Below are 56017 nucleotides of genomic sequence, written 5' to 3'. Positions count from 1 at the left end.
CTTCGATCCCCGAAACCTCGTCCACGCCGGCAGCCGGAACGTCCGGCCCTGCCCCGGAACCCGCTGCAGGCGGGGAATCCGCGGTTCATCCCTGGACCCGTTATGTGGCCATCGGGGACTCCTTTACCGAGGGAATCGGCGATCCCAATCCCCGGAGCCCCGGCGGGCACCGCGGCTGGGCGGACCGTGTGGCCGAGGAACTGGCACGCACCCGCGACGGCTTCGCCTACGCCAACCTGGCCATTCGGGGGCGGCTGCTGAACAAGATTATTGAGGAACAGCTGGAGCCGGCGATCGAACTGCATCCGGATTTGATCACCATCTGCGCCGGCGGAAATGACGTCATCCGCCCCGGCGGCGACCCCGACAAGCTGGCCGAGAAGATGGATGCTGCAGTGGACCGGCTCGTCTCCAGCGGCGCCACGGTGGTGCTCTTCACCGGGCCGGATCTTGGTGCCACGCCGGTGATCGGCAGTGTTCGCGGCCGCGTGGCCGTCTACAACGAGAACCTCCGGACCGTTGCCGCCAGGCATGACGCCGTGATCGCGGACATGTGGGCACTGCGCCAGCTGAGCAACCGGGAGATGTGGGCGCCGGACCGGCTGCATTTCTCACCGCTGGGCCACCACACGATCGCGGCAATGGTGCTGGAAACTCTCGCCGTTCCGCACACGCTGGAGCCCCTGGAGCCCAGGCCCATGCCGGTGAAGAACTGGAGGACGGCCCGCACCGAGGACCTGACCTGGGCCCGTGAGTACTTCATGCCGTGGGTGGTCCGGCGGGTGCGCCACCAGTCCTCCGGCGACGGCATTTCCGCCAAGCGTCCCGACGCCGGACCCATGTTTGGCGGTCCCGGCATGCCTCCGGGTTCGGCCGACTAAGCGGACGCCCGACCGGCCAGGCACTTTGGGCGGGCCGGCTCATTCAGCCTGCCAAGCCCCTTTCGGCCAGCGAAATCAGGTTCGCCAAATGGTCGGCCCATTCTTCGGTGTGGGTGCGGGCCACGTCGGCGCCCCCTGCCAGACCGCCCAGTCCGCTTTCGGTGACAACGACGTCGGTGTAGTCCGTTTCCGGGTCCGGTCCCGGTGAGGCGGCCAGCTGAATGCTCACCACCGTGTGCGCATTCCAGTCGGGCATTCTCCAGCGGAAGGACAGCAGCCGGTCCCGCGCCACCGCCAGCACTGTGCCCGAAGCTCGCTGCTCGCCGTCGTCGTCGGCCGCCCGTTCCGCCAGCGGCGACCCGGGGCTGGCCGTGAACTCCATTTCCGGCCACCACGCCGCACGGTTGTCCACCAGCGTGTGCCAGAGCTGCGCCGGGGAACACTGTGCCTGCGCCGCCACGCGAATCGAATCACCCATGGGGTTGTTTCTTCCACGTTCAGGCGGCCTTCGCAAGGGTAGGCACCCCGCCGCCGCTAGGGCGCTCCGAAGAACCGGTCCCGCAGCGGAACGCCGATCTGCTCAACGTCGGTGAGGAACCCGTCGTGGCCGATCGGCGCACTGATCATGTGCACGCCGGTCTTCCGGGGCAGAGCCGCTGCCAGTTCGTAGGAGTGCTGCGGAAGGTAGAGCCGGTCCGAATCCACGGCGGCTATGAAGAATTCGGCACCAGCGCTGGCCAGCGCGTGGCGCACCGATCCGCGGCCGCGGGCCACATCGTGGCTCATCAGGGCCTCGGTCAGCAGCAGGTAGCTGTTGGCGTCGAACCGGTCTGCGAGCTTCCGCGCCTGATGGTCCAGGTAGCTCTCCACCGCATAACGCCCGCGTGCCGCCGGCAGCGCGGACCCCAGCGGGTCCTCCTCCAGCTGGGCTCCATTGCCAAAGCGGTATTCCAACTCAGCTTCGGAGCGGTAGGTAATGTGGGCGATCCGGCGGGCGAGGCCGAGACCGGCAACGGGAGCCCTGCCGTTGTAATAGTCGCCGCCGTTGAAGTCCGGATCCAGCCGGATGGCTTCCAGCTGCGCCTGGCCAAAGGCAATTTGCTCCGCGGAACTGGCAGCGGTGCAGGCAATGACGGCGCAGCGCTGCACCCGGGCGGGTTCGGTGGCGGCCCATTCCAGGGCACGGGCGCCGCCCAGGGAACCGCCGAGCACGGTGTGCCAGACGCGGATTCCCAGCTGGTCGGCCAGGCGTGCCTCAGCGCGGACCGAGTCCCGGACCGTGACAAAGGGAAACCGCGACCCCCAGGGGAGCCCCTGCGGATCAGGTGACGAGGGTCCGGTGGATCCGTAGCAGCCGCCGAGCATGTTGATGCAGACGACAAAGTACCGGTCGGTGTCCACCGTCTTGCCCGGACCCACCAGTGCGTCCCACCAGCCGTCCTCGTCGCTGATGCCCCGGGCCACGTGGGTGCTGCCGGTGAGGGCGTGGGCCACCAGCACGGCATTGTCCGCATCCGCGTTCAGGGTCCCCCACGTCTCGTAGGCAAGGGAAACGTCCGGCAGGTAGCCTCCGGTTTCCAGGTGCAGGCTGCCGATGCGCGCATGCCGCAGCACGCCGTCCCCGGCGGAGTGCTGCGGCGCGGTGCGGCCGGCGGTTCCGGCAGCGTTTGAGGTAGAAGGAAGTGTCACGCTGCCCGCTACGCTCCCTTGGCTGCCCGGAACCCGGCGTCGAGGTCCGCAATAATGTCGTCAATGTGCTCAATGCCCACTGAAAGCCGGACCAGCCCGGGGCTGACTCCCGCTGCCAGCTGCGCCTCGGCCCCCAGCTGGCTGTGGGTGGTCGACGCCGGATGAATGACCAGGGAGCGCACGTCACCCACGTTCGCCACATGGGAGTGCAGGTCCAGGGCATCCACGAACCGCTTGCCGGCGTCGACACCGCCGTTGATCTCGAAGGAGACAATGGCGCCCGTTCCGCGCGGCCCGTAATGGCGTCCGCGCTCGAACCACGGGCTGGACTCCAGGCCCGCATAGGCGACGGAGACGACGTCGTCGTGCCCTTCCAGCCAGTTGGCCACCGCGACGGCGTTGCTCACGTGCCGCTCCATGCGCAGGCTCAGGGTTTCCAGGCCCTGGGCATTGAGGAACGCGTTGAACGGGGACACGGAGGAGCCAAGATCGCGCAGCAGCTGGACCCGCGCCTTGAGGATGTAGGCGAGGTTGGCACCCAGAATGCCGCCGGCGCCCAGGTCACGGGCATAGACGAGACCGTTGTAGCTCTCATCCGGGGTGTTGAAGCCGGGGAATTTCTCCGGATCGGCACCGAAGTCAAAGTTGCCCGAATCCACGATGACGCCGGCAATGGCGGTACCGTGCCCGCCGAGGTACTTGGTGGCCGAGTGCACCACAATGTCCGCGCCCCACTCGATGGGCCGGATCAGGTACGGGGTGGAGAGCGTGTTGTCCACAATCAGGGGAATACCGGCCTCATGCGCCACTGCGCTGATGCCCTCGATGTCCAGTACGTCCTGGCGGGGGTTGGAGACCACCTCACCGAAGAAGGCCTTGGTGTTGGGCTGCACCGCCGCCCGCCACTGCTCCAGATTGTCCGGATCGGCCACGAACGTTGTGGTGATGCCGAACTTCTTCAGAGTGTGCTTGAACAGGTTGTACGTTCCGCCGTAAAGGCTGGGGCTGGCAACGATGTGGTCTCCGGCTTCGGCCACGTTGAGGATGGCGAAGGTTTCCGCGGCCTGCCCGGAGGCGAGCAGCAGTGCCCCGATCCCGCCTTCAAGGGAAGCGATCCGGTTTTCCACCGCTTCCTGGGTGGGGTTGCCGATGCGGGTGTAGATGGGGGCAAGCTCAGCCAGGGCGAACCGGTTGGCCGCTGCTTCCGCACTGGGAAAGACAAAGGACGATGTTTGGTAAATAGGCAGGGCGCGGGCGCCGGTAACGGCGTCGGGCTCCTGGCCGGCATGGATGGAACGGGTTTCGAAGGACCAGTTTTCTGACACTGCTTAGCTCCCATAACCTAAGGGCCGCACAGAGACTTCCGGCCGGAACAAGGTAACCGGCAGCCACGTGGGACCCGCGCTTGCCCTGCATCCGTTGAGGCAGGGCCAGGTCTTCACCCGGGGCACCCCACCGCGGTTGGAGGGTTGCCGGCCAGCAAGCCGGGGCTATCTGCTGGCACTCATGACCTATCCCCTATGAAAACGGATAAGTCCGGCGCCTGCAAGGAGTGTGACGGATCATTTCCCGGGCGTCGGCGGCACGGATGGGCGCGTACCTTTTCCCGGCGGCTGCAGGGAAAGCGTCTTTGGCCCGCCTTAGGACGCCCTAAGTCGAGACGCTGGTCACAACGTGCCATTATGGGCCGCATGCGCTTGGACCATGTATCTTATGCCAGTGAATCCGACGGTCTTTTGGCCACGACAGAGAGGATCGCAGACGCTCTGGGAGCGGACTTCGTCAAGGGCGGCGTCCATCCGCGTTTTGGTACGCGGAACATGATCCTTCCCCTGGCCAACCATCAGTACGTCGAGGTGGTGGAGGCCCTGAACCACCCGGCCTCGGACAAGGCTCCCTTCGGCCAGGCAGTGCGCCAGCGCTCGGAGTGCGGCGGCGGCTGGATGGGCTGGTGCGTGGCCGTGGATGACCTCGCCCCCTTTGAAGAACGGCTTGGACGGCTCTCCGTTCCGGGCAACCGGAAGTTCCCCGACGGCCAGGAACTGACCTGGCAGCAGATCGGCATCAACGGCCTGATCGCCGACCCCCAGGTGCCGTACATGCTGCGCTGGGATGACGGAACCGACGAACTGCACCCCTCGGCTGCCCTGCCGGGCATGCCCGGTGCCGTGAAGCTGGACTCGCTGACCATCGCCGGCTCCGCCGACCGTGTGGCGCAGTGGCTGGGCACCCCGGCCGAGGAACCGCTGGAGAACGTGGGCGTCACGTGGATTTCCCCCAAGGGCACGCCCGGCATCATGTCCGTCACGTTCAACACGGCCAAGGGCCTCGTCGAGATCTAGTTCTGCTGCCGTTCTGGGCATCCGCGCACCCTTCGGGCGGACCGGACCCCTGATCTGCTGCCGCTTTGGGCATCCGCGCACCTTTCGGGAATTCACTGCCGGTCCGCACCGGCAGCAGATTCCCAATCCGGATGCGCCTGCCCAAAGTGGTCGCCTTTCCCGCTGGCGGCAGAACCAGTTGGGTAAATGCTGCCGCTTTGGGCATCCGCGCACCTTTTGGGAATTCACTGCCGGTCCGCACCGGCAGCAGAATCCCAATCCGGATGCGCCTGCCCAAAGTGGTCGCCTTTCCCGCTGGCGGCGGAACCAGTTGGGTACATGCTGCCGCTTTGGGCATCCGCGCACCTTCTGGGCGGGCACTCTGATCCGCTGCCGCTTTGGGCATCCGCGTACGTTTTTGGGCAGTCCGGACCTCTGATCCGCTGCCGTTCTGGGCATCCGCGTACGTTTTTGGGCGGGCCGGACCCCTGATCCGCTGCCGTTCTGGGCATCCGCGCACCTTTCGGGAATTTGCTGCCGGTCCGCACCGGCAGCAGAATCCCAATCCGGATGCGCCTGCCCAAAGTGGTCGCCTTTCCCGCTGGCGGCAGAACCAATTAGGTACCCGCTGCCGCTTGGGGCATCCGCGCACCTTTTGCGCGGACCGGACCCCTGATCCGCTGCCGCTCCGGGCATCCGCGCACCTTTCGGGAATTCGCTGCCGGTCCGCACCGGCAGCAGAATCCCAATCCGGATGCGCCTGCCCAAAGTGGCCGCCTTTCCCCCGGGCGGGGTTTTTATCCACAGATCGCTCCCGGTTCATCTAGTGAAGCAAGCCCCGGATTCACGCTTGTCTCATGGATCCGGAGTTTCTTTATGCAGCCGACGCCGATCGCGACGGCTCCGGCAGACGTACCCTGGCCCGGAGATGTCAGGCGGGCGAGCTGGTCCGGGTGCGGGCCGGGGTCTACGTCGAAGCCGCCCAGTGGCAGAAGATGCCGCAGTGGGACCGGGACCGTGCCTCGATTACTGCTGCCGTGGATCAGGCACAGGCACCACGGATCCTGATCCAGCAGTCGGCCGCCGTCATCTGGGGTTTACCTGTCATCGGCAGAACCTCTGAAATCCTGCTGCTGGCACCGGGCACTTCGCATGGAAGACGCCGCGGCAGTCTCCGCTGGACACCTCGGAGATTACTCGAACCGGCCACGGCACGGGACGGCCTTGCCCTCACCTCACGTGCTCAAACAGTCCTCGACATGGCCGCTCGGCTTCGCTTCGAGCGTGCGGTTCCCGCCATGGACCACGTCCTGCGCCCGGATGCGGCACGCAGCCTTCCCGCTTTGGAGAAGGAGGCCCTGCTGATCCTTTGCGAAAACCTTCCGGACGAGGCCAAACGCACCAGGGCGAGAAGGGTGATCTCCTTCGCGGACAGCCGTTCCGAATCCCCCGGCGAGTCCTATTCCCGTGCCGTTTTGCATCTGTACGGATTTCCGCCTCCGGACCTCCAATATGAGTTCCGGTCTGCCGGAGGACAATTCATTGGAAGAACCGACTTTTTCTGGAAGGACTACGCGCTGGTCGGTGAATTCGACGGCGCGGTGAAGTATGGAACCGCGGGATCCAGCCGAAGCCCCGGCGCCAGCCAACAGGTCGGCACGGCTTCCCGGGAAGCCCTCATCCTCGAGAAGAGGCGGGAAGATGCGATTCGGGCGACCGGCGTTGGCTTTGTCCGCTGGTCCTGGGCCGACCTCATCAAACCCCGGAATGATCCGGACGGGCTGGTGAGCATGTTGCTTCGAGCTGGGCTGCCCAGGCAACGCCGCCGCTGAAACGGTCAGGAACCCACGGCCGCGCGGACCAGCGCGGCATTGGTCTCCCGCACTGTGTCGGCATCGATCTTCACCACGCGCCGGTCATAGGTGAGCAGCCCGTTCACTTCGTCCTCCACATCGGTCAGCTGCGTGTACACGGTCGCAGCCAGCCCCTGAGCCACCGCCCGTTCGATCTGCTGACGGTGCAGCTTGATCCACGCCCGCCGCAGGGCCTCCGGCGTCTTGAATTTCCGGTAGCCGAACTCCTTCTCGTTGAAGGTGTGGCCCGGAACGCGCAGGCTGTAGCCGCCGTATTCGGACAGGACGACGGCGCGCCCGTCCCGCAGCCAGCCCTTCCGGAGCACAAACGGCACAAAGTACACGTGCACGCTCTTGAGGTCTCCCCCGCCCTGGTCATGCCAGCCGCTGGCATGGTCGATGCTGCGGGTCGGATCCAGCGAGCCCAGCAGGTCGGTGACGGCGTTCGCGTCAAACTGGCCCCAGCCCTCGTTGAACGGAACCCACACTGCCAGCGAGGTGCTGTTACGCAGCAGGTTCACGGTGCCGCGCAGCTCCGTCAGGAACTCCTCCCGGCCCGCTTCATCAGCACGCCCGAACGCAGCGTGGTCACTGTCATCACGGTGGGGCAGCCCCACAGCCGGAGCCGTCACCACTGAGTGCCGATAGGAACGGCCGCCGCTGACCAGGTCCTGCCACACCAGCATGCCGAGGCGGTCGCAGTGGTAGTACCACCGCAGCGGTTCCACCTTGATGTGCTTGCGCAGCATGGTGAACCCCAGATCCTTGGCGGTTTGGATGTCATACACCAGAGCGGCATCCGACGGCGCCGTGTACAGGCCGTCCGGCCAGTACCCCTGGTCCAGCAGCCCGGCATGGAAGTACGGTGTGCCGTTGAGCAGGAGCCGGGTATGACCGGATGCATCCGGCCCCGTTCCAAAGGTCCGCAGCCCGGTATAGCTGCGCACACTGTCGATCTCCCGGCCGCCGGACAGCAGCCGCACGTCCAGGTCGTACAGGAACGGATCCTCGGGTGTCCACAGATGCGGATCCGGCACCGGGATGTTCATGGCTTCCCCGGGAACGACGACGGCGTCCGCCACGGTGCGTCCGCCGGCGGACACAGTGATCGCCGCAGACAGGTCGCGCCCGTCGTCGCCGGTTTCGTCCAGCAGCACGGTCACCGAGACGGAGTCCAGATCCGGCACCAGGACCAGCTGCGAGATGCTCGTCCTCGGCACGGACTCCAGCCACACCGTCTGCCAGATGCCGGACTGAGCGGTGTACCAAATGCCGCCGCGGTCCAGGGTCTGCTTGCCGCGGCTGTGGTAGCCCGTGTCGCTGATGTCCCGGACCCGCACCACGATTTCCTGCTCGCCACCGGGCACCAGCGCGTCCGTGACATCCAGGGAAAACGGCAGGTAGCCGCCGTCGTGCCCGCCCACTTCCGTTCCATTCACCGTAACCGTGCAGCTTTGGTCCACCGCGCCGAAATGCAGCAGCACGCGCTCGCCGGCAAAACCGACCGGCAGCCGGACCGTCCGCCGGTACCAAAGGAACTGCTGGGGCTGCAGTTGCCGGTTCACCCCGGACAGCGGCGCCTCGGGCGAGAACGGTACGAGGATCTGCCCGTCCCAGTCGCCCTCGGCCGGTGGCCGCTCCCTGCGGACCGAGGTGATGGCGTACTCCCAATACCCGTTGAGGTTCAGGCAACTGTCGCGGACAAGCTGCGGACGGGGATATTCCTGCAGAACGGATTCCGGATCCAGGTCAACTCCCCACGGGGTCGTCAGTGTCACAGGCGGGTGTGCTCCTTGGTCGGCGTTCCGGGCGGGCATCACCGGCGGCGTTGTCCAACTCCTGCGGCACCCTTCAGCGCGCGCGGCCTGAACGCTGCCTCGCCGCGATGATGTCCCGTGCAGTCGCGCGCAGTTCATCGGAGCCGATACCGTGATCCGTGCCCCAATGCCGCTGGATGCCCAGGTCCAGTTGCCCCGCGACAAGTTCGACACCGATCAGCGTAGCTTCTTCAGCTACGTCCTGCACGGCCAGCTTCAGTGCCTCAACGATAGTGCTGCAGTGTCTCTCCACGGGTACGGGGTGAGCGGGCATCACGCCGGAAGTGCCCCCAGCACACTGTTGGGACCCGGAGCCTTATCAGTCTCCAGAATGTACTGGATGGGGATTTGGCCTGTGACCATGATGCCTTTGACCACTTTTTCCCTGCGCTGAAGCCCGACCTCGATTCCTTCATCCCGCAGTACCTTCGAGAAGAGCTGGATGGACAGCGGATCTGTGCTGTTTTGTTCACACCAGATGATGAACATGCCGTAGAGGTCGGCAACGGGCAGGACTGCACTGTCATCGAGGTCCCGTACGGTGCATACAGCAAGGAACTGACGGACCCGGTCCTCGGCTGTCTTGGCGTTCCCGGTACGGTCAGCGGGGGTGGTGCCTGTCATTGCAGTCATGCGCTTTCTCCTGATCGATCGGTGCGAGTGGCCACTACCGGCCATGCAAACTCTGATCTCTCCGAAAACCATGTCGGCTGCTCTACACTGTAGACTGTAGCCGTAGACCTACGCAGAAGCAACCATTATCATTAGGGCAGAGCGAGCGATGTTCGCTCCCCAAGACGATCAGGACGGACCCACCCCATGACGGAAGCCCCGGAAACACCAGCCACATCAGGTTCCCGAAAAGCTCGCCTGAGCAGGGAACTCGTGCTGGGGACGGCCCTTGAACTGGTGGATGCCAACGGGCTGGAAGCTCTCAGCATGCGTCGACTGGCACAGGAACTCCACTGCGATCCGATGAGCCTCTACCGTTACGCGGAAAACCGTGCAGCCCTGCTGGCCGGAGTCGAAGAACTGGTCTTCAATAAACTGACGATTCGTCTGGATGAGTTGGACTGGCAGGCTCAGCTGCGACGCATCGCCCATGACGTCCGGGTGCTGGCCCTGCAGCACCCCAACACGGTCCCGCTGCTGGTCACCAGGCCCTTGTCCACTCCCCTGGGCCTGCGCCCCCGGGGAACACTGCGGCCGCTTGAGCGGATTTTGGCGCTCCTCATGAAAGCCGGATTTTCCCCCGAGGATGCCCTGCACATCTATCGTGCCTTTTACTCGTTCCTCTACGGACACATCCTGAACGAGCTGCAGGAGCTCATCGCCGATCCCGAAGAAGATGAAGCCATTCTGCGTCTTGGCCTGCACCGGCTGCCCCCGAAGGAATTCCCCCGGCTCAGGTCCCTTGCACCGATTCTTGCGGACTATGACGGCGAAGTTGAGTTGGATCAGGGATTGAGCATCCTGCTCTCCGGACTCGCTGAACAACTGGGCGGCGGGTCTGTGCTGCACAGCTGAGCGCCGGTGACCGGCAGCATGAAACGCAGGAGGGCAGGCGCGCCGGCGTCAGTTGCCGATCCCGATGGCGGGACCAAACAGGGCAAAACCCACAAACCCCGTGATGTCCACCAGGGCATGGGCGATCACCAGCGGCATCACGCGCCGGGTCTTGACATACGCGTAGCCGAAGATCAGCCCCATCAAAAAGTTTCCAATGCCCGGCCCAATCCCCTGGTACAGGTGATAGCTGGCACGGATCAGGGCGGAGGTCAGGATGATCGCCGGCGTCCCCCAGCCCAGCTGCCGCAGCCGCAGGAACAGGTATCCCACCACAATGACTTCCTCGAGCACCGCATGCCGCACGGCCGAGAGAATCAGCACCGGCAGCGTCCACCAGTACGTGTCCAGCGCTGCGGGCACCAGCGCGGTGGTGATGCCCAGCGCCCGGCCGGCCGCGTATACGCCCAGGGTTCCCACACAGATCACCGCCGCCAGGCCCGCGCCCAGCCCGAAATCGCGCAGCGGCTTCTCGAAGGTGAACCCGATGCGCCGGAACGCCGATTTACCGGGTTCAGTGAGCAAAAACAGCACCAGGGCCACGGGCAGCAGCGAGAAGAAAATCCCCAGCAGCTGATAGGTCAGGTCAAACCAGGGGTTCTCGTCCAGGACCGGGTTCAGCGTGGTGGTCTGCCCGGCCAGCGGTCCCTCGGTTGCCTTTTCCAGGAGTTCGACGACGGCGTAAACCCCCGAGCGGCCCAGGGACAGTCCCAGCACAATCAGGATTTCGAAGACGAGCATCTTCCGTGCCCGCGGATCAAGCGACTCGGCGGGGACGGAGGGGAAGGCAGCACGCATGCCTTCCATTGTGCAGGATGTGCAAGGAACCACACGGTTCCCGACCGCGGATCGGCTACCGGGCAGGCAACCCCAGCTGTTGTCCGGCCCGCCATACGGCACCGGTCAGCGGCATGCCGGGCCGGTAGGCCAGATGCGCAGCCGAGGGAGCGTTGAGCAGCTGCAGGTCCGCACGGTGCCCGACGGCGAGCGACCCCACCGCCCGCTGCCCGTCCCTGTCCTCCCCGGTGTGCACGCGCAGGGCCAGCGCGCCGCCGAACGTCGCAGCCCGCAGTGCTTCCTGAACCGTGAGGCCCATCTGCAGCACCGCCGTCGCCACACAGAAGTTCATGGAACTGGTGTAGGACGTGCCGGGGTTGCAGTTGGACGCCAGCGCCACCTGGACTCCGGCATCGAGCAGTTTCCGCGCCGGAGCCAGCGGCGCCCGGGTGGACAGGTCGCAGGCGGGCAGGCAGGTGGCCACGGTTCCTGCCACCCGGGCGGCTGCATCCGTTCCGTCCGCGTTCCATTCCTTCCAGGTGCCGGCGAGGGCGTCGATGTCGTCGTCGGCCAGGTGGTTCACGTGGTCCACGCTGGCCGCGCCAAACTCCACGGCCAGGCGCACGCCGGCACCGCGGCCCAGCTGGTTGCCGTGCACCCGCAGGCCCAGGCCGGCGTCGCGGCAGGCTTTCAGCACCCGCCGTGACTGGTCCTCGGTGAAGGCGCCCTCTTCGCAGAAGACGTCGGCCCACTGCACATACGGCAGCACCGCTTCAAGCATCTCAGTGCACACCAGGTCCGTGTAGTCGTCCGCGTCGGAGCCGGCCGGCACCAGATGTGCGCCGAGGTAAGTCACCTGGTTCGCCACGGTGGAGGCAATGCGCGCGTGCCGCCGCTCTTCCTCCACGTTCAGCCCGTACCCGGTTTTGGTCTCAAGATAGGTGGTGCCGCCGGCCGCCGCCTCGGCAACGCGTGCCAGCAGCAGCCGGGTCAGGTCATAATCCGAGGCAGCCCGGGTGGCGTCGGTGGTGACAGCTATGCCGCCGGCAGCGTAGGACTCCCCCGACATCCGGGCTTCGAACTCCGCGCCGCGGTCCCCGGCAAAGACCAGATGCGTATGCGAATCCACCCAGCCCGGCAGTCCCGCCCGCCCGCCGGCGTTGACCATCTCATCAGCGGCAGGCGCGTCGGACGCCGCACCGATCCAGCTGATCCGTTCGCCCTCAAACACCACAGCCGCATCCTGCAGCACTGATCCGGTGCCGCGGGTTTCATCTTGGGTGGAAAGCTCGCCAATGTTGGTGATCAGGGTGGATGCCGGGGTGCTGCGTGCGGTGGATGTGCTCATGGGTCTTCCGTTGTGGTGGCTGGGATGGTGGAGGCGGACATGGTGGTGGCTGGCAGCGGCGGGTTTTTCCCGTCCACGGCGGCGACGGCGGCCGACAGCAGCGCCGCCGGATCGCCCAGTACGGCATGCCGGCCGTGGCGGGCCAGGATGCGTCCGCCGACGACCACGGTGTGGACATCCGACGCTGTGGCGGAAAGAGCCAGCTGCCCGGGGCGCGAGCCGGCCGTCCGGAGAGTTTCGGGATCCACTGACATTAGATCGCAGCTGTTCCCCGGGGCCAACCCGGGAGCCGGCCGCCCCTGCGCGGCCGTTCCGGCAGCCGATGCCGCCGCATGCAGGTCCGCCGGGCTGAACCGGCCGCGTTCCCCGGAGCGGAGGCGTTCGCCGTGTTCCAGCGCCCGCATCTCCAGCCAGGGATCGACGACGGCGTGCTGGTCAGTGCCCAGAGCTATCCGGGCGCCGGCGGCCCGCAGTTGTGCCGCCGGACCGATGCCGTCAGCCAGATCCGCCTCCGTGGTGGGGCACATCACCACAGTTGCGCCGGCGGCTCCCAGAACGCCGATGTCTTCTTCACTCAGATGGGTGGCGTGAACCGCTGAGAGCCGCCGGGTCACCAGGCCGTGCTTGGCCAGCAGCAGGGCCGGCGTGAGTCCGGTGGCTTCCCGGCAGGCCGCATTCTCGGCGGGCTGTTCGGAGAGATGGATGTGCAGCGGCAGGTCTGCGGGGAGTTTCCGGGCGATCAGCTCCAGCTCCTCCTCCGGCACCCCGCGCACAGAGTGCAGGGCCGCTCCCACGCTGACCTGCGCCGGATCGAACTCCTCGGCAAACGCAGCGCGCAGGGAGGCCAGCCGCTGCAGCCAGGCGGCGCCGTCGCGGTCCCCAAAGCGCAGCTGTCCCTGCGTGAGCGGCGCACCAAATCCGCCGGCCAGGTAGCAGGTGTCCAGCAGCGTCAGGCGGATGCCGGCGGCGACGGCGGCCCGCGCCAGCGCCCGTTCCATGGCGTGCTCCTGCGGATAGGCGCTGCCGTCCGGCTGATGGTGGACGTAGTGGAACTCGGCCACGGAGGTCCATCCGGTGACCACCATTTCCGCGAACACCGCTGTGGCAAGCTGCTCATACAGTTCCGGAGTCAGGGCGGCGGCTACTTCGTACATCTGCTCGCGCCAGGTCCAGAAGCTGCCGGTGCCGGCGGCGTGGGTGCGTCCGCGCAGGATCCGGTGGAAGGCATGGGAGTGCGCGTTGGACGCCGCCGGGAACGTCACGCCGGGCAGCCGGCAGTCCCCTTCCCGGACCGGCACGCCGGTTTCGGTTCCCCTCACCGTGCCCGTGGGATCAATCTCCACCCGGATACCGGCGGCAACCGCGCCGTTCACCCAGGCTTGCTCGCACCAAAAGGACTCCTGCCGCTCCGGGATGCTCACAGCAGGTCCTGCAGGGCATCGGCGAGCGCCGCAACGCCGAGCTCGGCGTCGGCATCCTCCACATACTCCTCCGGCGAGTGGCTGATCCCCGAGGGATTGCGGACAAACAGCATGCCCGTGGGCACCAGGGCCGCCAGCACTCCGGCGTCGTGCCCGGCGCCGGTCGCCAGGACGGGGGCGCCGGGCACGGTTCGAGCCACTGATTGTTCGAGTGAGCGCTGAAGGGCGGCGTCAAAATGGACGGTGCCGGAATAGGATTCCTCGGTCAGGCGGACTGTGCAGCCCTCCATCGCGGCGATCCTCTGGGCCTGGCCGTGGATCTTCTCCACCAGGGCAGCGGTAACGGCGTCCTCGGGGTGGCGGACATCCAGCCAGAGGTCCACCCGGGAGGCGATGACGTTGGTGCCGCCGGGAACCGGTTCCAGCCGGCCGACCGTGGCGCGGGCCCCCTGCCGGGCTGCTGCGGTCTGCCGCACGGCCACGATCAGCTGGGCTGCCGCGACCATGGGATCGGCGCGGTCCGCCATCAGGGTGGTTCCGGCGTGGTTTCCCTGCCCGGCGATGGTGAACCGCCACCGGCCGTGGCCCAGCACGGATCCTCCCACGGCCACGGCCGGACCGCGCCCGGCCGCATCCATGAACTCCTCAGTGTTCAGGCCGCGCCCCTGCTCCACATGCAGTTCCACAAAGTCGCCGATGCGGCTCAGCACCGCCTCATCGCGTCCCATCAGCTCCGGGTCCAGTCCGTTGGCGCGGGCGACGTCGGCAAAGGTGTTGCCGTCCGCATCCCGCAGGGACAGGGCTTTAGCCGGGTCGATCGCTCCGGCCAGCAGCCGGGAGCCGAGGCAGGCGACGCCGAAGCGGGATCCTTCTTCCTCCGGGAACACCGCGACGGCGAGGGCCCGGTTACGGACCAGGCCCCCCTCCCTTTCCCGGGCCTGCAGCAGATCCACTGCCGCCAGGGCACCGGCCACGCCGAGCGGTCCGTCGAAGGCGCCGCCCCCTGGCACGGAGTCCAGGTGGGAGCCGGTAACCAGCGCGCCGCGGCGTTCCGGTACGCCGGACGTTCCGTCGATCCCCGCTGCAGAATCCCCCGGCAGGTCCCACCAGGCCCACAGAATGCCGTTGGCATCCGTTTCCACGGCCAGCCCGCGCCGAAGCGCTTCGGCCGTGAACCATTCGCGCAGGTCTCTTTCGGCGGCGGAGTACACCGGGCGGGAGTATCCGCCGCGGCGCTCATCGCGTCCGGTGTCCTCGATGGCGGCCATCAGAGCTTTAAGGGGCGAAGCAACGGGCGAAGCAGGTGACAGGTCCATGGATCTACTCTGCCATCGGAATACGGACACCGCGCTCGGCGGCGACGTCGGAGGCGCGCTCATATCCGGCGTCGACGTGGCGCATGACGCCGGTGCCCGGATCATTGGTCAGGAGCCGCTCCAGCTTTCGGGCGGCCAGCTCGGTTCCGTCCGCGACCGACACCTGGCCGGCATGAATGGAGCGGCCGATGCCCACGCCGCCGCCGTGGTGGATGGAAACCCACGTGGCACCTGAGGCGGTGTTCAGCATCGCGTTGAGCAGGGGCCAGTCCGCGACGGCGTCGGACCCGTCGGCCATGGCTTCGGTCTCCCGGTACGGTGAGGCCACCGAGCCGGAATCCAGATGGTCGCGGCCAATGACAATCGGTGCGCTGACCCTGCCCTCCGCGACGAGCGAGTTGAACAGCAGCCCGGCCTTGGCCCGGTCGCCGTAGCCCAGCCAGCAGATGCGGGCCGGCAGGCCTTCAAACTCAACATGCTCCGCCGCGGCGTCGAGCCAGCGGTGCAGGCGCGTGTTCTCCGGAAAGAGGTCCTTCATGGCGGCATCCGTGACCGCAATGTCCTTCGGATCGCCGGAAAGCGCCACCCAGCGGAAGGGGCCCATGCCTTCACAGAAGAGCGGCCGGATGTAGGCGGGAACAAACCCCGGGAACTCGAACGCCCGCTCGTAGCCGCCCTGGCGTGCTTCGTCACGGATGGAGTTGCCGTAGTCAAAGACCTCGGCCCCGGCGTCCTGGAAGCCCACCATGGCCGCCACCTGGCGGGCCATGGATTCGCGGGCCTTCTTCGTGAACCCTTCGGGGTCGGCGGTGGCTTCGGCGTCCCAGTGCTCCACGGGAATGCCGGCCGGCAGGTAACTCAGCGGGTCGTGGGCTGAGGTCTGGTCCGTGACAATGTCCACGCTGATGTCCCCGGCGAGCTGGCGGCGCAGCAGTTCCTCGAAGACCTCGGCGGCGTTGCCCACCAGTCCCACCGACAGCGCCCGTTTCTCGGCCTTGGCGGCCATGACCTTGGCGGCGGCGGTGTCCAGGTCCGTTTCGACCTCCTGCAGGTAACGCTTCCCGGCACGGCGGCGCAGGCGGGATTCGTCGACGTCGACAATCAGCACCGCGCCCCCGTTCAGCGTCACGGCCAGCGGCTGCGCACCGCCCATGCCGCCGCAGCCGCCGGTGAGGGTCAGCGTGCCGGCGAGGGTGGCGTTTTCATCGCGAAAGAGCTTCCGGGCAACGGCGCCGAAGGTCTCGTAGGTGCCCTGGAGGATGCCCTGCGTGCCGATGTAGATCCAGGATCCGGCCGTCATCTGGCCGTACATCATCAGTCCTTCGGCCTCCAGCCGGCGGAACTCGGGCCAGGTGGCCCAGTCCCCCACCAGATTTGAGTTGGCCAGCAGCACCCGCGGTGCCCACTCGTGGGTCCGGAAGACGCCCACGGGTTTGCCGGACTGGACCAGCAGGGTCTCGTCGTCGGCCAGCGTGGACAGGGTGCGGACGATCGCGTCGTACGCCTCCCAGCTGCGCGCAGCCCGGCCGGTTCCGCCATAGACGACCAGATCCTCCGGCCGCTCGGCAACTTCCGGGTCCAGGTTGTTCATGAGCATCCGAAGGGGCGCTTCCGTCTGCCAGCTCTTAGCTGTCAGGGAAGTGCCGCGGGGGGACCGGATGCTGCGGGAAGGATCGGAAATGGTAGCCATGACCAGACGGTAGCTGAGGGTTCCGGCCCGCCCGCAGAAGATTTTCGGGGCGTCTGGGATCCCAGACAGCAGGTGATCAGAAAGGCTGCAGCGGCGCCGGAGGGTGGGACGTCTGGGCGCCCAGCCGGCGGGAGATTTCGGCGGCACACCGGGAGACGCCGGTCAGCTGATCGGCCGCAAAGGCAGGGATCCCCTGCAGGGCGGCGGGACCCGCTGAATCGGCTGACAACCGGTTTGGTGCTGTGAGCGTGACGCTGGCAACCGCTCGGCCGGAGCGGTCCAGGACGGGCACGGCGATTGAGGAAAAGCCTTCCGTTACTTCGTTTTCCTCCCAGGCATAACCGCGTTTACGCACCTGCGCCAGGAGGCCGGTCAGGGCGGCACCTCCGATGCGGCCGGAGCGCAGAGTCTCTGAATCCGGGTAGAGTGCCCGCAGTTGCGCGTCCGTCATTCGGGCCAGCATGGCCCGCCCGCTGGCGGTGCGGTGGGCCGGAAGCCTGATGCCGGCGTCGGTCACCAGGGGCAGCTGCTTCGGTGCCCGTTCCTCAATCACGTAAATCACGTCGGTGCCCTGCAGGACTGCCAGGTGCGCGGTCAGGCATGCCTGGGTTACCAGCTTCCGCAGCGGAAACCGGCCAATGCGCTGCAGCGGTGCCTGCCGCGCGTAGCCGGTGCCGAGCTCATGGGCTGTCGCACCGAGGGCGTATTTGCGCTCCTCCGGCAAATGGACGGCAAACCCGTCGGCAACCAGGGCGGCAAGCAGGTGGTAGGTGGTGGACCGCGGCAGGGAGAGGTCCCGGGAAACGGCGGTGGCGCTGACGGGGCCGGCCTGCGTTCCCAAATAGCGCAGGATCGACAGGACTTGTGCAGCAGCGGGAACCTGAACCCGGAAATAGCTCTCTGGCATGTGCAGAGTCTAGTGCAGTGTCTGGAATCCCAGACAGGGAATCGGTGTCCCGCTAGGACCCCTGCCGTTCCCATGCTCAGATAAGGAGATGGAAACCCTGCAGAACCCCCGTACAACCGTCGAGCTGGGAACCGGCGCCCTGGCGGCGGAGGACATCGTTGCCGTAGCCCGGCACGGCGCAGCCGTCACGCTGGCGGCCGAGGCATTCACCGCTATGACAGCCTCACGCACGGTCATCGAGGAACTCGCTGCCGACGATAAGCCCCACTACGGGGTTTCGACCGGCTTCGGGGCCCTCGCGGTGAAGCAGATCGTCCCCGAACAGCGCCGGCAGCTGCAGCGTTCACTGATCCGCAGCCATGCGGCGTCGTCGGGTGCGGAAGTGGACACGGAGGTGGTGCGGGCGCTGATGCTGAACCGGCTGTCCACCCTCGCCACCGGCCGCACCGGCGTCCGCCCCAAAGTGGCCCTCGCGTATGCCGGGCTGCTCAATGCCGGCATTACTCCGGTGGTGGGCGAGTACGGTTCACTGGGCTGCTCAGGGGACCTGGCTCCCCTCTCCCACTGTGCGCTGGCCCTGATGGGCGAAGGCGAGGTCCGGACCGCCGACGGCGAGCGGGTGCCGGCCGCAGCGGCCCTGTCGGCAGCCGGGCTGGAACCGCTGGAGCTGCAGGAGAAGGAGGGCCTGGCCCTGATCAACGGCACCGACGGCATGCTGGGTATGCTCACGCTGGCCATCGCTGACCTGCACCTGCTGCTGTCCACCGCGGACCTGGCAGCAGCTATGAGCGTTGAAGGGCTGCTGGGCAGCGACGCGGTGTTTGCCGCGGATCTGCAGGCACTGCGGCCGCAGCCCGGACAGGCGGAATCCGCCGCGAACATCCGCGCCTTTCTGGCCGGATCGGCTCTGATCGAGGAACAAAAAACCGGCGGCTTCACCCGCGTGCAGGACGCCTACTCACTGCGCTGCGTTCCCTCCGTCCACGGCGCTGCCCGGTCCACCCTGCAGCATGCCGAGAATGTTGCAGACTGTGAGCGGGCCTCGGCCATCGACAATCCGGTGGTGACCCTGGACGGGCGGCTGGAATCCAACGGCAATTTCCACGGCGCACCTGTGGGCTACGTGCTGGACTTCCTGGCGGTCGCCGTCGCCGACATTGCCTCCATGAGCGAACGGCGCACCGACCGTTTCCTGGACCGATCCCGCAGCCACGGCCTCAACGCGTTCCTGGCCTTTGACCCGGGAGTCGATTCCGGGCACATGATTGCCCAGTACACGCAGGCCGGGATCGTTTCCGAGCTGAAGCGGCTGGCCGTTCCGGCGTCGGTGGATTCCATTCCCTCATCGGCAATGCAGGAAGACCATGTCTCCATGGGCTGGGCGGCGGGACTGAAACTGCGCCGCGCAATTGACGGACTGACGCGGGTCCTGGCCATCGAGGTGCTGACCGCAGCCCGGGCACTGGACATGCGCGACGGCGGTGTTTCCACCTCCCGCAGTGCGCCGGCGGTTACCGCGGTTCGGGCGGCCCTGCGTGAAGTGGTGCCGGGGCCGGGTCCGGACCGGTACCTGGCGCCGGAGATCGAGGCCTGCAGGGTGGCCGTGGCGGACGGTTCCCTGCTCGCTGCTGCTGACTCCGTGCTGGACACGCCGTTACTCTAAGCCCATGACACCTACGGATACTCCCGTCCCTGCCCGCCGGCTCACGGCCCGGATCACCGGAGAGGTCCAAGCGGTGGGGTTCCGCTACCGGACCCTGCAGCAGGCAATCCGCCTCGGACTCACCGGCCTTGCCGCCAACCGCAGCGACGGATCAGTCCTGGTGGTCGCAGAGGGAGCCGGCCCGGCCTTGGAGGAGCTGTTGCAGTGGCTGAATTCTCCGGCTGCTCCCGGAACAGTGAGCGCTGTGCAGGACTCCTGGTCCGAAGCGACGGGCGAATTCAGGACCTTCGGAACTGAGTGACCGCCATGGCGGGGTGGACAGCAGTTTGGACAAAGAAAAGCGCCGGCAGACCTTGGGTTGGTTGGGGGGAACAACCCTGGTCTGCCGGCGCCGGATAGGTCACTACTCTATCCATTCATCACTCGCACCCTTATGAGGTACTAACTACGTTAACCCCTCTGACTGGGCACGAACTGGAGGAAAGCTGGCAACTCCCTGAACGTCGGAAGATCCGCAATTGCGCAGGTCAGGAGGCTTTCTGCCGTGTCAGTGCCTCATGCACTTTTCGTACTGCCTGGGGAACGGGATTGCTGGACGCCAGCACCAGTGCAGGCCGCTGGCCCATGGCCGGTGAGGCACAGGCAGGGGATGCTGCGTTGGCGGAGACTCCCGGAGCGGTCTTCTTCTTCGGCTGCACGGCACCGGACCGCGGCTGCTGCTTCTTGGCTGCCCCGTTGCCGGAACCCTTGACGGCGCCCTTGGCCGGAGTCTTAGCAGAAGTCCTGGCCCCTGCCGGTGTCTTGCCGGGCACCTTGCCGGCAGTGTTCTTTACTGCGCTTGGCTTGGCCGCGGTTTTAGCGGAAGGCTTCTTGGCTGCGGCAGGCTTCGCCGCAGGTGTCTTGACCGCTGACTTCGCGGCGGAAGGCTTCTTGGCTGCGGCAGGCTTTGCCACAGGCGCGGCGGCAGCAGTCTTCGCGGCAGGTGCCTGATCCTTCTTGGCCGGACGATCCGTCCGGTTTGCTTCAGCCGGAGTGGAAGTCAAAGCAACCGCTGCTGCGTTCGCAGCCGCACGCGCCGCGGCCACGGCTTCGATCATCGACACAGCCGGCCCAACGGTGCGGGCGGCGGGATCATAGGCCCGGCCGGTCGGAGGCGCCGGACGCAGTGCGGCGAGGAGCTCGTCCGCTGCGGAGCGGGTGGTGTCAATGAAGGCCAGTGCGGCGGTATCCTCGGGCGCGGTCTCGCTGCGCCGAATGGCTGAGTTTTTAACGGCCCGGTAGATGGCAGCGATCACTATAATCAGGGCTGCACCCGTTGCGTACATGAGGATCAGCGAAAAGGCCAGAGATGTTGTTCCGCCGGAAAAGAATCCAAACCCCGTTACGGCCAAAATCAGCCAGGCTCCGGAGATAACGGTCACTATTGTTCGGATTTTGACATAGAGCGAACTCTGCTGCGCGCCAACCAGCTGTGGCGGCAAAATATCTGACACTGGGACAGACCTTTCAAGCAAAAAGGTGGATCTAAAAAGAAGAGAAAGCCAACTTGGCTTTATCCTTCAACTGTAGGCACCCGGGCACGCGAATATGACCATACACACTCACTTGCACCGATTCGTTACGCAGCAGTGATGAGACTTTGGTCACAGTCCGGCGCGGGTGGGACTCAGTGCCTCGATGACGGCCTTTTTCGGCTGTTCCCCCTGCAGCATTGCGGCCGCGATTTCCGCCATTCCGGATGAGGTTTGAAAGCCGTAACCACCCTGTCCGGCCAGCCAAAAGAACCCGGGAACAACGTCGTCGTACCCCACCACGGGAAGCCCGTCAGCCGCCTGGGTGCGCAGCCCGGTCCAGGACTTCACAACCCCCGTGATTCCCAGGGTCGTCACGGAATTAACAAGGTCAACCAGCGCGGCAACGTCCTCGGCGTGCGGGCGGGCGTCCATGGGCTCGCTGGGAACACTCTCCGACGGAGACACCAGGACCCGGTTTCCGTCCGCGCGGTAGTAAAAGGTCTCATCCGCGTCGGCCACCATGGGTGCATCCGCAGGCAGGGGGTGTTCGACGTCGACGATGGCGGCCGTGCGGCGGTACGGCTGCAGGCCGCGCTTCCGGACTGAGTAAAGGGCGGCCAGCTCGTCAGCCCAGGCCCCGGCGGCGTTGACCACCACGCGGGAAGTGATGTGCTGCTCCCCCGCCTCCGTGACCCAGCGGCCGGAGTTCTCTCCTCCTTCCCCATAGTGAGCACCCCGGACCGGGGACCCTGTCAGGATGCGTCCGCCCCGGTCCAGGATCCGCCGGCGGTGGTATTCCATCAGCGCGTCGGTGTCACACCCCACGGACGTGGTGTCCAACCCTGCCGCGGGAAAGTGCTCGGGCTTCAGTTCAGGAGCCAGCGCCATCATCTGCGCCGGCGTAACGGGATGCATGTGGCCGCTGGCGCGGTCCCGTACGGCTTCCTCGCTGCCGACCAGCAGGAAACTGCGTGCCGTGAGGACAGGCTCCGGCAAATGGACCTCAAGCGCCCGGATGAGGGCCAGGGTTCGTACGGTCAGTTCCTGGATGACTGCGGGCCCGTAGCTGGGTATGAGCTGACGGGCGGAGCGGGAGGAGGTGTGGAACCCCAGTGTCGGTTCGGCTTCCACCACCAGCACGCCGGTTCGCCCTGCCAGTGCCGAGGCCAGGGACAGCCCGGCTATTCCGCCGCCGACCACCAAAATGTCACAGTCCACCGAGTCTCCCCTGTTCTTCATTGCTTTTCCGGCCGCCTTCAAACCCAGTCCCGCTCATCAGTCAGAATTTCCATCAGGGTTTCCGACCCCATGAGATACATTCCCGGATGATCGTCGGAATTGGCCAGCAGGTTTGAGGCCATGCACACCGCCCAGCCCTGCGCCCTGCCCCAAACGTGCGGATCGGCGTCGTACCGGCTGCCCAGTGCGGCACGGAAGGCGCTGCGCCCGTGTTGGTCAAAGACCAGCCAGGCGGCCGCGAGGTCTGTAGCAGGGTCTCCGGCCGTCAGATCTCCGAAATCGATGACGGCCTGCAGCCCGCCGCCCGGAGCACCCACGAGATTGGCCGGATGCAGGTCACCGTGCAGCCAGAGGTTCGGACCGGGCCAGCCCGGCAGCGTGAGGCTGGCCTCCCACAGCTCCCGGACCCGGGCGGCATGGGGAACCATGCCGCTGGCGAGGCGGCCCAGAACCGCGTTGTTGCGGGTGGCCAGCGGCACGCCCCGGACCGGGTTCCGGGGGTAATCCGGCGGGGCAGGCCGGTGGAAGGCGTTGAGGAAACCGGCCAGCGGAGCAGCCAGTGCAACGTTGCGGTCCCGGGGCTGCAGCGAAACCTCGGCGCCTTCAAACCAGCGCGTGATGTTCCAGGGAAAGGGAAATGCCTCGGAGGGGCGGCCGGCAAAGACAGGGGCTGATGTTGCCACGGGAAGATCAGCGGCGAGACTGGGGAGCCACTGCTGCTCGTTGGCCGTCAGCTGCACAGCTGCCTCACGCCGGGGAAGCCTCACAGCGTGGTCTGGGCCGAGCCGGAAGATGTGGTTGTCCCAGCCGTTGGCGACCAGCTGCAGCGGCTGCTCCGCCGCCGCGGGGTGCTGCTGCCGGAGGAGCTGACGCACGAGGTCCGCATCTGCGTGGATCTCTGCTGCGGGATGATCGGCCATGCCAGAACCTTACAGTCAGCACCGGGCGGGCGTCTCCCTGTTTCGCGGCCGGGTCATAAACGCTGCCCCGGTCGGCGCCGACAGCCTGTTAAACACTGCCGGCCCCGGGGTGTCCCGGGGCCGGCAGTGTTTATGCGGTGTTTATCGTTTATGCGGTGTTTACTCGGTGGTCCGAGTTAGCCCTGAACGCCGAGGCGTTCCAGGATCAGCTCACGCACGCGGCCGGCGTCGGCCTGTCCGCGGGTGGCCTTCATGACGCCGCCAACAATCGCGCCGACGGCCTGGACCTTGCCGCCGCGGATCTTGTCCGCAACGTCGGGCTGGGCCGCCAGGGCGGCGTCGATGGCTTCAAGCAGGGGGCCGTCGTCGGACACCACGGCCAGGCCGCGCGCCTCAATGACTTCCTCCGGGGTGCCTTCGCCGGCGAGGACGCCGTCGAGCACCTGGCGGGCCAGCTTGTCGTTGATCTTGCCGGCCTGGATCAGGCGGTCCAGTTCAACGATCAGCTCAGGCGACACGCCAACCTCGGTGGGGTCGACTTCGGCTTCCTTGGCCCGGCGGGACACTTCGCCCATCCACCACTTGCGGGCAACCTGTGCGGAGGCACCGGCAGCAATGGTTTCCTCGATGGAGTCCATGACACCGGCGTTGACCACGTCGCGGAACTCAGCGTCCGAGTAACCCCAGTCGGCCTGCAGGCGCTTGCGGCGCTCGGCGGGCGGCTCGGGCAGGCGGGAACGCAGTTCCTCGATCCATTCCGGCGTGGTAACCACGGGAACCAGGTCGGGCTCCGGGAAGTAGCGGTAGTCATCGGCGTCGGACTTGGGCCGGCCCGACGTCGTGGAGCGCGTGTCCTCGTGCCAGTGCCGGGTTTCCTGGACAATCTTGTTGCCGGATTCCAGGACAGCGGCGTGGCGCTGGATCTCGAAGCGGACGGCGCGTTCGACGGCGCGCAGCGAGTTCACGTTCTTGGTTTCCGAGCGCGTGCCGAACTTTTCCTGGCCGTACGGGCGCAGCGACACGTTGGCGTCGCAGCGGACGTTGCCGCGTTCCATCTTGGCGTCGGAGACACCCAGGTTCTTCACGATCTCGCGGACCGCGGCCACGTAGGCCTTGGCCAGCTCGGGTGCGCGGGAACCGGCACCTTCGATGGGCTTGGTGACAATTTCCACCAGCGGAACACCTGAACGGTTGTAGTCCACCAGGGAGAAGTCGGCGCCCTGGATGCGGCCGGCGGCCCCGCCCATGTGGGTGAGCTTGCCGGCGTCCTCTTCCATGTGTGCGCGTTCGATTTCGACGCGGAACACGGTGCCGTCTTCGAGCTCAATGTCCAGGTAGCCGTCGTACGCAATGGGATCTTCGTACTGGGAGGTCTGGAAGTTCTTCGGGGTGTCCGGGTAGAAGTACTGCTTCCGGGCGAAGGTGCAGGATTCGGCGATCTTGCAGTTCAGCGCCAGGCCGATCAGGATCGAGTACTCCACGGCGGTCTTGTTGACCACCGGCAGCACGCCGGGCATGCCGAGGCACACGGGGGTGACGTTGGTGTTCGGCTCGTCGCCGAAGACGTTGGGCGCATCGGAGAACATCTTGGTGTTGGTGCTGAGCTCCACGTGGACCTCAAAACCGAGCACCGGATCGTACTTCTCCATGGCCTCTTCGAAGGACAGGGTGTCGTCCTGGATGTGCACAGACATTACTTCACTCCTCCGAGTACGGGTGCAGAGGCCAGCAGCGGGCCGCCCCACTTCTTTTCCAGCATGCCCTCAAGCGCTGCGCCAGCGCGGTAGAGGCGGGCATCTTCCCGGACCGGAGCCAGGAACTGGATGCCCACGGGCAGTCCGTCAGCCAGGCCGCCGGGGATGGAGATGCCCGGAACGCCGGCCATGTTGGCCGGAATGGTGGCAACGTCGTTCAGGTACATGGCCAGCGGATCGTCCAGCTTCTCCCCCAGCTTGAACGCCGTGTTGGGCGAGGTGGGGGAAATCAGGACGTCGGCCTGGGTAAACGCGGCGTTGAAGTCGCGCTGGATCAGCGTGCGCACCTTCTGGGCCGAGCCGTAGTAGGCGTCGTAGTACCCGGCGGACAGGGCGTAGGTGCCCAGGATGATGCGGCGCTTGACCTCGTCGCCGAAGCCGGCGGCGCGGGTGGCGCCCATGACGCGCTCAATGGTCATGGGACCGTCGGCGGGCAGGGCACGCAGGCCGTACCGGACGCCGTCGTACTTGGCCAGGTTCGAGGAAGCCTCGGACGGCATGATCAGGTAGTAGGCGCCCAGGGCGTACTTGAAGTTGGGGCAGGAGACCTCGACGATTTCCGCGCCGGCATCCTTGAGCAGTTCCAGGGATTCGGAGAAGCGGGCCAGGACGCCGGCTTCGTAGCCTTCGCCCTGCAGTTCCTTGATGACGCCGATGCGCATGCCGGCAACGTTGCCGTTGCGGGCGGCTTCCACGAGGTTGCCTACGGGGTCCGGCAGCGAGGTGGAGTCGCGGGGATCGTGTCCGCCGATGACTTCCTGCAGCAGGGCGGCGTCCAGGACGGTGCGCGATACCGGGCCGATCTGGTCCAGCGAGGAGGCCATGGCAATGGCGCCGTAGCGCGAAACCCCGCCGTAGGTGGGCTTCACGCCCACGGAACCGGTGACGGCGGCAGGCTGGCGGATGGATCCGCCGGTGTCGGTGCCCAGCGCCAGGGGTGCTTCGAAGGCTGCCACGGCTGCTGCCGAACCGCCGCCGGAACCGCCGGGAATGCGGTCCAGGTCCCACGGGTTGCGGGTGGGGCCATACGCGGAGTGCTCGGTGGAGGAACCCATGGCGAATTCGTCCAGGTTGGTCTTACCCAGCATCGGCATGCGTGCGGCACGGATGCGGGTGATCACCGTGGCGTCGTACGGGCTCATCCAGCCCTCGAGCATCTTGGAGCCGGCCGTGGTGGGCTGGCCCTTGGTGACGATGAGGTCCTTGATGGCGATGGGCACGCCGGCGAGGGTGTGCAGGGTTTCGCCGGCGGCGCGGGCCTTGTCGACGTCGGCCGCAACCTGCAGCGCTTCGTCGGTGTTCACGTGGAGGAAGGCGTTGACGGCGCCGTCCACCTCGGAGATCCGGTCCAGGTGGGCCTGTGTAACTTCGACGGCGGATACCTCGCCGGCGGCGAGCTTGTCTGCCAGGACGGCAGCGCTCGAAGTAATCAGTTCATTCATGGAAGTCTTTACTCCTCATCCAGGATGGCAGGGACCTTGAAACGGCCGGCCGCATTGTCGGGAGCACCGGAGAGCGCTTCTTCATTGGTCAGCGTCTGCCCTACAACATCCTCGCGGAACACATTGAACAGCGGGATGGGGTGGGAGGTAGCCGGGATGTCCTCACCGGCAACTTCGCTTACGGATTTGATCGAATCAACAATGACATCCAGTTCGCCGGCCATCTTGGCCAGTTCATCCTCGGTCATCTCAATGTGGGCCAGATGCGCCAGGTGCGCCACAGCCTCACGATTGATCTCAGACATGAGTCTCCCATGCGTCTTTTTTCGGATAAAAGGTATCCGTCCCAGTCTACGGCGTTTGGTGCTGCGGTTTTCCGTGGTCCGCGGGTGCACCCCGAATCGCTGAACTCCCATCCTGGCCAATCCGTAGAACAGATAACGGGCTCAAATCGACGACGGAAGCCCGTTGTCTGTACTACGGACGCCGCGTGTTCAGGACCTCGCCGCGTGAAGAACCTCCGCGCTCCCAGGACCTCGGCGCGCTGGGGTCGCCCGCAGCCGGCGTCAGAGCGCCAGGCGGAAGACCCAGAGGAGGATGTCCTCATCGGGCACGGTCCAGTCACGCTCGGGCACCCGCTCAAACCCCATGGACTTGTACAGGGCGTGGGCGTTGGTCATCGGGGTCATGCTGGTCAGGCTGACGGCGTGAATGCCGTCGAGGCTGCGGGCATACTCGATGACGGCGGCCACCAGGGCGCGGCCGACACCGCCGCGTTGGAGGGCCGGATCCACTGCGAGCATGCGGAATTCCAGCTCGCCCTCAATCGCAATGTCGGTGTACGGCTGCCCGGCGAAGGTGATTGCGGTGGACGCTGCTACCTTGCCGTCCAGTTCGGCCACCCAGAGCAGCGCGTTGGCCGCACGGTCCTCAACGTTCTCCAGATCCTTGACGTAGGGGTTGTCTGCTTCGATAAACCCGGCGCTCAAATAGGCATCGCGGGTGATCCGGCGGATTTCGTCAAAGTCTGCCTCGGTGGCCTGCCGGACGGTGATGCTCATGCGCGTTACGAATCCTTACGTGGTTCTTGATTTCCACCGTAGATTCTAGCTCCGCAGATCACCGGTCCTTCGCCGGCGGTGATGCCGGACACGGCTGTTTGGCGGCAGCCGGTCAGCGGCGCCGGGCAGCCGCGGCGCAGGTAACGCAAAAGCGTGCTTCAGGCCGAATTTCCAGGCGCTCGGAAGGGATCGGATTGCCGCACATTTCACACACCCCGTAGGCACCTTCGTCCAGCCGGACCCGTGCATCCAGCAGCTCAATCAGCGACTCTTCGCCGGCGGCGAGCAGTGCCATTTCATTGTTGCGTTCAACGGAGACGGTGGAGCCCTCGGGGTCATGTTCGTCGTCGGCCGGTGTGTCCTTGGCAGCCAGGGTCACTTCGCGGATGTCCGCCACGACGGCGGCAATCTTTTCCCGGGCCTGGCCGATGCGCTCGTCCAGCAGCTCGGCGAAATGGGCTGTGTCCAAATCGGCAGGGGTGGGACGCTTGGGCGCCGGGACTCGCGCAGCTGCGGCAGTGGATGTCTTCCGGGGGGCAGCAGTTGTCTTACGGGTCATGGATTCCTCCTGGTCCGAAAATGCCAAGCAAGTGTCCCTAATTATCCGCGCCTTGCCCGGAAAGTCCCGCCCCTGCGACGGCCTCTCCCCTCAGGGCTTAAAGCTGGGCGGAACCGGCACAGCAAACGCACAGTAACGGGTACTTACGAAAGGTGCGTGATCCTCCCGCACCAGGCATCCAGCAGCTCGCGGTCATGGCTCAGTGCCAGGACCCCGAGGCCGCGGGCAGTGACCTCCTCGCCGATAATCCGGACCACTGCGGCAGTGGTGGCGGCATCAAGCATGGCGGTTGCCTCGTCGCAGATGAGGTAATCGGGTTCGGCGGCCAAGGAACGGGCAAGGCAGGCCCGCTGGAGCTGACCGTCGGACACCTCATGCGGATACCGGTCCAGCAGGTCGCCGGTCAGCTGGACCCTGGCGGCGAACTGCCGCACGCCTGCGTCCACTTCCCTGCGCCGGCCGGAACCGCGGCCACCGCCCATCATCCCCTCGGCGATCACTGCGCGCAGCGTCATGCGGGGGCTGCAGGACCGCCGTGGAGACTGGAACAGCATGGCGACTGCGCCGTCACCCGCCGCCTGGACAGTCGCACCGTTGCAGGTCACGTGCCCGGTCGACGGCGGCATCAGGCCGGCCAGCACCCGGGCCAGCGTCGTTTTGCCGCTGCCCGAGGGCCCGGCCAGACCAACTTGGCTGCCCGCCCCGATGCTCAGGCTCACGTTCCGCAGCACCGTCCTGCCGCCGTAGGAGAACCCCACGTTCACCGCACTCAGCTCACCGGGCATGGTCCGCCTCCAGTTCTGCGGCGGCCCGCAGCCGGTCCGCGTACGTATAGTCCGGCGGCAGATTTGTCAGTTCCGGGGGCAGGCCCGGCATCGGATGCAGCCCGTTGGCGGGAAGGGCCGCGAGCAGATCCATGGTGTAGGGCTCGGCCGGCGCAGTGAGGATCCGCGCCGCCGGACCGGTCTCAATGATCCGCCCCGCGTACATAACGGAGAGTTCGTCGGCGGTGCGGGACTCGGCGAGCGCCTGCAGGTCATGGGTGATCAGGACGACGGCGGTGCCGGCGTCCGCTGTGGCGCGAAGCAGTCCCAGGGTGAGCTGCGCCAGATGCGGGTCCAGGCCGGAGATCGGTTCGTCCGCCACCAGCACATCCGGGTCCCCGGCAAGGGCGAAGGCAAGGGCTGCACGCTGCAGCATGCCGCCGCTCAGCTCATGCGGAAACGCGTCCATCGCCCCCGGGTCCAAATTGACCCGGGCCAGCAGTTCCTGCGCGGTGGCCTTTCCCCGAAGCTCGCGAAGTGTTTCCCGCAGCTGTGCTCCCACCCGGCGGACCGGGGTGAGATAGGTGGCGGCGGACTGCGGCACGTAGCCGATCTCCCGCCCCCGCAGCCCGGCTGTCCGGGCGGCCGCGGCACGCCCCGCACCGGTCAGAGCTGTCACCCGTCCGTCACGGTCAACGTATTCCAGTTGTCCCCCGGCCAGCGTGCCCGCCGGCAGCATGCCGAGGATTGCAGTGGCCAGGGTTGTCTTTCCGCAGCCGGACTCCCCCACGACGGCATGGACCCTGCCGCGGCAAGCGGTGAAGTCAACATCGGTTGCCGCGTGCACCCACCCCGCCTTCCCGCGGATGTTCACCGGTATCCGGACAGTGTGTCCTTTGGCCCTAATGGCAACACTCATGAGCGGCCTCCTGTTTTGGATACGAGCCCGGCCCCGCAGGCAGCGATTGCCAGGGTGGTGCAGACGAGAAGCAGCGCGGGGAACGCCAGCGCCCACCATCCGCCGAGCATCACTTCCGCCTGCGCCTCCTGGAGCAGTGTGCCCAGGGAGGCCCGGTCCGGGGACAGGCCAAGGCCCAGGAAGGAAAGGGTGGATTCGTGCCAGATGGCATGCGGCAGGAGCATCACGGTAGCCACCGTTCCCTGTCCCAGAGCCGCGGGGAGGAAATGCCGCCAAAGCACCTGGGCCCGCGTCCCGCCAAGGAGATAGGACGCTTCCACATACTCAAGGCCGCGCAGGGACAAGACTTCTGCGCGGACGATCCTTGCAACCTGTGTCCAGTGCGTTAGGGCGATCGAGGCAATGATGGCCGTCACCGATCCCCTGAACATGGCCACGATCACCACTCCCAGCAGCAGATGCGGAACAGCATTGACGGCATCGATGCACCGCATGATGATCCGGTCCGCGCGGCCGCCCAGCGCCGCCGACACCGCACCCACCAGCATTCCCAGGACCATCGCCAGCACCGCACAGAGCACGGCGATCAGCAGCGAGACCCGCAGCCCGGAAGCCAGGCGGACAAACAAGTCGCGGCCGGCATGGTCTGTTCCGAACAGATGGGCGGACGACGGCGGCAGGCGGGCTGAGCTGAAATCGGTCAGCTTCTGGTCGGTGCCCGCCAGCATCGGAACCAGCACGGCATAGGCAACGATTCCGGCCAACACGGCCGCACCCAGGAAGGCACCGGCCCGCTTTCCGGCGCGGCGGCGCTCCGGGGGAACCACCTCGCGCAGAACGGGTGCGCCTCCGGAACTGGAAGTCGCGGGACTGGAAATTCTGGGACTAGACATCGGCGGTCACCCTCGGATCGAGCAGCACGTACAGAAGGTCCGCAAGCAGGGATGCTCCCAGAACGGCGACGGTGGTCAGCACTGTGAGCGCGGCCAGCAGGGCAAAGTCCAGTGCCTGCGCTGAGGACACCACGGCGGCAGCCAGTCCCGGCCAGGAAAACACCGTCTCGATCAGCACGGCGCCAACGATCACTTCCGGAAGCCTGGATCCGAGCACGGCGATGAACGGCGCCAGCGCTGCGGGCAGCACATGTTTGCGGACCACGGTCCGCTCGGGCAGCCCGCGGAGCCGGGCCCCGCGCACGGCGTCGGACCCCAGGATCCCTGCCGTGGAGGCACGCAGGGAAAGCACCAGCCACGGCAGCTGCGACAGTGCTGTGGCCAGGACCGGCAGCACCATGTGCCGTGCCACCTGACCGGCGCTGAGCTCGGCCCCGGGATCCGTCAGTCCTCCGCCGGGGAACCACCCGGTGGCAACAACGAAGATTCCCAGCAGTCCCAGCGATATGACAAACGGAGGCAGTCCCTGGAGGACGGTCGCCGCGGCGCCCACGGCCCGGTCCAGCAGTCCGCCCGGACGGTGTGCGCACCGCACTGCTGCCAGGAGTGAAGAGACCACGGCAAGGAACAATCCGGTTCCGGCGACCAGCAGAGTCCAGGGCAGGCGCTCGGACAGCACCGCCGTCACCGGCTGCCGGAACACCCGCGAATAGCCCAAGTCGCCGGTCAGCGCCGAACCGATCCACTGCCACCACGCCCAGAACCAGGAGGTCTCCAGGTTGAGGGCCTCAGTGAGCTGCCGCCGCTGTTCAACCGACGCCTGCACATACCGGTCCCCCAGGTAGGCGGCCAGCGGATCGAAGGGCGAGATACCGGCCAGCAGGAAAACCAGCAGGCTCACACCCAGGACCACGGGCACCGCGAGGACACACCGGCGGAAGATGATGATTCGCAGATCCGCGCGCCGGTGCCTGCGGCGCTCCCGCCGGCTGGGCAGCAGCGGTGCTTCCGCGGGCACCGGCTACTCCCGCGTCCAGTCGCGCAGGCTCCACCAGAAGCCCCACCCGACGTCGTGGGCATGCGGTTCCAGGACGGTCTGGACGTTTTCCCAGCCCATATCCCGCTGTATGTAGTTGTGGTTGACGAAGGCCAGCATGACGTAGCCGGGTTGCTGGATGTACAGGTCCTGGACGGCCCGGTAGTGGGCTGTCCGTTCTGCGGGATCCGCACTTTTCCGGGCTGCCTCCAGGTGGGCGTCCATCTCAGCGCTGCCGGTGTTGCCCGGATTGGCAAAGGGTGAACCTGTTCCCGGGACTGCCGTATGCAGGGTCTCGAACAGCTGCGAGTCCAGGTCATAGGGCTTGTCGCCGCCGCCCAGGAGGATTCCGACGTCGTTGCGCCGTTCCTCGATGACGTTCCAGTCCGTGCCGAGAAGCGTGACGTCCACCCCGAGCTTGGACATGTCCGAGGCAAACGCCAGCGACAGGTCCCGCCGGAGGGTGTCACTGGCGTTGTACGCCAGTTCAAAGGCCGCCCGTACACCATCCCTGGTCCGCACTCCGTCCTCACCCGCGACCCAGCCGGCATCGTCGAGGAGCGCTTTGGCACCCTCGGGGTCAAACGGAAAGACGGCCTCCGGATCGAAGGCGTTCCCGTAGACGGATGCCACCGGGGTGTGGGCGGGAACGCCGCGGCCGTCCAGTACGTGGTCCACCATGCCCGCGCGGTCAACCGCCAGGTTCATGGCCAGAACCGCTTGGGGGTCGCTGGCGAAGGCGTTGCCGGAGGGCAGGGACAGTCCCCGCCAATCAGCTGTGCCCACGGCTTCATGGGAATACCCGGTCTTATCCTCGTAAGCTGCGGCCAGCCGCGGCGGCAGGACGGTTCCGTCAATCTCTCCCGACTGAAGCCGCTGGGCCCGCGAGTTGTCATCAGGCACGCGGATGATCGTCACCGTTTTCACTTCCGGAGCACCGTTCCAGTAGTCCTCATTGGCGCTCAGGACCAGCTCATCGGGGCGCAGCGACGTGAGCGTATAGGGGCCTGTCCCCACCGGGTCGGTGTTCAGGGATGATTCGGCGGCCAGCCCCGGCATCAACCGCTCCGACGGCGCAATGCCCAGCAGCAATCGGCTGGCGAATCCCGAGTAAGGATATTTCAGGGTGAAGGTGACGGTTCCGTCCGGTCCGGTGGTGACGTCCTGAAGCATGTCATAGGAAGGGGCCAGTTCGGAGGCCGAGGCCGGGTCGATGACGGCCTTATACGTGGCAGCAACATCCTCGGCGTCCAGCGCGGTGCCGTCGGTGAACTCCACGCCGTCGCGGAGACGGACAGTCCATTGGGTGCCTTCGGCGTTGCTCTGCGGCATCTCTGTTGCCAGCCAGGGGACGAGGTCCGGCAGGGATGAGGAACCGTCCGTGGGCGCGAGCCGCAGGAGCCCGTCATAGATTTGCGACTGTCCGCTGTCTCCATGGCCTCCCACGGGATTGAACCGGCCAAGTTCATTTGCATCCGCAAGCACCAGGGCTGCACTGTCCGGGGACTCCTCCGGGGCCGCTACGCAGCCGGCCACTACTAGCAGCAGCAGGGCTGCTGCTGCTACCCGGGGCAGGTCCCGACACCGGATTTCTGACATGTGGGCTCCTGACGACGTATGCATGCCTGTGCACATAACGATGAATCAATACCTACCCCGCCACCATCCTCTCCGCCCAAAAACACTCTGAAACTTGTCTTTGCGTTACCTTCCCCCGGGGCGCTGACCCCGTTGTGCGGCGTGGCGGCGCTCTGCAAGGATTCAGAGGTATGCGAGGTGTGCGAGGATTTCGAGGTATGAGACCCCTTCCGCCCGGTGCCGTCATCGACGCTGTAGCTGACGTACCCGGCACCGTGGATGTGCCGGGATGGGCCGCCCGTTTTGACCTGATTTCCGATCCGACCCGGCTTAAGCTGCTGCTGTGCCTGCACTTCAGTCCGGATATCTCGGTGACCCGGCTGGCCGCCGCCGCCGGGGTGTCACAGACCGTGGTCAGCCAATCACTGCGCCCGCTGCGGGACCGGGGGTGGGCGGTAGTGGACAAAGTAGGCCGTGAGCACCGCTACCGGCTGGTGGACGAATCGCTGCATACCCTCCTCCACACCATCGGCGCCCCGCATGCGCACTGATCGCACGCCAACTGATACTGCAGGAAACTGCGGTGCAGACAGCATTTCTTTGCACACCGAAGAACCGGGGATTTGCAGTGGTTGACGCGCACTACGACGAGCCGCGTCTGGTGGCCCTCTACGACGAGGACAACGCCGGCCGATGGGACGTCGATTTTTACGCAGGGATGCTGGGCACGCTCAGCGAGCAGTTAGGTCCGCTGAGGATTGCCGACGTCGGCTGCGGCACGGGCAGCTTTGCCGTGGAGCTGGCGCGCGCCGGTCATACCGTCACAGGTATTGATCCGGCTCCGGGAATGCTGGCTGCGGCCCGTTCGCGCGACGGCGCCGAGCTGGTCACCTGGCTGGAGGGGACAGCGGCCGATCTGCCCGCTGGCCCCTTCGACGCCGCGGTCATGACCGGCCATGCGTTTCAATGCCTGCTCACCGAAGGTGAGATCCTGTCAACGCTGGAGGCGGTGCGCTCCCGGTTGACGCCCGGCGGAACCTTCTTCTTTGAGTCCCGGAACCCGGCAGCCAGGGCCTGGCTGGAGTGGGACAGCAGCAGTGCGGGGCCGGAGCTGCAGGAATCCTCGGCCGGGACGCTGGAAGTTGAATGGGAGCTGATTGCCGCGGTGGAGGAGCCCGACGGCGTTGTGGTCACCTTCGAGGACCGCACCCGTTTCCTGGCCGACGGCGCGCACTTTGCCAGCCGCAGCACCCTCAAATTCACTCCCTCGGGTGTGCTGGCCCGGCTGTTGGAGAAAGCCGGATTCAGCGAGGTGGACTGGTACGGCGATTGGAACGGCGGGGCGCTGGAGCCCGCGTCCAGCCGGGAAATCATAGTGGCGGCGCGCACGCCTTCCTGAGGCAGCTGCCCGGCCGGAGACCGGTTTCCAACGGGTACCGCTGAGCCCCGGTGTCAGGACACGACTGCGGCGCCGGCGGCGGTCACTGCCTGAAGCCGCTCGGCATCGCTGCCCGGAGTCCCCGGCCTGCGCACCGGAACTCCGGCTTCTTCGGCAATCAGCGCACCGGCGGCATAGTCATATTCGTTAAGCCCGCGCTCCAGGTAGGCGTCCAGGGTTCCGTCCGCCACCATACACAGGTCCAGGGCGGCGGATCCGAGCCGGCGGACATCGGCATACCCTGCCGCCAATTCCGCGAGCGCCGCGTACTGCTCGTCGCGCACTCCCCCGTCATAGGAGAATCCTGTGCCCAGCAGCTTGCCCACCCGCTCCGGATCCGGGCCCGTCAGTCGCCGGACGCTGCCGTGCTCGGCCAGCCAGGAGCCGTGCCCGCGGGCGGCCGAATAGACCCGCACCAGCGCCGGAGCGTGGACGACGCCGGCCAGCCAGACGCCGTCGTCGTTCGCTGCCGCCACAGAGGTGGCGTAGTAGACGATGTTGCGGATGAAGTTGGTGGTGCCGTCCAGCGGATCGATGGACCAGCGGATGCCCGAGGCGTTGTCCGGCACGCTGGCGTCCAGCTCTTCTCCGGTGACCGCGTCCTGCGGACGGCGGCGGGCCAGGACCTCGCGGACGGCACGCTCGGCGGCCGTGTCGAACTCCGTGACCCAGTCACCGGCGGCACTCTTGTTCACGGCGTTCAGGCCGTCTGCGGTGCGGCGGGCAAGCACGGCTGCACCGGCCGCCGCAGCCTCCCTTGCCACATCCAAAAGCTCCAGCGGATCGTCTCCGGGAACGGCAGCACGGTCCGGAAGCGGCGGCGTCATGCCGTGCCCTCTTCCTGCCGTGTGTCCTCCTCCGACAGGGTGCCGTCCAGCAGTGCGCGGAAGCCGTCTTCATCCAGCACCGGCACACCGAGGGACTCCGCCTTGTCCAGCTTGGTGCCCGCGTTCTCCCCCGCCACCAGATAGTCGGTTTTCTTGGAGACCGACCCGGAGGCCTTCCCTCCGCGGGTGATGATGGCTTCCTTTGCCTCGTCGCGGCTGAAGTTCGGCAGGGTTCCGGTGACCACAATGGTCATGCCTTCAAGGGTGCGGGGCATCGTTTCGTCGCGTTCGTCGGCCATCCGCACACCGGCGGCGGCCCAGCGGTCCACGATCTCGCGGTGCCAGTCCTCGGCGAACCACTCCGTCAGGGCCGCCGCGATGGTGGTGCCCACGCCGTCGACATGGGCCAGCTGCTCTTCCGAGGCGGCACGGATAGCGTCCATGGAACCAAACGCGGTGGCCAGCGCGCGGGCCGCCGTCGGGCCCACATGCCGAATCGACAGAGCCACCAGCACCCGCCACAGCGGCTGGGTCTTGGCCTTCTCCAGCTCGGTAAAGAGCTTGCGGGTGGTGGCGGTGGGTTCGGAGGGCTTCTTGGCCGTTCCCTTGGAATAGAAGTACGGAACCAGTTCGGTGCCGTCCACCACGCCCTTAACCCGCTTGGGGCGTTCAATCCGCACATCGGCCAGATCCTCGACCTTGAGGTCAAACAGGCCGGCCTCACTGGTCAGCGGCGGGATCTGGGGCTCGGTGGGCTGCGTCAGGGCAATGGCCGCCTCCCAGCCGAGCGCTTCAATATCGAAAGCGCCGCGGCCGGCGAGGTGGAAAACCCGCTCCCGCAGCTGAGAGGGGCAGGACTTGGCGTTGGGGCAGCGGATGTCAACGTCCCCTTCCTTGGCCGGTTTCAGTTCCGTGCCGCAGGAAGGGCAGTGCGTGGGCATTACGAAGTCCCGTTCGCTGCCGTCCCGGAGGGCGACGACGGGGCCCACGATTTCCGGAATCACGTCACCGGCCTTGCGCAGCACCACGGTGTCGCCGATCTTGACGCCCTTGGCCTTGACCACGTCTTGATTGTGCAGTGTTGCCATTTCCACGGTCGAGCCGGAGACGGAGACCGGCGTCATCATCCCGTAGGGCGTGACGCGGCCGGTGCGGCCCACATTCACCCGGATGTCCAGGAGCTTGGTGTTCACTTCCTCCGGCGGGTACTTGTAGGCAACCGACCAGCGCGGCACCCGCGAGGTGTGGCCGAGGGCGCGCTGCAGGGCAAAATCGTCCACCTTGACCACAATGCCGTCGATCTCGTGCGAGAGGTCGTGGCGGTGCTCCCCGTTCACGGCAATGTAGTTGAGCACCTCGTCGTAGCTGTCCAGGACCTTGTAATACGGCGACGTCGGCAGGCCCCACTCTTTTAGCAGCTCGTAGGTTTCGGATTGGCTGGCTGCCGACAATCCCTCACGGGCGCCGATGCCGTGAACATACATGCTCAGCGGGCGCCGGGCAGTAACTTCGGGATCCTTCTGCCTCAGCGATCCGGCGGCGGCGTTGCGCGGATTCGCAAACGGCGCCTTTCCGGCTTCAACCATGGACTCGTTCAGGCGGGCAAACTCCTTGGAGGGGATGAAGACCTCCCCGCGGATTTCCATTTCCGCAGGGATGTCCTCTCCCGTGAGCACCCGCGGGATGGATTTAATCGTGAGCACGTTGTGCGTAATGTCCTCACCGGTGGTGCCGTCGCCGCGGGTGGCCGCCCGGACAAGCTCCCCGTTGCGGTAGAGAAGATTCACGGCCAGGCCGTCAATCTTGAGCTCCGTCAGCCACTTGATCTTGGCGTCAGGGGCAATGTTCGCCACGGACGCTTCGGCCTTGCGCACCCAGGCGTCCAGTTCATCCAGCGAGAAGACATCCTCCAGGCTGTACATGCGCTGAAGATGCTCCACCGGAGTGAACGCCGCTGAGATCTCCCCGCCGACTTCCTGGGTGGGCGAATCGTTGGTGACCAGTTCCGGATGCAGCGCTTCAAGTTCCTCGAGCCGCCGGTACAGTTCGTCGAACTCCGCATCGGAGACGAGCGGAGCGTCTTCGTTGTAGTACGCGAAACGGTATTTGCGCACCTGGTCCGCAAGATCCTGGTATTCCTCACGCAGGTTGTCGCTGGGCGGGGTGTCAGTGCTGACCGATTCGACGGCGGCTGCGGTGTCCATGGTTTCCGGGGATGTCTTGGCTGTGCTCACCTAATCAATCTTGCCCCATTCCACGCCGCCGGGGCAGTCCTGCCTTCCCGGCCGCTGCCCCGCCGCGCGTCCCCCGTCCCGCGGCCACCCGTCAGCCGATGTTCTGCACGGCCCCCTTGGCCCGGGCACCCGCGCTGGACGCTGTCTGATCATTCAGGTTCAGGGTCTGCTTCACCAGCCCGATAATGGTGCGGGTTTCATTGGCGGCATTGCGGAACCGGTTCTCCACGGCCTGGTACTCCTCCGAAACACCGTCGGCGGAGAAGTCGGACATGGCCGAGTTGACCGCTTTTTCCCGCTCGCCGATCAGCGATTCGAGCCGGGCAACAATGGACTGGATATCCCCCTGCACGGCGGCGGAGGTATCGGTGTCATAACTCAAACGATCCTGGGACATGGCAAATCCTTTCGAAAACTATCAGTTACCTGCTGGGAATTAGGGTGACGTCAGCGGGAGGAACCGAAGCGGGCAGCATCAAAGCTTGCCGCTCCCTGCTGCTGCTGGGCATTATCCGCAGATTCCTGGTCTCCCATCTGGAAGGACCGGTCCATTTCCGACTGTCCCAGCAGGATGGCGGCGAGGGACCCGTTCAATTCATTGGCCACTTCATCCGTGCGTGCCTTGAATTCGTCGAACTTCACCCGGCCCGAACCGTTGAATTTGCCCTCCAGCGGAGCCACTGCCTGCACCAGTGAGCGCACCAGCTGTCCCAGATCCTCGTGTGAAGACCCCGTTTGCTGTGTCAGCGTTCCCAGCGTTTGTGAACCCATATCGAATTTCATCACTGCCTGCTTTCGGCGCGTACCGCGCCCTCGTCCGTTCCGGTTTCCTCCGGCACCGGATCCGCCGCACCCTTTTCGGGGCTGCCCGTCCGCCTGCCTGTGGCACCATCCAACGTTGAGGCATCCCAAAAAGCCATGCACTGATCCGCACCTGTGGATAACCGCGCAGTGTCGGCAGGAGCCCGGGATGTCCGCCTTTTGGAGCCGGTCCGGAAAAGAAGATCTCGGCGGCGCGTCGGCGGAAACCTTGCTATGCGATACCGCACCTGCTAGGCCTATTTGTACGGATGAGGCGTTTCGGCCGGGAAGGACCGGGTTCGAAACTGCATAGGGCAGGACGGCGAAGGGATGTACGGAATGGCCCGGAAGGAACCCCGCGTTGAAAACGTGGATGAGAAGGACATACAAGTTACGTCTCCGAAAGAATGGGCAGCAGGAATTCCTGCCGTCTATCACTCGCTGAAACCTGCCGTGCAGCACATGGGTGCCAAGCGGGCGCTGGAAGCCACGTTCAAGATGAACCAGAAGGACGGCTTCGACTGCCCCAGCTGCGCCTGGCCGGACCCGTCGCACCGCAGCAAATTCGAATACTGCGAAGAGGGCGTCAAGGCCGTCACCTGGGAGGCCTCCCCCGTCATCATTCCCTCCGAATTCTGGGCTGAGCACAGCATTACCGAGCTTCGCGGCCGTACTGAATACTGGCTGGGCATGCAGGGCCGGCTGACGGAGCCGGTCTACAAACCGGCCGGCGAAGACCACTACCGCGTGATCAGCTGGGATGAGGCCTTCCGCATCGTGGCAGACAAGCTCAACGGGCTGGATTCACCGCATGAGGCCGCCTTCTACACCAGCGGCCGCACCTCCAACGAGGCAGCCTTCCTGTATCAGCTGCTGGTGCGCGGCTTTGGCACCAACAACCTGCCCGACTGCTCCAACATGTGCCACGAGTCCTCCGGCTGGGCCATGGGTCAGACCATCGGCATCGGCAAGGCCACGGTCACCTACGATGATTTCGGCAAGGCGGACCTGATCATCCTGATGGGCCAGAACCCGGGAACCAACCATCCGCGCATGCTGACCGCTCTGGAGGAATGCAAGCGCAACGGCGGCAGCATCGTTGCCGTGAATCCCCTCCCCGAGGCCGGTATGCGCCGGTATAAGAACCCGCAGAAAGTCCGCGGCATTGCCGGCAAGGGAACGGAACTGGCCGATCAGTTCCTCCAGATCCGTCTGGGCGGGGACATGGCGCTGCTGCAGGCCATCTCCAAGCGGGTCCTCGAAGCCGAGGAGAAGAACCCGGGCACTGTACTGGACCATGACTTCCTGGAAAAGCACTGTGAAGGCCTGGCCGACCTGAAAGAGCACTTGGTGCACCTGGATGACCAGACCGTAGTAGAGGCAACCGGCCTGCCCATCGAAGAAATCAACGAACTCGCCGACCGGTATCTGCGGGCGGAGAAGGTCATCATCACCTGGGCCATGGGCATCACCCAGCAAAAGAAGGCCGTGCCCACGATCAAGGAAATCATCAACCTCCTGCTGCTGCGCGGAAATATCGGCAAGCCCGGAGCCGGAGCTGCACCCATCCGCGGGCACAGCAATGTCCAGGGCGACCGCACCATGGGCATCTGGGAGCAGATGCCGCCGGCCTTCCTGGATGCTCTGGGCAAGGAGTTCAACTTCGATCCCCCGCGCGACCACGGCGTCGACGCCGTGGAAACCTTCTACAAGATGCAGGAGGGACACATCAAGGTCTTCGTGGCCCTGGGCGGAAACCTCATCTCGGCAATCTCCGACACGCAGTTTGCCGAGGCTGCCATGCAGAAGACCGAGATGACGGTGCAGATTTCCATCAAGCTGAACCGCTCCCACCTGATCACCGGCGAGGAAGCGCTGATCCTGCCCACCAAGGGACGCACGGAACAGGACATCCAGGAAAGCGGTCCGCAGTTCGTATCCGTGGAGGACACCGTCTGTGTGGTGCACGCTTCGCGCGGAAACCTGACCCCGGTGTCGCAGAATCTATTGTCCGAACCCGCCATCGTTTCCCGCCTCGGAGCGCTGGTGGTCGGTGATCGGATCGACGCCGACTGGGAGGGCTACGAGAAGAACTATGACCTGATCCGCGACCACATCGGCCGCGTCGTCGACGGCTGCGACAACTACAACGAGAGGATCCGCCACGAGGGCGGCTTTGTCCTGCCCAACGGACCGCGTGATTCACGGACCTTCCCCACACCCACCGGCAAGGCGGTCCTTACGGTCAATGACCTGGAAGCCGTTGAACGCCCCGAGGGCACCCTGATCCTGCAGTCACTGCGCTCCCACGATCAGTGGAACACCACCATCTACGGGCACAATGACCGCTACCGGGGTATCCGCGGGGGCCGGCATGTGCTGTTCATGAACGCTCAGGACATCACGGAGCTGGGCCTGGCTGACGGGCAGTACGTCGATATCCACGGAATACACCACGACGGCGTGGAGCGGGTCCTGCGCAAGTTCCGCGTGGTCTCGTATCCCACACCGAAGGGCTGCGTTGCCGCCTACTACCCCGAGGCCAACGTCCTGGTCCCGATGGACCATGTGGCCGAAGGCAGCAACACGCCCGTGTCCAAGACTGTCCTCGTGCGCGTTGAGCCCAACCTCGACCCGGCACACGAACAGGCCGAAGACTTCAAGACCCGGGCTCCGGCCTAGGTCCCGGTCCCGGAGGCGCACAAGGGGCTAAGAACCTCCGCACTCCGCAAAAAGGCGGGAGCTTCTCCACCGGTGAAGCTCCCGCCTTTTTACCTGCCAGTCGGCCCGCCTGTTACTGGGCGGAGTCCTTCCACCCCTCGCCCTCCGGTCCTTCCAAACCTGTGGCCGCGAGCTGGAAGGCAGTATCGGCAGCTGTTTGGACTGCTTCCTCCGCTGCCTTTCGACCGCTGGTCTTGGACAGGCCGGCGGCGTACCCCACGAGGAATGTGCTGATGAGACCGGCGTGCGGGCCCACATTCTCGGATGATTCCTCGGCCAGGTCCACCAGCATTTTGTGATCCACTTCCAGGTCCAGGATTTGCAGCGCCTGCGTCAGGCGGCGGCTCCATTCGCTGAGGTTGCGCTCTTCAGGGCCGGGGTTGGTGCTCATGAGATCTCCTTCGGTGCGGGATGGTCCAACAAGACTTAGCACCGGGTACAGGATTGCACAACGTTAGTCTCCGGCAGCCGTTCACAGGGTTGTCCCCAGCTTGGCCCTGACCGCACCGAAATCATGTCCGCGGTGCAAGGATGTAGCCAACGTGTCCAAAGGGCGAGGGGACCTTCATGGCCAGCGACTACGACAATCAGCTCATCGAGTCCGTCACCGTGCGCCGGCAGCGGCTGCTGACGGCCCTGCTCTTTGGGGAGAACCCGAACGAGCGCCGCTGGATGGACAGCGTCCGGCTCTTCCTCCTTAGCGTCGCGGCGGCCGCAGTCATTGCCGCGGTTTGTGTGGGGTATTCCTTTGTCAGCAACCTGCTGGCCGAAAACCGTGCCAAGCAGGAGGATCAAACCCAGCGCCAGGGCAATGCCCTGTCCCAGCCGTTTACCGAGTACACCCGGTCCGGGGCCTGAACGCGATGGCCCATGCCTTTACCCGTGTCACCCTGATCGGCTCACGGAAACACGTTGACCTGCTCCTGCCCTCCGACGAGCCGGTGGGGCTTCTCCTCCCCCAGGTCCTGAACCTGCTGGAGGACGTGCCCGCCGCGCAGGTGGCGGCCAAGGTACTCGTCGCCGGTGACGGCACGGAACTCCGCGCCGGACAGTCCTTGAACCAGGCCCGGGTCCTGGACGGTTCATCGCTGTTGCTGTGCAACGCCGCGGAAGCTCCGCCGGCCGCCGTCGTCTATGACATCACCGATCTGGTGGTGGATGAAACCCGTGCTGTGGGCGGCCGGTGGAACAGCCGTTTCAGTGCTCTCACCGCCGGGACCTTCATGGCGGCAGGCATCTGGGCCGGCGCCGAAATCCTGCTGGCGGCACTGGCTCCGGAATCCGCCTGGTGGATGCTGCTGGCCCTGTCACTGCTCGGGCTGGCCGCCGGCACAAGCGCGGGGCAGCTGCAGCCGCGCAGCACCCTTGGCACCACCCTGCTCGGAGCGGGGTGGCTTGCCGGTCTGGGCGGCGCCCTCCATGTTTACGACGGCGATCCGGCGCGGCTTCCCGCCGCTGCCCTGATCGTGGCCGGGCTCTCGGTCCTGGGGCTGGCAGGTCTGGGAACCTTCTCAGCCCAGCCGCGCGCCTTTTTCAGCGCTGCCGCAACGCTGGTCCTGGCCGCAGGAGTGTGGTCCGCTGCCGGTGCGCTCACCGGGGACGCCGTCCGGGCCGCCGCCTTGGCTGCACTGGCCGGCACGGTCATCCTGGGGCTGCTGCCCAAGCTGGCACTCGAGTCGTCCGGTCTTGCCACGCTGGATGACCAGCGGGCGAAGGGCGGTTCCATCGCCCGCACCGATGCCCGGGACGCGGTGGCCGCCGCACACCGCGGGCTGACCCTGGGCACCGTCATCACAGCGCTGTGCCTGGCTCCCGGACTGTGGCTGCTGGGCACGGACACCCGGGATCAGAACTGGACGCTGCCGCTGCTGCTGGCCCTGACCCTGGCACTGTTCCTGCGCACCCGGTCCTTTCCCCTGGCTCCGCAGCGAGTTGCGCTCTACCTAGCCGTCGCCGTCGGACTCGGCGCCGCAGTACCGGCTGCACTGCGGATCTTGCCCGGCCAGCCCTGGGCTGTGGGGGTGGCCGTGCTGCTGATCGCGGCCACCGCGGCAGTCTCGCTAACGTCCACGCTCCCCGACCATACCCAGGCACGGTTCCGTCTGCTGGCCAAGCGGATGGAAACCTTTTCCATCCTGGCCTCCGTTCCCCTGATCGCCGGCATGTTTGGTCTGTTTAGCCAGCTGGCCGGGAGCTTCTCATGAACGTGCCCCGCCCTGCCGAATCCGCGCTGCGCCGCGTGCTCACCGGTTCGGCCGATCTTTTCCGCGGTGATGACTACCCGCGCCGGCTCGCAGAAGCAGCGGCCGGTTCCCAGCTGCCGGTCACCACGGGCCGCCGCATCGCCGTCGTAGGATCCCGCGGCGGGGCGGGAAGAACCACCGCGGCGGCACTGCTGGCCAGGATTTACGCGGCCATGCGGGCCGACGCCGTGGCCGCCGTCGACAATGCGCCGGAAAGCGGAACGCTGGGTTTTCGCCTCGGCGTGCCGGACGCTCCGTCGCTGGAAGCCGTTGCTGCCCGGCTGGACGCCGATCCCCCTGCCACACTGGCGCAGCTGGCGGGCCTGCTGGCGGTTGCGGGGCCGGCCAATCTGCTGGTCACCGGACGCCGGAGCCCCCATGCCCGGTCAGGTGCGAGCGTGGGGACTTCGGTTGCCGGCAACACCGCGGCCGGGGCGACGGCGCCGGCATGGACACCCGCCGGTCCCCTCGCCCGGAATCTCTCCGGCCGCCAGGATGACGGCGGGATGTTCGACGGCGTTTCCTCCGGTGCACCCGGCATTCCGTCCCGAGGCGTTTCCGAAGGAACCGGCCCGGTTCCTGCCGACGCCGCAGCCTCTTTACTGTCCCGGACGGTTTCCCGCTACTGCCCCATCACGGTTTTCGACTGCGGCGCAGGGCTCAGAGCTCCGGCGGCCCGCTGGGCCCTGGAAAGCTCCCATCTGGCTCTCTTTGTCACTCCGGCCAGCGCCGCGGGAGTGGCGGACGCCGTCGAATACTCCGCGGGTTGGCACCTCGATCCGCTCCTCGGCTCGGTCCCCCTCCTGGTGCTGGTGGTCCAGTGCACCAGGGACGGCGCCTTGTCCGCGTCCCGGCAGGCCGCCGCCCTCCGCCGTGCCGGCATCGACGCTGCCCATGTGAGCTATGACCGGCATCTGGCAGCGGGAACCGCCGTAAGTCCGGCCCTGCTGGCCCGCCGGACCCGCCTTGAAGCGGTGTCCCTGGCGTCGCGGGTCCTGTCCGTTGCCGTGGCCGGCCCGGGACCCGGGCCGCGACGGTCCGGACCTGCCGGAGCTGCCGGAGCTGCGCAGGCGAGGAGAACTCCGGCATGAGCACCAGAATCCTGCACCGGCCCGCACGGACCACCGCTCCGGCACGGACCATGGAGGCGTTCTCCCTGGATGCCCCGCCTCCCGTGGAAGGCGGCAAAACCGGCCTGAACATGATGTCCCTGGTTCCCCTGCTGGGTGCCGGCGTCTCGATGACCGTCATGATGCTCTTCCGCGGCTCGCCCCTGGCGGCCGTGGGAGCACTGATGATGATCGTTACGATCATTGCCTCTGTCCTGATGATGCTCAGCCAGCGCGGCAGGCAGGGAAAACAGCGCCGGGAGCAACGGGAGAACTATCTGGAATACCTGGAACGCTGCCGCACCGCGCTGCGCTCGGACGAGCAGGCCGCTCTTGCCGTGGCCCGGACCTCCAGCCCGCCGCCGGATGCACTGTTTGACATCATCAGGGATACCAAACGGCTCTGGGAACGCCGCCGGCACAACGAGGATTTCCTCCAGATCCGGATTGGCACCGGGTCCCGGCACAACCGGGACATCACCATTCAAAGCTCCGGCTCGGCCCTGGCCCAGGCAGACACCTTCATGACCACCGAAGTGGAGATCCTCAAACAGCGCTACGAATCCAGTCCCGAACTGCCGCTGACCGTTCCGCTGGACTGCGCCGGAAACGTCTCAGTGGTGGGGTCCCGCCGGTTTGTTGCCCGGGTAGCCAGGCTCCTGCTCACCGAAGGCGCGGCGTTCCATTCGCCCGAGGACCTGCACCTTGCCCTCATCGCACCGCCTGACCGGCGGGACGACTGGGAGTGGGCCACCTGGCTCCCCCATCTCGCGGACCAGAGTTCCAGCCATGCCACCGGACCCGTCCGCCGGCTGGCTCCCACTGCGGAAGACCTCAGCGACGTAATCAGCGAAGACCTGCACCGGCGCTCCACCCTGGCAGCCGAGTCCCGTAAGAACTTCCTGCGCGGCGGCGTGGGCACCGCGTTGCCACGGCTCCTGGTGCTCAGCGACTCCTACGGTCTGCTCCCGTCGGAACTGCAGGTGCCGGACCAGGAAGCCTCGGCCGGTTCCCTGGGCATCACCACGGTGTTCCTGGTCGCGGAGCGCAATCAGGAACCGGGAGAAGTCTCGGTGCGGATCAGCGAAGACCGCGACGGTCCGGACGGGGCGTTCATCGTGGAAAACTACCGGGGGGACGCGGTGCTTCCCGCCGTCGAACGCGGCCGCCTGGACGATCTTCCGCTGCCCCTGGCGGAGGCCCTGGCCCGTGAGCTCGCCCCGCTTCGGCTCTCGCCGGATTCCCTGGAGCATGACAGCAGTGAAACCGCCCAGGGGTTCCTGGAAATGCTGGGGCTTTCACCCCAGCTGGACGAAGCGGACATCCGGCGGCTGTGGAAGCCCCGCGGCGAGGTGGACTTCCTGCGGGTTCCGCTGGGACCCGATGACCGCGGGAGGCCGGCCCTGCTGGATTTGAAGGAGTCCGCGCAGTTTGGTCACGGGCCCCACGGCCTGTGTGTGGGTGCCACCGGTTCCGGCAAGTCCGAGATGCTGCGGAGCATGGTGGTGGGCCTGCTGGCGACGCACTCGCCCGAAGTCCTGGCCATGGTGCTCGTCGATTACAAGGGCGGTGCCACGTTTGCCCCGTTCGCCGGTGCCCCGCAGGTGGCTGGCGTCATCACCAACCTCTCCGATGACGTCAGCCTGATCGAGCGCGTGTATGCCAGCCTTGCGGGCGAAATCCAGCGCCGGCAGGAAGTCCTCAAAGCGGCCGGCAACCTTGCCAACATCACGGACTATCAGCTGTACCGGCAGGAATTGAAGTTACAGGGACGGGAGCCGGCCCCGCTGCCGCACCTGGTGGTGATCATTGACGAATTCGGCGAGCTGCTCACCGCCCGGCCGGACTTCATTGAGCTCTTCCTGTCCATTGGCCGCATCGGCCGCTCCATCGGCGTGCACCTGCTGCTCTCAAGCCAGCGGATCGAGGCCGGCAAACTCCGCGGCCTGGACACCTATCTGTCCTACCGGATTGGGCTGCGGACACTCTCCGAGGGCGAATCCCGCACGGTGCTGGACACCCCAGACGCCTTCCATCTGCCCCCGGTGCCAGGCTTCGGATACCTGAAGGTGGACACCACCACGTACACCCGTTTCAAGGCCGGTTATGTGTCCGGCCCCTTGGAAGCCGCGCAGGAAACCGCGCAGGACGACGCCGGCCAGCCGCCCCGGGTCCTGCCGGTCCCCCGTTATGCCGCGTCCCTCGAGGCGCAGCCCGCGGCCGACGACGCGCGCCCGGCATCGACGTCGGCCTCCAAACGCACCACCGGACCCACCGTCCTGTCCACGCTCATGGACACTCTTTCCATGTTCCCGCGGGCGGTGGACCCCATCTGGCTGCCGCCGTTGCCCCGCGGCATTGCGCTGGACCAGGCCGCCGGCGGACTGTCCGCCGAGAAGAGCCTGCGGCTTGCCTGCGGCGGGTCCCTGCGGATCCCCGTGGGACTGCTGGATGACCCGGCCAAGCAGTGGCAGGGCATGTGGGAGCTGAACCTGGCAGCCAACGGCGGCAATGCTGCCATTGTGGGCGGCCCCCAAACCGGGAAAAGCACGGCGCTGCGCACCATCGTTGCGGCGCTGTCGCTGACCCACAGTCCGGCGGAGGTGGGTATTTACGGCATCGACCTGCTCGGCAGCGCCCTGCTGCCGTTGGAAGGGCTCCCCCATGTGGGCGGGGTGGCCGTCCGCACCAACCGGGAAGTCATCCGCCGGACAGTGGATGAACTCCTGGCCATGCTTGCCCACCGCGAACACCTCTTTGAGAAATACCAGGTGGATTCGCTGCCCACCCTCCGCAGGCGGTGCGCCGACGGCGGGATCCCGGAACTTCCCAGCGCGGACATCGTCCTGGTTTTGGACGGCTACGGGCAGCTCAGCGACGAATTTGAAGACATCGAAAAGCCGGTCCACGCACTGATCAGCCGCGGTGCCGGCTACGGCATCCACGTCATCGCCACGTGCTCACGGATGAATGAGATCCGGATCTCGCAGCAGAGCTTCTTCGGCAACCGGATTGAACTGCGGCTGGCCGATCCCGGGGAGTCCGCCCACGGACGCAAGATGGCCGAAGCCGTCAGCCCCGGAAGCCCCGGGCGGTCACTGACGGACCGCAAGCTGCAGGGCCATTTCGCCCTGCCGCGCATCGATGCCGGGACAGATGACGGTTCCGCCGCGAGCAGCCTGCAGGATTTGGTGGCTGCCGTAGCGGCGGCCACCCGCGAGCGGGCCATGCAGGTCCGGATTCTGCCCGCCGCTGTTTCCGCCGAAACAGCCCCCACCCCCGAAGCAGCGGCCGCCGTACCGCTGGGTCTCCGCGAGGCCGACCTCGGCACCGAGATCCTCGACCTGCACGGCAGGGAACGGCATTTGCTCATCATGGGTGATGACGCTTCCGGCAAAACCAACGTCCTGCGGTCCGTCATCCGCCGTCTGACGTCCCAGCATCAACCCGAGGACATCGTCTTTGCGGTCTTCGATCCCCGCCGCAGCCTCACCGGGGAGGTCCCCGGTGAATCGCTGGGCGGTTATGCCACCAGCGCAGCCCTGGCGGAAAAGCTCGCAGCCGCCGTCGCCGGAGAGCTGGAGAAGCGGGCTTCGGCGGCCCCGGCGGAGCTGGCCGGCCTGCCGCGCATCGTGCTGGTCATTGATGACTACGATGTGCTGACCGCGGGCGGTTCCTCGCCGCTGAGCCGGTTGACCCCGTTCCTGCCGCTGGCCCCTGAAATCGGGCTGCATGCCGTCCTGTCGCGCCGGGTACGCGGGGCGAGCCGGGGAATGTATGAACCCTTCTTCACGTCCCTGCGCGATTCCGGCAGTGCCGCGCTGATCCTCTCTGGCGACCGGGCGGAAGGAACCCTGATTAACGGGGTTCGGGCCCGGACCCTGCCGCCGGGCCGGGCGCAGCTGATCCAGCCGGGCAAACCTGTTCAGGTGCTTCAGCTGTTCCTCAACGAGGAGTCCGCCCGGGTCCCCGGGTAAGGACGGCCGGGTTTACGATTCCGTCGCTACAGCGGCCGGCTGCGGTTCCGCTGCACTGGACACGCCTGCGGCGGCTTGCCCGGTGCGTTCGTTGGCCGTCTCGACATCCACCACCAGCACCGTAATGTTGTCCCGCCCGCCGGAGCGCAGCGCCGCCTGAACCATGGCGGCGCAGGCATCCTGCGGGTTGGCCACGGAGGACAGAATCTGCTGCAGCTGCCCGTCGCTGACTTCCCCGGTCAATCCGTCGGAGCAGACCAGCAGGCGGTCGCCCGGTTCCACCGGGATCAGCCAGTAGTCTGCCTGTGTGTCGCTGCCTGTTCCCAGTGCGCGTGTCACGACATGGCGGCGCGGATGGATGAGCGCTTCATCGGGCGTAATCTGGCCCATGTCCACCAGTTCCTGGACCTCACTGTGATCCACGGTGATCTGTTCCAGCGCTCCCCCGGTCAGCCGATAGGTGCGGGAGTCGCCCACGTTGAAGACCAGCCAGCACGGAACGCCGTCCCCGGAGACCAGGACCGCTCCGGTCACCGTGGTGCCGGCACGGCCCCCGGTGGCCTCGCGGATTCGAGTATCGGCTTCGCGCAGCAGTGCCCGCAGCTCGTCGGCTCCCACCTTCGGAAGGTGTTCACCCACAAACGCCGCTTCGCCCAGGGTGCGGACGCAGATGCTGCTCGCCACTTCCCCGGCTTCGTGTCCGCCCATGCCGTCGGCAACAGCGAACACGGGATCCGCGGCGATCAGCGAATCCTCGTTCTGTTCCCGGCGTAAACCGCGGTCTGAGGCGTAGCCAAAGACTGCACGGAGTTCCAAACCCGGGGATGTCGTTTCGTCGGAGTTCATTCACGCCCTATCCGGAAGCTGCCCGCTGTGTGGACCACAGCAGTGACACATATTACGCCTTGTCACATCACCCTAGCGGAATCTGCTGGGTGGCGGCCCGATGCCGGCTGCCAACATTCCGTGCCGTCCCTGCAAGGGCCGCACTTTTCCGGTGCAGCCCCGTTCAGGCCAGTCCAGGTTCAGGCTAGTCCAGGTTCAGGCTAGTCCAGGATCAGGCCCGGTCCGGTCCCGCGGGCCAGGGTCACCGGATGGATTTCCCCGAATCCGCGCACGTTGCGGGGCTGGTGCGGAATGAGGATAAACCGGTCATTGTTCCGCAGAGCAGCTGCAGTGGAGGCATCCGTCAGCACCGTTCCGGGCTCGGCCAGGGACGTCAAACGCGATGCCAGGTTCACGGTGGGACCGTAAATGTCGCCCAGCCGGGACAGCACCCTCCCCCATACCAGCGAGACGCGCGCGGCGGGCAGCAGTTCATCCTCGGTGAAGGCCTTGGCCAGCGCCAGCGAAATCTCGGCTCCGGCTTCAGGGGTTTCGGCGTTGAAGAGCACTTCGTCACCGATGGTTTTCACCAGTCGGCCGCCGCCCACCGAAATGATCTCAGCGCATTTGTGCTCAAAGCGCTGGACCATCTGGGCAAGGGTCTTTTCATTCATCTGCCGTGACAGGGAGGTGTAGGACACCAGATCCGCGAAGCCCACGGCGCGGGCCAGCGGCAGCGGGTTATCGTCCGAAGCGGAGCCGTCATGGCTGGCCAGACCGGCCTCGGCGCGCAGTGCCAGCCGTTGGACGGCGGAGTTCATCTGCCGTTTCCAGGCGTACACCAGGGTCTTTTCCAGCGGTTCGATCAGGGCCGGCAGAGCGGCCACGAGTGCCTTGCGGGCCTCGGCGTCGGGAATTCCGCGCTGGACCACCATTTCCTCAACGAGCGCCTCGATCTGCCACACCACCATGCGGTCCGTCATCTGGCCGATGGAGCGCATGATCGAAATAGCTGCCTCTTCGGTCAGCTGCTCGTCACGGACGAGTTCAATGACCGTGGTCAAGGCCTCGCGGTCCTGCTCAGTGAAGAACACGGCATCGTCGTCGAGGTTGGGAAAGCCCATCGCGCGCCACAGCTTGCGGGCGGACAGGAGAGAGACACCGGCTTCAGCGGCAGCCTCACGCCGTTTGAGGGTTCGCGGCCCGCCGATCAGCTGGGCTTCGAGCTTCCGCACGTCCTCGCGGTCAATGACAGCAGAGTTGGTTGTGCCTGCCGCCTCGCCGGAGCCGCGCTCCGCGTCCGGCTTTGCCGCATCTTCGGGCTGGACTCGGGGGCGGACAGCGGGCATGGACAGGGTCATGGGTTCGGGATCCGCACCGACGTCGCGGCCTTCCTCACTCATCGCCCCTCCCTTCGTAGTCGTATTCCCCATCTCCATCAATATCTACACCATCAAACATGGCGGTCATGGGCAGCTGACCTATGGCAGCAAGCACGATGGCCTTGAACTTGTGCACTTCCGGGACATGTTCGTAATGCACCGTCTGGCCGTAGCCCACATCCACCACCAGCGTTCCGGAGCGCTGCATGCGGTCCGGAACGGTCTGCCAGGCCTCCAGCTGAAAGACCGAGGCGAACGACAGTTCGCGCTCCCGCCGCCGCAGCACGCCCTGCCGGTGAATCAGGCGCTGGTTGGTCACGATGTACCGCGAAAACGCCCAGCGCAGCACGGGAGGCACACAAAACCGGGCCAGCAGGACCGCCGCAATGACGACGACGGCGGGCTGCAGGTAGCCGCGCCAGTCGGCAACCTGTCCGGGTAGGGCGTCCCGGTCAAGGTAGCCGTAGCCGAAACCGGCCGCCGCGCACACCACCACGGCCAGGACCACGGGCCAGGCCAGCTGGCGGGCGTGCGGCCTGCTGGCCACGATGATCCGCTCCCCCGGCGCCAGATTCAGCCGGATGCTCACGCCTGAACGGCGCGCAGGTGCACCACGTCGCCGGCAACGACTGAATGCCGCTCACCGGCTTCGTCCACCAGGACCAGTGATCCGTACGCGTCCAGGGACACGGCCCGGCCCGTCAGGGACTTGCCGCCGGGAAGTTCGGCACGGACCTCCTGGCCCAGGGTTGCCATGCGGGCACTGATCTTTTCCAGCAGCGAGGTGCCGTCCGCCCACGGGCGGGAGGCATCGCCGTCGACCGCCCGGAACTGGGCATATTTGTCCGCCAGCTCCCGGATGTAGTCCTCCAGCAGGATGTTGCGGTCCGTGGTGGAGGCGTACTCCATGAGCAGCGACGTTGCGCTGGGCACCGGCAGGTCCTCGTCGGTGAGGGAGACGTTCATGCCGGCCCCCACCACGACGGCGGGAGCGGCACCGGAGGAATCCATCACCAGCTGCGCCAGGACGCCGGCAAGCTTCCGCCCGTCCACCATGACATCGTTGGGCCATTTCAGCCGGGCCTCAACGCCGGTGCGCCGGGCCACTGACTCGGCCAGGGCCAGGGCGGCCAGCAGCGAAAGCCACCCGTAGGACTGGGTGGGCAGCGGACGGCCGTCGGCGTTGACCGGGCGGAGCAGGACGCTGACAAACAGCGACGAGCGCGGCGGAGCCTCCCACGTGCGACCCAGCCTGCCTCTGCCGGCCGTCTGCATCTCCGCCGTCAGGACGGAAAGATCGGGGACGTCGGAGGGGCGAAGGCGCGCCCGCTCTGCCAAATCAGTGTTCGTGGAACCGGTTTCCGGCACCACATCCAGCTGCGCCAGGGGTCCCTGCGGCGCCACGAGTGCAGCCCGGAGGCGCTCCTGGTCGAGCCCGGGTCTTTCCATGCTGGAGTAACGCAGTTGCATGCCTTCGATCTTACGCGGGCCTGCCGACATTGCCCTGCGGCCGGATCCGGCCGCAGGGTTCGGTGTCCTTCGTTGACCTAGAGGAAGAAGTCCTGCATGAGCTTGTCCTCGGGCGCGCCGAGTGAATACGGACGGAAATCAGTGATGCCCTCTTCGCGCAGCACCTGCTCATCCGTGTAGAAGTTGCCGGTGGCTTCGCGGCTGGGCCGGGTCAGTACGGCGTGGGCTGCGTCGGCCATGATGTCGGAGCTGCGCGAGGCCGCTGCCATGGTCTCGCCGCCGAGGTTGCGGATGGCGGCGGTGTCAATGGCGGTGACAGGCCAGAGCGAGTTCACTGCGACGCCGTCGTCCTTGAGTTCCTCCGCGAGTCCGAGCGTGGTCAGCGACATGCCGTACTTGGCCATCGTGTAGGCCAGATAGGATCCGGCCCACTTGGGATCCAGGTTCAGCGGGGGCGAAAGCGTGAGGATGTGGGGGTTCTCCGAGCGGCGCAGGGCATCCAGGGAGAACTTGGAGAGCATGAACGTGCCGCGGGTGTTGATGTCGGCCATGAGGTCGTAGCTCTTCATGGTCATGTCATCGGTGCCGCGCAGGTCGATTGCGGAGGCATTGTTGACGACGATGTCGATGCCCCCGAAGGCCTCCACCGTTTCGGCCACGGCACGGGCGACGTCGTCGTCGTTCCGCACGTCGCCAATGATCGGCAGGGCCTTGCCGCCGGCCGCGTTCAGCTGCTCGGCCGCAGTGTAGACAGTGCCCTGCAGCTTCGGGTGCGGCTCGGCGGTTTTGGCCATGATGGCGATGTTGGCGCCGTCGGCCGCTGCGCGCAGGGCGATGGCCAGACCGATGCCGCGGCTGCCGCCGGACATCAGGATGGTGCGCCCGGCGAGGGAACGGGTCGTGGATTCAGGTGTGAGAGAAGTCATGGCAACAGGCTAATGCACGCGGGCCCATTATGTTACTCACCAGTAACATCCAATTTCGGTCGGTTCGCCGTACTCCCGGCACGGGAGTTCCGCGGTCGCGTTTCGCCAGGCGGTGTTCAGCGGGCCTGCCTGCATCCATCTGACGCCGCTTCACCAGGATCCTTCGTGCAGCTCCCGGGGAATGCCCGAATCCTTCGTGCAGATCCGGGGCTTATATCGGCCCAAAAGCGGGTTTTGGGCCCGTTATCTGCACGAAGGATCCCGCCCGGAGCGTTTTGGGCCCGTTATCTGCACGAAGGATCCCAACCTCCCCTGGTCCGGCGATATATCCCGACCGACTGGGAATCACCCCTGCACGAGGTACAGCACAAACAGCACCACCGCGGTTGCCAGTACCAGCCTCAGCAGAAAATAAGCCTGCGGATACCTGCGGGCCAGGCGCAGCCACACGCCGGATTCTCCCGCGGGCCAGGAACGGGACTCGCAGCGGATGACCGTCAATGTGAAGAAGATTGCTCCGGCCACGCCGCACACGGCGGTCAATGCGCCAACCAGGTCCGCGTTGCCGGTCAAGCCACCACCCAGGAGGACACCCAAAGCCAGTCCTAGCGAGCTTCCCCGACCCACGAAATCCAGATACCGGGCCATCCCCGGGAGGAAGACAGCACGGAAGCGGCGGGGTGCCTCCCAGCGGAGCAGCCGTCGGAAGGCTGCCCCCTGCAACCGTTCGGTGCGGACCAAGTCCTGGAGCGTGGTGGCGGCTGCCACCTCTTCGGCCACCTCCGGCAGCAGGTCGGCCGCCGGTATCCGCTGCATCGGCGAAAGAGCCGGCCGGCTGACCAGCTGCAGCAGAGCCTTCTGCGACGCCGCGCGTTCGGATTCAAGCGGCCGCGAAAGGAGACCGCGCCGGGTTCGCCGGAGGAATTCGGCATCCCGGCGGCGAACGGGGGGCGCAGAACGATCGGGCAGCACCGAACGGGCAGACTGCCCAGAACGAATAGAGCGCACAGATTTCACCGACCGGACAGAACGGACAGTCCGGGCAGCCCCTCCGCCACCCGGCGCTGACGCCCACCCGAGCTCCTGCATCCGGGCATAGACCAGCTCCAGATAAGCGTCCCTGACCGCCGGAACCCCGGCATAGTCCCAGCAAGCCCGAGCCAGAATCCAGATACCAAAACCGGCAGTCACCAAAGCAGCTGCCTGCAGCACTACCCATAAGTCCGCTTCCATCACGGCGTCCAGCACCTCCCCCAGTGGACCGGCAGCCCCTGCAGGTCGGGAGAAATCCTTTCACAGCACCCCTACTGTTACGGCTGCACCGTCATCAGAGGACGAACAAGAGACGCTCGCCCCGCGGACACCAGGCCAAGGGCAACGGTGCGAAATTGTAGGATCCCTACACCGGGGACCGGTGAATGACCTCACTAGACTGGATAAATCGCCGTGCGCGTTGTGCAATTCCTACTTAACGCAGAAATGCCGCACCGATACCGCACGGCAAACGCCCCAACCACTGCGCACTCCGGAGACCAGATGAGCATCGACCAGGACCTTGATCTGCAGACCACAGCCGGCAAGATCGCAGAGTACCGCCGCCGCCAGGAGCAGGCGCAAATGCCGTCCGGTCCGGCCGCCGTGGAGAAGCAGCACGCCCGGGGCAAACACACCGCCCGCGAGCGCATCGAGATGCTCGTTGATGCCGGGTCCTTCGTCGAATTCGATGCCCTCGCCGTGCACCGGTCCACCGCGTTCGGCATGGAAAAGAAGAAGCCGCTGGGCGACGGCCTGGTGTCGGGTTACGCCACCGTGGACGGCCGGCCCATCGCCGTCTACAGCCAGGACTTCACCGTGTACGGCGGATCGCTGAGCCAAGTCAACGGTGAGAAGATCGTCAAGGTCCAGGAACACGCGCTGCGCAACGGCTGCCCCGTCGTCGGCATCCTGGACGGCGGCGGTGCCCGTATCCAGGAAGGTGTCGCCTCGCTGGCCATGTTCGCCGATATCTTCCGCAACAACGTCCATGCCTCCGGCGTGGTCCCGCAGATCTCCCTCATCATGGGCCCCTCCGCCGGCGGGGCTGCCTACTCCCCCGCGCTGACCGACTTTGTGGTCATGGTGGACAAGACCAGCCACATGTTCATCACCGGGCCCGACGTCATCAAGACCGTCACCGGCGAGGACGTGGACATGGAAACCCTCGGCGGCGCCCGGCAGCACAACGCCAACACCGGCACCTCCGCGTACCTGGCCTCCGATGAAGAGGACGCCATTGAGTTTGTCCGCGAGCTGCTGGACTTCCTGCCGTCCAACAACCTTGCCGAGGCTCCGCTGGCAGCGTTCGCTTCGGACATGGAACTGAACGACGGCGATCTTGCCCTGGATGAGCTGATCCCGGATTCCGCCAACCAGCCGTACGACATGCGCGCCGTCATTGAGCAGGTGCTCGACGACGGCCATTTCCTGGAGATGCAGGCCCTCTACGCGCCCAACGTGATGATCGGCTACGGCCGGATCGAAGGACACACGGTGGCCATCGTGGCGAATCAGCCGATGCAGTTCGCCGGCACCCTGGACATCGCCGCCTCCGAAAAGGCCGCCCGGTTTGTCCGCCACTGCGACGCCTTCAACATCCCCATCCTCACCTTCGTGGACGTGCCGGGCTTCCTGCCGGGCAAGGACCAGGAGTTCCAGGGCATCATCCGCCGCGGCGCCAAGCTGCTCTACGCCTACGCCGAGGCTACGGTTCCCAAACTCACTGTCATCACCCGCAAGGCGTACGGCGGCGCGTACATCGTGATGGGTTCCAAGAAGCTCGGTGCGGACCTGAACCTCGCCTGGCCCACGGCCCAGATTGGCGTCATGGGCGCCCAGGGCGCGGTGAACATCCTCTACCGCGGCCAGCTCAAGCAGGCGGCCGACGCCGGTGAAAGCGTTGAGCAGGCACGCGCGGACTACATCACCCAGTATGAGGAGGAACTGCTCAACCCGTACCAGGCCGCCGAGCTCGGGTACGTTGACGCCGTCGTCGCCCCTTCCGAAACCCGCCTCCAGCTGATCCGCGGGCTGCGCGCCCTGCGGGACAAGCGCGCGTCGCTGCCCGCCAAGAAGCACGGGAACATCCCGCTGTGACCGC

Annotated in this window: 52 protein-coding genes and 1 riboswitch (1 of these 53 running past the window's edge); of the genes, 15 read left to right on the top strand and 37 right to left on the bottom strand. The window is 66.3% G+C overall.

The annotated features are described in order from the left end of the window. The first annotated feature begins 104 nt into the window (after positions 1-104). The gene (locus CXR00_RS14965) at positions 105-881 is read left to right on the top strand and encodes an SGNH/GDSL hydrolase family protein (protein WP_258060540.1); all 777 of its coding nucleotides are present in this window, start codon (positions 105-107) and stop codon (positions 879-881) included. A 43-nt stretch (positions 882-924) separates the two neighbouring features. On the opposite strand, the gene CXR00_RS14960 is transcribed toward CXR00_RS14965, so the two are convergent. The 3 genes from CXR00_RS14960 to CXR00_RS14950 all read right to left on the bottom strand — a co-directional run bounded on the left by CXR00_RS14960 (position 925) and on the right by CXR00_RS14950 (position 3895). Beyond that, complete coding sequence (locus tag CXR00_RS14960; protein ID WP_104055317.1) at positions 925-1359, bottom strand: SRPBCC domain-containing protein; 435 nt, start codon at positions 1357-1359, stop codon at positions 925-927. A 56-nt stretch (positions 1360-1415) separates the two neighbouring features. Next, entirely contained in the window at positions 1416-2495 is a 1080-nt protein-coding gene (locus tag CXR00_RS14955) for a homoserine O-acetyltransferase (RefSeq protein WP_258060539.1), read from the bottom strand. A gap of 83 nt (positions 2496-2578) precedes the next feature. Then, positions 2579-3895: a bifunctional o-acetylhomoserine/o-acetylserine sulfhydrylase gene (locus CXR00_RS14950; protein ID WP_104055315.1), complete on the bottom strand. Its 1317-nt coding sequence runs from the start codon at positions 3893-3895 to the stop codon at positions 2579-2581. A 71-nt stretch (positions 3896-3966) separates the two neighbouring features. Further along, a riboswitch (SAM riboswitch) is annotated at positions 3967-4082 on the bottom strand. Positions 4083-4252: 170 nt separating this feature from the next. Between CXR00_RS14950 and CXR00_RS14945 the strand changes: the two genes are divergently transcribed. Together CXR00_RS14945 and CXR00_RS14940 are read left to right on the top strand one after the other, a co-directional pair. Then, positions 4253-4912: a VOC family protein gene (locus tag CXR00_RS14945; protein WP_181032579.1), complete on the top strand. Its 660-nt coding sequence runs from the start codon at positions 4253-4255 to the stop codon at positions 4910-4912. 836 nt (positions 4913-5748) lie between these two features. After that, a complete protein-coding gene (locus CXR00_RS14940) occupies positions 5749-6723 on the top strand; it encodes a type IV toxin-antitoxin system AbiEi family antitoxin domain-containing protein (protein WP_104055314.1) in 975 nt (324 codons plus the stop codon). 5 nt (positions 6724-6728) lie between these two features. On the opposite strand, the gene CXR00_RS14935 is transcribed toward CXR00_RS14940, so the two are convergent. The 3 genes from CXR00_RS14935 to CXR00_RS14925 form a co-directional block, all read right to left on the bottom strand. Continuing rightward, complete coding sequence (locus CXR00_RS14935) at positions 6729-8522, bottom strand: glycoside hydrolase family 2 protein (protein WP_104055313.1); 1794 nt, start codon at positions 8520-8522, stop codon at positions 6729-6731. 73 nt (positions 8523-8595) lie between these two features. Next, the gene (locus CXR00_RS14930) at positions 8596-8835 is read right to left on the bottom strand and encodes a hypothetical protein (RefSeq protein WP_104055312.1); all 240 of its coding nucleotides are present in this window, start codon (positions 8833-8835) and stop codon (positions 8596-8598) included. Further along, a complete protein-coding gene (locus CXR00_RS14925) occupies positions 8835-9194 on the bottom strand; it encodes a primase-like DNA-binding domain-containing protein (protein ID WP_104055311.1) in 360 nt (119 codons plus the stop codon). The genes CXR00_RS14930 and CXR00_RS14925 overlap by 1 nt, the downstream gene beginning before the upstream one ends. 186 nt (positions 9195-9380) lie before the next feature. Between CXR00_RS14925 and CXR00_RS14920 the strand changes: the two genes are divergently transcribed. Then, positions 9381-10088 carry a TetR/AcrR family transcriptional regulator C-terminal domain-containing protein gene (locus tag CXR00_RS14920; protein ID WP_104055310.1) on the top strand — a complete coding sequence of 236 codons (708 nt, stop codon included), beginning with the start codon at positions 9381-9383 and terminating at the stop codon, positions 10086-10088. A 48-nt stretch (positions 10089-10136) separates the two neighbouring features. Here CXR00_RS14920 and CXR00_RS14915 read toward each other — a convergent pair whose 3' ends face one another. The 6 genes from CXR00_RS14915 to CXR00_RS14890 all read right to left on the bottom strand — a co-directional run bounded on the left by CXR00_RS14915 (position 10137) and on the right by CXR00_RS14890 (position 17586). Then, positions 10137-10925, bottom strand: a complete 789-nt coding sequence (locus CXR00_RS14915) for a CPBP family intramembrane glutamic endopeptidase (protein WP_104055309.1) — start codon at positions 10923-10925, stop codon at positions 10137-10139. A gap of 55 nt (positions 10926-10980) precedes the next feature. Then, the gene (gene hutI, locus CXR00_RS14910) at positions 10981-12252 is read right to left on the bottom strand and encodes an imidazolonepropionase (protein WP_104055308.1); all 1272 of its coding nucleotides are present in this window, start codon (positions 12250-12252) and stop codon (positions 10981-10983) included. Next, positions 12249-13673, bottom strand: a complete 1425-nt coding sequence (locus CXR00_RS14905; RefSeq protein ID WP_258060509.1) for a formimidoylglutamate deiminase — start codon at positions 13671-13673, stop codon at positions 12249-12251. The genes hutI and CXR00_RS14905 overlap by 4 nt, the downstream gene beginning before the upstream one ends. After that, a complete protein-coding gene (locus tag CXR00_RS14900) occupies positions 13670-14989 on the bottom strand; it encodes an allantoate amidohydrolase (protein WP_258060508.1) in 1320 nt (439 codons plus the stop codon). Before CXR00_RS14900 ends, CXR00_RS14905 begins: the two co-directional genes overlap by 4 nt. 4 nt (positions 14990-14993) lie before the next feature. Further along, positions 14994-16679 (bottom strand): urocanate hydratase, encoded by a 1686-nt coding sequence (locus CXR00_RS14895; protein ID WP_104055306.1) that lies wholly within the window; start codon positions 16677-16679, stop codon positions 14994-14996. Positions 16680-16755: 76 nt separating this feature from the next. Beyond that, positions 16756-17586, bottom strand: a complete 831-nt coding sequence (locus tag CXR00_RS14890) for an IclR family transcriptional regulator (RefSeq protein ID WP_104055305.1) — start codon at positions 17584-17586, stop codon at positions 16756-16758. A gap of 88 nt (positions 17587-17674) precedes the next feature. Between CXR00_RS14890 and hutH the strand changes: the two genes are divergently transcribed. Beyond that, entirely contained in the window at positions 17675-19249 is a 1575-nt protein-coding gene (gene hutH, locus CXR00_RS14885; RefSeq protein ID WP_104055304.1) for a histidine ammonia-lyase, read from the top strand. 4 nt (positions 19250-19253) lie between these two features. Beyond that, positions 19254-19550 carry an acylphosphatase gene (locus CXR00_RS14880; RefSeq protein WP_104055303.1) on the top strand — a complete coding sequence of 99 codons (297 nt, stop codon included), beginning with the start codon at positions 19254-19256 and terminating at the stop codon, positions 19548-19550. A 226-nt stretch (positions 19551-19776) separates the two neighbouring features. Here the strand turns inward: CXR00_RS14880 and CXR00_RS18335 are convergent, their stop codons facing one another. The 13 genes from CXR00_RS18335 to CXR00_RS14815 form a co-directional block, all read right to left on the bottom strand. After that, positions 19777-20670: a hypothetical protein gene (locus tag CXR00_RS18335; RefSeq protein ID WP_181032596.1), complete on the bottom strand. Its 894-nt coding sequence runs from the start codon at positions 20668-20670 to the stop codon at positions 19777-19779. 222 nt (positions 20671-20892) lie between these two features. After that, positions 20893-22002, bottom strand: coding sequence for an FAD-binding oxidoreductase (locus CXR00_RS14870; protein ID WP_104055302.1), 1110 nt, complete (start codon positions 22000-22002; stop codon positions 20893-20895). Positions 22003-22019: 17 nt separating this feature from the next. Further along, on the bottom strand, positions 22020-22922 hold the full coding sequence (locus tag CXR00_RS14865) for an aminoglycoside phosphotransferase family protein (protein WP_104055301.1): 903 nt from the start codon (positions 22920-22922) through the stop codon (positions 22020-22022). 176 nt (positions 22923-23098) lie between these two features. Continuing rightward, positions 23099-24616 (bottom strand): Asp-tRNA(Asn)/Glu-tRNA(Gln) amidotransferase subunit GatB, encoded by a 1518-nt coding sequence (gene gatB / locus CXR00_RS14860; protein WP_104055300.1) that lies wholly within the window; start codon positions 24614-24616, stop codon positions 23099-23101. Further along, positions 24616-26118: an Asp-tRNA(Asn)/Glu-tRNA(Gln) amidotransferase subunit GatA gene (gene gatA / locus CXR00_RS14855; protein WP_104055299.1), complete on the bottom strand. Its 1503-nt coding sequence runs from the start codon at positions 26116-26118 to the stop codon at positions 24616-24618. Before gatA ends, gatB begins: the two co-directional genes overlap by 1 nt. An 8-nt stretch (positions 26119-26126) precedes the next feature. Next, on the bottom strand, positions 26127-26423 hold the full coding sequence (gatC, locus tag CXR00_RS14850) for an Asp-tRNA(Asn)/Glu-tRNA(Gln) amidotransferase subunit GatC (protein ID WP_104055298.1): 297 nt from the start codon (positions 26421-26423) through the stop codon (positions 26127-26129). A gap of 261 nt (positions 26424-26684) precedes the next feature. Further along, on the bottom strand, positions 26685-27179 hold the full coding sequence (locus CXR00_RS14845) for a GNAT family N-acetyltransferase (protein ID WP_104055297.1): 495 nt from the start codon (positions 27177-27179) through the stop codon (positions 26685-26687). 112 nt (positions 27180-27291) lie between these two features. Next, entirely contained in the window at positions 27292-27738 is a 447-nt protein-coding gene (locus CXR00_RS14840) for a TraR/DksA C4-type zinc finger protein (protein WP_104055296.1), read from the bottom strand. Positions 27739-27881: 143 nt separating this feature from the next. Then, complete coding sequence (locus tag CXR00_RS14835; RefSeq protein WP_104055295.1) at positions 27882-28523, bottom strand: ABC transporter ATP-binding protein; 642 nt, start codon at positions 28521-28523, stop codon at positions 27882-27884. After that, positions 28513-29421: an ABC transporter ATP-binding protein gene (locus tag CXR00_RS14830; protein WP_104055294.1), complete on the bottom strand. Its 909-nt coding sequence runs from the start codon at positions 29419-29421 to the stop codon at positions 28513-28515. Before CXR00_RS14830 ends, CXR00_RS14835 begins: the two co-directional genes overlap by 11 nt. Next, a complete protein-coding gene (locus CXR00_RS14825; protein WP_104055293.1) occupies positions 29418-30314 on the bottom strand; it encodes an ABC transporter permease in 897 nt (298 codons plus the stop codon). Before CXR00_RS14825 ends, CXR00_RS14830 begins: the two co-directional genes overlap by 4 nt. Then, positions 30307-31332 carry an ABC transporter permease gene (locus CXR00_RS14820; protein WP_258060507.1) on the bottom strand — a complete coding sequence of 342 codons (1026 nt, stop codon included), beginning with the start codon at positions 31330-31332 and terminating at the stop codon, positions 30307-30309. Before CXR00_RS14820 ends, CXR00_RS14825 begins: the two co-directional genes overlap by 8 nt. A gap of 3 nt (positions 31333-31335) precedes the next feature. Further along, the gene (locus CXR00_RS14815; protein ID WP_104055292.1) at positions 31336-32949 is read right to left on the bottom strand and encodes an ABC transporter substrate-binding protein; all 1614 of its coding nucleotides are present in this window, start codon (positions 32947-32949) and stop codon (positions 31336-31338) included. A gap of 197 nt (positions 32950-33146) precedes the next feature. On the opposite strand from CXR00_RS14815, the gene CXR00_RS14810 reads away from it, so the two are divergent. After that, a complete protein-coding gene (locus CXR00_RS14810; RefSeq protein WP_104055291.1) occupies positions 33147-33479 on the top strand; it encodes a helix-turn-helix transcriptional regulator in 333 nt (110 codons plus the stop codon). A gap of 32 nt (positions 33480-33511) precedes the next feature. Further along, entirely contained in the window at positions 33512-34327 is an 816-nt protein-coding gene (locus tag CXR00_RS14805) for a bifunctional 2-polyprenyl-6-hydroxyphenol methylase/3-demethylubiquinol 3-O-methyltransferase UbiG (protein WP_219816028.1), read from the top strand. A 53-nt stretch (positions 34328-34380) separates the two neighbouring features. Here CXR00_RS14805 and CXR00_RS14800 read toward each other — a convergent pair whose 3' ends face one another. The 5 genes from CXR00_RS14800 to CXR00_RS18330 form a co-directional block, all read right to left on the bottom strand. Next, a complete protein-coding gene (locus CXR00_RS14800) occupies positions 34381-35193 on the bottom strand; it encodes an inositol monophosphatase family protein (protein WP_104055290.1) in 813 nt (270 codons plus the stop codon). Next, positions 35190-37397 carry an NAD-dependent DNA ligase LigA gene (gene ligA, locus CXR00_RS14795; protein ID WP_104055289.1) on the bottom strand — a complete coding sequence of 736 codons (2208 nt, stop codon included), beginning with the start codon at positions 37395-37397 and terminating at the stop codon, positions 35190-35192. Before ligA ends, CXR00_RS14800 begins: the two co-directional genes overlap by 4 nt. A gap of 121 nt (positions 37398-37518) precedes the next feature. Next, complete coding sequence (locus CXR00_RS14790; protein ID WP_104055288.1) at positions 37519-37824, bottom strand: pore-forming ESAT-6 family protein; 306 nt, start codon at positions 37822-37824, stop codon at positions 37519-37521. Positions 37825-37874: 50 nt separating this feature from the next. Continuing rightward, complete coding sequence (locus CXR00_RS14785; protein WP_104055287.1) at positions 37875-38210, bottom strand: hypothetical protein; 336 nt, start codon at positions 38208-38210, stop codon at positions 37875-37877. Further along, on the bottom strand, positions 38210-38347 hold the full coding sequence (locus tag CXR00_RS18330) for a hypothetical protein (RefSeq protein ID WP_181032377.1): 138 nt from the start codon (positions 38345-38347) through the stop codon (positions 38210-38212). Before CXR00_RS18330 ends, CXR00_RS14785 begins: the two co-directional genes overlap by 1 nt. A 220-nt stretch (positions 38348-38567) precedes the next feature. On the opposite strand from CXR00_RS18330, the gene CXR00_RS14780 reads away from it, so the two are divergent. Further along, positions 38568-40910 (top strand): FdhF/YdeP family oxidoreductase, encoded by a 2343-nt coding sequence (locus tag CXR00_RS14780; protein WP_104055558.1) that lies wholly within the window; start codon positions 38568-38570, stop codon positions 40908-40910. A gap of 112 nt (positions 40911-41022) precedes the next feature. Here CXR00_RS14780 and CXR00_RS14775 read toward each other — a convergent pair whose 3' ends face one another. After that, entirely contained in the window at positions 41023-41340 is a 318-nt protein-coding gene (locus CXR00_RS14775) for a DUF6457 domain-containing protein (RefSeq protein WP_104055286.1), read from the bottom strand. Positions 41341-41516: 176 nt separating this feature from the next. Here CXR00_RS14775 and CXR00_RS14770 point away from each other — a divergent pair, with 176 nt between their 5' ends. Genes CXR00_RS14770 through eccCa form a run of 4 tightly spaced genes read left to right on the top strand, consistent with a single transcriptional unit; the run spans position 41517 to position 48278 of the window. Continuing rightward, on the top strand, positions 41517-41807 hold the full coding sequence (locus CXR00_RS14770; protein WP_104055285.1) for a hypothetical protein: 291 nt from the start codon (positions 41517-41519) through the stop codon (positions 41805-41807). Between the two features lie 5 nt (positions 41808-41812). After that, positions 41813-43153, top strand: a complete 1341-nt coding sequence (locus CXR00_RS14765) for an EsaB/YukD family protein (RefSeq protein ID WP_104055284.1) — start codon at positions 41813-41815, stop codon at positions 43151-43153. Beyond that, positions 43150-44283: a hypothetical protein gene (locus CXR00_RS18420; RefSeq protein ID WP_219816027.1), complete on the top strand. Its 1134-nt coding sequence runs from the start codon at positions 43150-43152 to the stop codon at positions 44281-44283. Before CXR00_RS14765 ends, CXR00_RS18420 begins: the two co-directional genes overlap by 4 nt. Next, positions 44280-48278: a type VII secretion protein EccCa gene (gene eccCa, locus CXR00_RS14755; RefSeq protein WP_104055283.1), complete on the top strand. Its 3999-nt coding sequence runs from the start codon at positions 44280-44282 to the stop codon at positions 48276-48278. Before CXR00_RS18420 ends, eccCa begins: the two co-directional genes overlap by 4 nt. A 12-nt stretch (positions 48279-48290) precedes the next feature. Here the strand turns inward: eccCa and CXR00_RS14750 are convergent, their stop codons facing one another. From CXR00_RS14750 to CXR00_RS18120, 6 genes are all read right to left on the bottom strand, one after another. Next, positions 48291-49124, bottom strand: coding sequence for a PP2C family serine/threonine-protein phosphatase (locus CXR00_RS14750; RefSeq protein WP_104055282.1), 834 nt, complete (start codon positions 49122-49124; stop codon positions 48291-48293). Between the two features lie 200 nt (positions 49125-49324). Beyond that, positions 49325-50506 carry an adenylate/guanylate cyclase domain-containing protein gene (locus tag CXR00_RS14745; RefSeq protein ID WP_237686995.1) on the bottom strand — a complete coding sequence of 394 codons (1182 nt, stop codon included), beginning with the start codon at positions 50504-50506 and terminating at the stop codon, positions 49325-49327. Then, the gene (locus tag CXR00_RS14740; RefSeq protein WP_104055281.1) at positions 50499-51074 is read right to left on the bottom strand and encodes a PH domain-containing protein; all 576 of its coding nucleotides are present in this window, start codon (positions 51072-51074) and stop codon (positions 50499-50501) included. Before CXR00_RS14740 ends, CXR00_RS14745 begins: the two co-directional genes overlap by 8 nt. Then, positions 51071-51955 carry a biotin--[acetyl-CoA-carboxylase] ligase gene (locus CXR00_RS14735; protein WP_104055554.1) on the bottom strand — a complete coding sequence of 295 codons (885 nt, stop codon included), beginning with the start codon at positions 51953-51955 and terminating at the stop codon, positions 51071-51073. Before CXR00_RS14735 ends, CXR00_RS14740 begins: the two co-directional genes overlap by 4 nt. Before the next feature lie 77 nt (positions 51956-52032). After that, positions 52033-52881, bottom strand: coding sequence for an NAD(P)-dependent oxidoreductase (locus CXR00_RS14730; protein WP_104055280.1), 849 nt, complete (start codon positions 52879-52881; stop codon positions 52033-52035). 345 nt (positions 52882-53226) lie between these two features. Continuing rightward, entirely contained in the window at positions 53227-53697 is a 471-nt protein-coding gene (locus tag CXR00_RS18120) for a hypothetical protein (protein WP_146068525.1), read from the bottom strand. Positions 53698-54417: 720 nt separating this feature from the next. Here CXR00_RS18120 and CXR00_RS14720 point away from each other — a divergent pair. Continuing rightward, positions 54418-56013, top strand: coding sequence for an acyl-CoA carboxylase subunit beta (locus tag CXR00_RS14720; RefSeq protein ID WP_104055278.1), 1596 nt, complete (start codon positions 54418-54420; stop codon positions 56011-56013). Next, positions 56010-56017, top strand: the 5' end (the start) of a protein-coding gene (locus CXR00_RS14715) for an acyl-CoA carboxylase subunit epsilon (RefSeq protein ID WP_258060504.1). Its footprint extends 253 nt past the window's final position; 8 of the gene's 261 nt are visible here — the first part of the coding sequence; it begins with the start codon at positions 56010-56012; the stop codon falls past the right edge of the window. The genes CXR00_RS14720 and CXR00_RS14715 overlap by 4 nt, the downstream gene beginning before the upstream one ends.

This window comes from Arthrobacter sp. 9E16 (assembly GCF_002929435.1).
GTDB lineage: Bacteria > Actinomycetota > Actinomycetes > Actinomycetales > Micrococcaceae > Arthrobacter_B > Arthrobacter_B sunyaminii.
The sequence above is the reverse complement of the archived record's forward strand: the minus strand, read 5'-3'. Positions and strand labels throughout refer to the sequence as shown.

Coding starts and splice junctions, on each gene's coding strand:
- CXR00_RS14960 (WP_104055317.1), bottom strand. CDS start 1,359: ATGGGTGATTCGATTCGCGTGGCGGCGCAGGCACAGTGTTCCCCGGCG.
- CXR00_RS14945 (WP_181032579.1), top strand. CDS start 4,253: ATGGGCCGCATGCGCTTGGACCATGTATCTTATGCCAGTGAATCCGAC.
- CXR00_RS14940 (WP_104055314.1), top strand. CDS start 5,749: ATGGATCCGGAGTTTCTTTATGCAGCCGACGCCGATCGCGACGGCTCC.
- CXR00_RS14930 (WP_104055312.1), bottom strand. CDS start 8,835: ATGCCCGCTCACCCCGTACCCGTGGAGAGACACTGCAGCACTATCGTT.
- CXR00_RS14925 (WP_104055311.1), bottom strand. CDS start 9,194: ATGACTGCAATGACAGGCACCACCCCCGCTGACCGTACCGGGAACGCC.
- CXR00_RS14920 (WP_104055310.1), top strand. CDS start 9,381: ATGACGGAAGCCCCGGAAACACCAGCCACATCAGGTTCCCGAAAAGCT.
- CXR00_RS14915 (WP_104055309.1), bottom strand. CDS start 10,925: ATGCGTGCTGCCTTCCCCTCCGTCCCCGCCGAGTCGCTTGATCCGCGG.
- hutI (WP_104055308.1), bottom strand. CDS start 12,252: ATGAGCACATCCACCGCACGCAGCACCCCGGCATCCACCCTGATCACC.
- CXR00_RS14900 (WP_258060508.1), bottom strand. CDS start 14,989: ATGGACCTGTCACCTGCTTCGCCCGTTGCTTCGCCCCTTAAAGCTCTG.
- CXR00_RS14895 (WP_104055306.1), bottom strand. CDS start 16,679: ATGGCTACCATTTCCGATCCTTCCCGCAGCATCCGGTCCCCCCGCGGC.
- CXR00_RS14890 (WP_104055305.1), bottom strand. CDS start 17,586: ATGCCAGAGAGCTATTTCCGGGTTCAGGTTCCCGCTGCTGCACAAGTC.
- hutH (WP_104055304.1), top strand. CDS start 17,675: ATGGAAACCCTGCAGAACCCCCGTACAACCGTCGAGCTGGGAACCGGC.
- CXR00_RS14880 (WP_104055303.1), top strand. CDS start 19,254: ATGACACCTACGGATACTCCCGTCCCTGCCCGCCGGCTCACGGCCCGG.
- CXR00_RS14870 (WP_104055302.1), bottom strand. CDS start 22,002: ATGAAGAACAGGGGAGACTCGGTGGACTGTGACATTTTGGTGGTCGGC.
- CXR00_RS14865 (WP_104055301.1), bottom strand. CDS start 22,922: ATGGCCGATCATCCCGCAGCAGAGATCCACGCAGATGCGGACCTCGTG.
- gatB (WP_104055300.1), bottom strand. CDS start 24,616: ATGTCTGTGCACATCCAGGACGACACCCTGTCCTTCGAAGAGGCCATG.
- gatA (WP_104055299.1), bottom strand. CDS start 26,118: ATGAATGAACTGATTACTTCGAGCGCTGCCGTCCTGGCAGACAAGCTC.
- gatC (WP_104055298.1), bottom strand. CDS start 26,423: ATGTCTGAGATCAATCGTGAGGCTGTGGCGCACCTGGCGCATCTGGCC.
- CXR00_RS14845 (WP_104055297.1), bottom strand. CDS start 27,179: ATGAGCATCACCGTCCGGCAGGCCACCGAGGCAGACTTTGACGAAATC.
- CXR00_RS14840 (WP_104055296.1), bottom strand. CDS start 27,738: ATGACCCGTAAGACAACTGCTGCCCCCCGGAAGACATCCACTGCCGCA.
- CXR00_RS14835 (WP_104055295.1), bottom strand. CDS start 28,523: ATGCCCGGTGAGCTGAGTGCGGTGAACGTGGGGTTCTCCTACGGCGGC.
- CXR00_RS14830 (WP_104055294.1), bottom strand. CDS start 29,421: ATGAGTGTTGCCATTAGGGCCAAAGGACACACTGTCCGGATACCGGTG.
- CXR00_RS14825 (WP_104055293.1), bottom strand. CDS start 30,314: ATGTCTAGTCCCAGAATTTCCAGTCCCGCGACTTCCAGTTCCGGAGGC.
- CXR00_RS14815 (WP_104055292.1), bottom strand. CDS start 32,949: ATGTCAGAAATCCGGTGTCGGGACCTGCCCCGGGTAGCAGCAGCAGCC.
- CXR00_RS14810 (WP_104055291.1), top strand. CDS start 33,147: ATGAGACCCCTTCCGCCCGGTGCCGTCATCGACGCTGTAGCTGACGTA.
- CXR00_RS14800 (WP_104055290.1), bottom strand. CDS start 35,193: ATGACGCCGCCGCTTCCGGACCGTGCTGCCGTTCCCGGAGACGATCCG.
- ligA (WP_104055289.1), bottom strand. CDS start 37,397: ATGGACACCGCAGCCGCCGTCGAATCGGTCAGCACTGACACCCCGCCC.
- CXR00_RS14790 (WP_104055288.1), bottom strand. CDS start 37,824: ATGTCCCAGGATCGTTTGAGTTATGACACCGATACCTCCGCCGCCGTG.
- CXR00_RS14785 (WP_104055287.1), bottom strand. CDS start 38,210: ATGAAATTCGATATGGGTTCACAAACGCTGGGAACGCTGACACAGCAA.
- CXR00_RS18330 (WP_181032377.1), bottom strand. CDS start 38,347: ATGGCTTTTTGGGATGCCTCAACGTTGGATGGTGCCACAGGCAGGCGG.
- CXR00_RS14780 (WP_104055558.1), top strand. CDS start 38,568: ATGGCCCGGAAGGAACCCCGCGTTGAAAACGTGGATGAGAAGGACATA.
- CXR00_RS14775 (WP_104055286.1), bottom strand. CDS start 41,340: ATGAGCACCAACCCCGGCCCTGAAGAGCGCAACCTCAGCGAATGGAGC.
- CXR00_RS14770 (WP_104055285.1), top strand. CDS start 41,517: ATGGCCAGCGACTACGACAATCAGCTCATCGAGTCCGTCACCGTGCGC.
- CXR00_RS14765 (WP_104055284.1), top strand. CDS start 41,813: ATGGCCCATGCCTTTACCCGTGTCACCCTGATCGGCTCACGGAAACAC.
- CXR00_RS18420 (WP_219816027.1), top strand. CDS start 43,150: ATGAACGTGCCCCGCCCTGCCGAATCCGCGCTGCGCCGCGTGCTCACC.
- eccCa (WP_104055283.1), top strand. CDS start 44,280: ATGAGCACCAGAATCCTGCACCGGCCCGCACGGACCACCGCTCCGGCA.
- CXR00_RS14750 (WP_104055282.1), bottom strand. CDS start 49,124: ATGAACTCCGACGAAACGACATCCCCGGGTTTGGAACTCCGTGCAGTC.
- CXR00_RS14745 (WP_237686995.1), bottom strand. CDS start 50,506: ATGAGTGAGGAAGGCCGCGACGTCGGTGCGGATCCCGAACCCATGACC.
- CXR00_RS14735 (WP_104055554.1), bottom strand. CDS start 51,955: ATGCAACTGCGTTACTCCAGCATGGAAAGACCCGGGCTCGACCAGGAG.
- CXR00_RS14730 (WP_104055280.1), bottom strand. CDS start 52,881: ATGACTTCTCTCACACCTGAATCCACGACCCGTTCCCTCGCCGGGCGC.
- CXR00_RS18120 (WP_146068525.1), bottom strand. CDS start 53,697: ATGCAGCGGATACCGGCGGCCGACCTGCTGCCGGAGGTGGCCGAAGAG.
- CXR00_RS14720 (WP_104055278.1), top strand. CDS start 54,418: ATGAGCATCGACCAGGACCTTGATCTGCAGACCACAGCCGGCAAGATC.